The 57,410-nt window shown below is 49.1% G+C and carries 56 protein-coding genes and 1 pseudogene (1 of these 57 running past the window's edge); 25 read left to right on the top strand and 32 right to left on the bottom strand.

Annotated features, from left to right (window positions below):
* Together GN241_14140 and GN241_14135 are read right to left on the bottom strand one after the other, a co-directional pair.
* Window positions 1–639 carry the 5' portion of a hypothetical protein gene (locus GN241_14140; protein XAT58400.1) on the bottom strand. The gene continues 24 nt to the left of window position 1, outside the view, so only the first 639 of its 663 coding nucleotides appear in the window; its start codon is at window positions 637–639; its stop codon lies beyond the left edge, outside the window.
* 700 nt (window positions 640–1,339) lie between these two features.
* On the bottom strand, window positions 1,340–1,603 hold the full coding sequence (locus GN241_14135) for a hypothetical protein (protein ID XAT58399.1): 264 nt from the start codon (window positions 1,601–1,603) through the stop codon (window positions 1,340–1,342).
* A 419-nt stretch (window positions 1,604–2,022) separates the two neighbouring features.
* On the opposite strand from GN241_14135, the gene GN241_14130 reads away from it, so the two are divergent.
* Both GN241_14130 and GN241_14125 read left to right on the top strand, forming a co-directional pair.
* Window positions 2,023–2,337 carry a hypothetical protein gene (locus GN241_14130; protein XAT58398.1) on the top strand — a complete coding sequence of 105 codons (315 nt, stop codon included), beginning with the start codon at window positions 2,023–2,025 and terminating at the stop codon, window positions 2,335–2,337.
* A 240-nt stretch (window positions 2,338–2,577) separates the two neighbouring features.
* Window positions 2,578–2,892 (top strand): hypothetical protein, encoded by a 315-nt coding sequence (locus GN241_14125; protein XAT58397.1) that lies wholly within the window; start codon window positions 2,578–2,580, stop codon window positions 2,890–2,892.
* Between the two features lie 5 nt (window positions 2,893–2,897).
* Here the strand turns inward: GN241_14125 and GN241_14120 are convergent, their stop codons facing one another.
* A complete protein-coding gene (locus GN241_14120; GenBank protein XAT58396.1) occupies window positions 2,898–3,584 on the bottom strand; it encodes an FAA hydrolase family protein in 687 nt (228 codons plus the stop codon).
* A gap of 139 nt (window positions 3,585–3,723) precedes the next feature.
* Between GN241_14120 and GN241_14115 the strand changes: the two genes are divergently transcribed.
* From GN241_14115 to GN241_14095, 5 genes are all read left to right on the top strand, one after another.
* Window positions 3,724–4,437: an FCD domain-containing protein gene (locus tag GN241_14115; GenBank protein XAT58395.1), complete on the top strand. Its 714-nt coding sequence runs from the start codon at window positions 3,724–3,726 to the stop codon at window positions 4,435–4,437.
* Between the two features lie 72 nt (window positions 4,438–4,509).
* Complete coding sequence (locus GN241_14110) at window positions 4,510–5,487, top strand: ABC transporter substrate-binding protein (GenBank protein ID XAT58394.1); 978 nt, start codon at window positions 4,510–4,512, stop codon at window positions 5,485–5,487.
* A gap of 64 nt (window positions 5,488–5,551) precedes the next feature.
* Window positions 5,552–6,313 carry an ABC transporter permease subunit gene (locus tag GN241_14105; GenBank protein XAT58393.1) on the top strand — a complete coding sequence of 254 codons (762 nt, stop codon included), beginning with the start codon at window positions 5,552–5,554 and terminating at the stop codon, window positions 6,311–6,313.
* Window positions 6,300–7,100 carry an ATP-binding cassette domain-containing protein gene (locus GN241_14100; protein XAT58392.1) on the top strand — a complete coding sequence of 267 codons (801 nt, stop codon included), beginning with the start codon at window positions 6,300–6,302 and terminating at the stop codon, window positions 7,098–7,100. Before GN241_14105 ends, GN241_14100 begins: the two co-directional genes overlap by 14 nt.
* 11 nt (window positions 7,101–7,111) lie before the next feature.
* On the top strand, window positions 7,112–7,864 hold the full coding sequence (locus GN241_14095) for an ABC transporter permease subunit (protein XAT58391.1): 753 nt from the start codon (window positions 7,112–7,114) through the stop codon (window positions 7,862–7,864).
* A gap of 433 nt (window positions 7,865–8,297) precedes the next feature.
* On the opposite strand, the gene GN241_14090 is transcribed toward GN241_14095, so the two are convergent.
* From GN241_14090 to GN241_14050, 9 genes are all read right to left on the bottom strand, one after another.
* Entirely contained in the window at window positions 8,298–9,140 is an 843-nt protein-coding gene (locus tag GN241_14090) for an ABC transporter permease subunit (GenBank protein ID XAT58390.1), read from the bottom strand.
* Between the two features lie 4 nt (window positions 9,141–9,144).
* Window positions 9,145–10,029, bottom strand: a complete 885-nt coding sequence (locus tag GN241_14085) for an ABC transporter permease subunit (GenBank protein ID XAT58389.1) — start codon at window positions 10,027–10,029, stop codon at window positions 9,145–9,147.
* Between the two features lie 4 nt (window positions 10,030–10,033).
* Window positions 10,034–11,110 carry a polyamine ABC transporter ATP-binding protein gene (gene potA / locus GN241_14080; GenBank protein XAT58388.1) on the bottom strand — a complete coding sequence of 359 codons (1,077 nt, stop codon included), beginning with the start codon at window positions 11,108–11,110 and terminating at the stop codon, window positions 10,034–10,036.
* A gap of 78 nt (window positions 11,111–11,188) precedes the next feature.
* Entirely contained in the window at window positions 11,189–12,226 is a 1,038-nt protein-coding gene (locus tag GN241_14075) for an extracellular solute-binding protein (protein XAT59295.1), read from the bottom strand.
* A 128-nt stretch (window positions 12,227–12,354) separates the two neighbouring features.
* A complete protein-coding gene (locus GN241_14070) occupies window positions 12,355–13,650 on the bottom strand; it encodes an FAD-dependent oxidoreductase (GenBank protein ID XAT58387.1) in 1,296 nt (431 codons plus the stop codon).
* Entirely contained in the window at window positions 13,611–13,943 is a 333-nt protein-coding gene (locus tag GN241_14065) for a hypothetical protein (protein XAT58386.1), read from the bottom strand. The genes GN241_14070 and GN241_14065 overlap by 40 nt, the downstream gene beginning before the upstream one ends.
* Before the next feature lie 290 nt (window positions 13,944–14,233).
* Window positions 14,234–15,529 (bottom strand): hydroxymethylglutaryl-CoA reductase, degradative, encoded by a 1,296-nt coding sequence (locus GN241_14060; GenBank protein ID XAT58385.1) that lies wholly within the window; start codon window positions 15,527–15,529, stop codon window positions 14,234–14,236.
* A gap of 695 nt (window positions 15,530–16,224) precedes the next feature.
* Complete coding sequence (locus GN241_14055) at window positions 16,225–16,518, bottom strand: hypothetical protein (GenBank protein XAT58384.1); 294 nt, start codon at window positions 16,516–16,518, stop codon at window positions 16,225–16,227.
* A gap of 34 nt (window positions 16,519–16,552) precedes the next feature.
* Window positions 16,553–17,026, bottom strand: coding sequence for a hypothetical protein (locus tag GN241_14050; GenBank protein XAT58383.1), 474 nt, complete (start codon window positions 17,024–17,026; stop codon window positions 16,553–16,555).
* Between the two features lie 268 nt (window positions 17,027–17,294).
* Between GN241_14050 and GN241_14045 the strand changes: the two are divergent.
* Window positions 17,295–18,055: pseudogene (locus GN241_14045) on the top strand (rhomboid family intramembrane serine protease).
* A 55-nt stretch (window positions 18,056–18,110) separates the two neighbouring features.
* Here GN241_14045 and GN241_14040 read toward each other — a convergent pair.
* The 5 genes from GN241_14040 to meaB form a co-directional block, all read right to left on the bottom strand.
* Window positions 18,111–18,899, bottom strand: coding sequence for an inositol monophosphatase (locus GN241_14040; protein XAT58382.1), 789 nt, complete (start codon window positions 18,897–18,899; stop codon window positions 18,111–18,113).
* Between the two features lie 84 nt (window positions 18,900–18,983).
* Window positions 18,984–19,382, bottom strand: a complete 399-nt coding sequence (locus GN241_14035) for a DUF2177 family protein (protein ID XAT58381.1) — start codon at window positions 19,380–19,382, stop codon at window positions 18,984–18,986.
* A 167-nt stretch (window positions 19,383–19,549) separates the two neighbouring features.
* On the bottom strand, window positions 19,550–20,008 hold the full coding sequence (locus tag GN241_14030) for a copper chaperone PCu(A)C (protein XAT58380.1): 459 nt from the start codon (window positions 20,006–20,008) through the stop codon (window positions 19,550–19,552).
* A 490-nt stretch (window positions 20,009–20,498) separates the two neighbouring features.
* On the bottom strand, window positions 20,499–20,789 hold the full coding sequence (gene rpmB / locus GN241_14025) for a 50S ribosomal protein L28 (GenBank protein XAT58379.1): 291 nt from the start codon (window positions 20,787–20,789) through the stop codon (window positions 20,499–20,501).
* Window positions 20,790–21,021: 232 nt separating this feature from the next.
* On the bottom strand, window positions 21,022–22,005 hold the full coding sequence (meaB, locus tag GN241_14020) for a methylmalonyl Co-A mutase-associated GTPase MeaB (GenBank protein ID XAT58378.1): 984 nt from the start codon (window positions 22,003–22,005) through the stop codon (window positions 21,022–21,024).
* A 103-nt stretch (window positions 22,006–22,108) separates the two neighbouring features.
* On the opposite strand from meaB, the gene GN241_14015 reads away from it, so the two are divergent.
* From GN241_14015 to GN241_14005, 3 genes are all read left to right on the top strand, one after another.
* Complete coding sequence (locus GN241_14015; protein XAT58377.1) at window positions 22,109–22,840, top strand: DUF3108 domain-containing protein; 732 nt, start codon at window positions 22,109–22,111, stop codon at window positions 22,838–22,840.
* Window positions 22,827–25,289, top strand: a complete 2,463-nt coding sequence (gene hrpB, locus GN241_14010) for an ATP-dependent helicase HrpB (protein XAT58376.1) — start codon at window positions 22,827–22,829, stop codon at window positions 25,287–25,289. The genes GN241_14015 and hrpB overlap by 14 nt, the downstream gene beginning before the upstream one ends.
* Window positions 25,290–25,433: 144 nt before the next feature.
* Window positions 25,434–25,889: an NUDIX domain-containing protein gene (locus GN241_14005; GenBank protein XAT58375.1), complete on the top strand. Its 456-nt coding sequence runs from the start codon at window positions 25,434–25,436 to the stop codon at window positions 25,887–25,889.
* On the opposite strand, the gene truA is transcribed toward GN241_14005, so the two are convergent.
* Both truA and GN241_13995 read right to left on the bottom strand, forming a co-directional pair.
* On the bottom strand, window positions 25,886–26,650 hold the full coding sequence (gene truA, locus GN241_14000) for a tRNA pseudouridine(38-40) synthase TruA (protein ID XAT58374.1): 765 nt from the start codon (window positions 26,648–26,650) through the stop codon (window positions 25,886–25,888). The genes GN241_14005 and truA overlap by 4 nt on opposite strands.
* Window positions 26,651–26,758: 108 nt before the next feature.
* Window positions 26,759–27,253 (bottom strand): GNAT family N-acetyltransferase, encoded by a 495-nt coding sequence (locus GN241_13995; protein ID XAT58373.1) that lies wholly within the window; start codon window positions 27,251–27,253, stop codon window positions 26,759–26,761.
* 74 nt (window positions 27,254–27,327) lie between these two features.
* On the opposite strand from GN241_13995, the gene GN241_13990 reads away from it, so the two are divergent.
* From GN241_13990 to argF, 3 genes are all read left to right on the top strand, one after another.
* Complete coding sequence (locus GN241_13990; protein ID XAT59294.1) at window positions 27,328–27,963, top strand: flavin reductase family protein; 636 nt, start codon at window positions 27,328–27,330, stop codon at window positions 27,961–27,963.
* Window positions 27,964–28,142: 179 nt separating this feature from the next.
* The gene (locus GN241_13985) at window positions 28,143–29,318 is read left to right on the top strand and encodes an acetylornithine/succinylornithine family transaminase (protein ID XAT58372.1); all 1,176 of its coding nucleotides are present in this window, start codon (window positions 28,143–28,145) and stop codon (window positions 29,316–29,318) included.
* 90 nt (window positions 29,319–29,408) lie between these two features.
* Window positions 29,409–30,335 (top strand): ornithine carbamoyltransferase, encoded by a 927-nt coding sequence (gene argF, locus GN241_13980; protein XAT58371.1) that lies wholly within the window; start codon window positions 29,409–29,411, stop codon window positions 30,333–30,335.
* Here argF and GN241_13975 read toward each other — a convergent pair.
* Together GN241_13975 and GN241_13970 are read right to left on the bottom strand one after the other, a co-directional pair.
* Window positions 30,332–30,736, bottom strand: coding sequence for a DUF393 domain-containing protein (locus GN241_13975; protein XAT58370.1), 405 nt, complete (start codon window positions 30,734–30,736; stop codon window positions 30,332–30,334). The two genes, argF and GN241_13975, sit on opposite strands and share 4 nt — an antisense overlap.
* A gap of 54 nt (window positions 30,737–30,790) precedes the next feature.
* Window positions 30,791–31,321, bottom strand: a complete 531-nt coding sequence (locus tag GN241_13970; GenBank protein ID XAT58369.1) for an adenine phosphoribosyltransferase — start codon at window positions 31,319–31,321, stop codon at window positions 30,791–30,793.
* A gap of 208 nt (window positions 31,322–31,529) precedes the next feature.
* Between GN241_13970 and GN241_13965 the strand changes: the two genes are divergently transcribed.
* Entirely contained in the window at window positions 31,530–33,158 is a 1,629-nt protein-coding gene (locus tag GN241_13965; GenBank protein ID XAT58368.1) for an STAS domain-containing protein, read from the top strand.
* A gap of 123 nt (window positions 33,159–33,281) precedes the next feature.
* Window positions 33,282–33,860: a thymidine kinase gene (locus GN241_13960; protein ID XAT58367.1), complete on the top strand. Its 579-nt coding sequence runs from the start codon at window positions 33,282–33,284 to the stop codon at window positions 33,858–33,860.
* Window positions 33,861–34,651: 791 nt separating this feature from the next.
* On the opposite strand, the gene hisD is transcribed toward GN241_13960, so the two are convergent.
* The 5 genes from hisD to GN241_13935 all read right to left on the bottom strand — a co-directional run bounded on the left by hisD (window position 34,652) and on the right by GN241_13935 (window position 42,465).
* On the bottom strand, window positions 34,652–35,965 hold the full coding sequence (gene hisD, locus GN241_13955; GenBank protein ID XAT58366.1) for a histidinol dehydrogenase: 1,314 nt from the start codon (window positions 35,963–35,965) through the stop codon (window positions 34,652–34,654).
* Complete coding sequence (locus GN241_13950; protein XAT58365.1) at window positions 35,965–37,035, bottom strand: DUF475 domain-containing protein; 1,071 nt, start codon at window positions 37,033–37,035, stop codon at window positions 35,965–35,967. The genes hisD and GN241_13950 overlap by 1 nt, the downstream gene beginning before the upstream one ends.
* Before the next feature lie 8 nt (window positions 37,036–37,043).
* Window positions 37,044–39,413 carry a TRAP transporter large permease subunit gene (locus GN241_13945; protein XAT59293.1) on the bottom strand — a complete coding sequence of 790 codons (2,370 nt, stop codon included), beginning with the start codon at window positions 39,411–39,413 and terminating at the stop codon, window positions 37,044–37,046.
* Between the two features lie 216 nt (window positions 39,414–39,629).
* On the bottom strand, window positions 39,630–40,724 hold the full coding sequence (locus GN241_13940) for a C4-dicarboxylate ABC transporter substrate-binding protein (protein XAT58364.1): 1,095 nt from the start codon (window positions 40,722–40,724) through the stop codon (window positions 39,630–39,632).
* A gap of 142 nt (window positions 40,725–40,866) precedes the next feature.
* On the bottom strand, window positions 40,867–42,465 hold the full coding sequence (locus tag GN241_13935; GenBank protein ID XAT58363.1) for a choline dehydrogenase: 1,599 nt from the start codon (window positions 42,463–42,465) through the stop codon (window positions 40,867–40,869).
* Window positions 42,466–42,582: 117 nt separating this feature from the next.
* Between GN241_13935 and GN241_13930 the strand changes: the two genes are divergently transcribed.
* Entirely contained in the window at window positions 42,583–43,344 is a 762-nt protein-coding gene (locus GN241_13930; GenBank protein ID XAT58362.1) for a helix-turn-helix domain-containing protein, read from the top strand.
* A gap of 169 nt (window positions 43,345–43,513) precedes the next feature.
* Here GN241_13930 and GN241_13925 read toward each other — a convergent pair whose 3' ends face one another.
* The gene (locus GN241_13925; protein XAT58361.1) at window positions 43,514–43,909 is read right to left on the bottom strand and encodes a hypothetical protein; all 396 of its coding nucleotides are present in this window, start codon (window positions 43,907–43,909) and stop codon (window positions 43,514–43,516) included.
* A gap of 537 nt (window positions 43,910–44,446) precedes the next feature.
* Between GN241_13925 and GN241_13920 the strand changes: the two genes are divergently transcribed.
* The 6 genes from GN241_13920 (at window position 44,447) to GN241_13895 (ending at window position 50,093) form a co-directional block, all read left to right on the top strand.
* The gene (locus GN241_13920) at window positions 44,447–45,280 is read left to right on the top strand and encodes a TIGR01459 family HAD-type hydrolase (protein ID XAT58360.1); all 834 of its coding nucleotides are present in this window, start codon (window positions 44,447–44,449) and stop codon (window positions 45,278–45,280) included.
* A gap of 150 nt (window positions 45,281–45,430) precedes the next feature.
* Window positions 45,431–46,306 carry an acyltransferase gene (locus tag GN241_13915; protein ID XAT58359.1) on the top strand — a complete coding sequence of 292 codons (876 nt, stop codon included), beginning with the start codon at window positions 45,431–45,433 and terminating at the stop codon, window positions 46,304–46,306.
* A 172-nt stretch (window positions 46,307–46,478) separates the two neighbouring features.
* The gene (locus GN241_13910) at window positions 46,479–47,378 is read left to right on the top strand and encodes a zinc ABC transporter solute-binding protein (protein ID XAT58358.1); all 900 of its coding nucleotides are present in this window, start codon (window positions 46,479–46,481) and stop codon (window positions 47,376–47,378) included.
* 92 nt (window positions 47,379–47,470) lie between these two features.
* Window positions 47,471–48,364: a manganese/iron ABC transporter ATP-binding protein gene (locus GN241_13905; protein ID XAT58357.1), complete on the top strand. Its 894-nt coding sequence runs from the start codon at window positions 47,471–47,473 to the stop codon at window positions 48,362–48,364.
* On the top strand, window positions 48,364–49,245 hold the full coding sequence (locus tag GN241_13900) for an iron chelate uptake ABC transporter family permease subunit (GenBank protein XAT58356.1): 882 nt from the start codon (window positions 48,364–48,366) through the stop codon (window positions 49,243–49,245). The genes GN241_13905 and GN241_13900 overlap by 1 nt, the downstream gene beginning before the upstream one ends.
* Window positions 49,245–50,093, top strand: coding sequence for an iron chelate uptake ABC transporter family permease subunit (locus GN241_13895; GenBank protein ID XAT58355.1), 849 nt, complete (start codon window positions 49,245–49,247; stop codon window positions 50,091–50,093). The genes GN241_13900 and GN241_13895 overlap by 1 nt, the downstream gene beginning before the upstream one ends.
* Before the next feature lie 159 nt (window positions 50,094–50,252).
* Here GN241_13895 and GN241_13890 read toward each other — a convergent pair whose 3' ends face one another.
* From GN241_13890 to GN241_13870, 5 genes are all read right to left on the bottom strand, one after another.
* On the bottom strand, window positions 50,253–50,930 hold the full coding sequence (locus GN241_13890) for a HyuE hydantoin racemase (protein XAT58354.1): 678 nt from the start codon (window positions 50,928–50,930) through the stop codon (window positions 50,253–50,255).
* Window positions 50,908–51,747: an ABC transporter permease subunit gene (locus GN241_13885; GenBank protein ID XAT58353.1), complete on the bottom strand. Its 840-nt coding sequence runs from the start codon at window positions 51,745–51,747 to the stop codon at window positions 50,908–50,910. The genes GN241_13890 and GN241_13885 overlap by 23 nt, the downstream gene beginning before the upstream one ends.
* Before the next feature lies 1 nt (window position 51,748).
* Window positions 51,749–52,603, bottom strand: coding sequence for an ABC transporter permease (locus GN241_13880; GenBank protein ID XAT58352.1), 855 nt, complete (start codon window positions 52,601–52,603; stop codon window positions 51,749–51,751).
* 139 nt (window positions 52,604–52,742) lie between these two features.
* Window positions 52,743–54,017, bottom strand: a complete 1,275-nt coding sequence (locus GN241_13875; protein XAT59292.1) for an extracellular solute-binding protein — start codon at window positions 54,015–54,017, stop codon at window positions 52,743–52,745.
* 41 nt (window positions 54,018–54,058) lie between these two features.
* Window positions 54,059–55,036, bottom strand: a complete 978-nt coding sequence (locus GN241_13870) for an ATP-binding cassette domain-containing protein (protein XAT58351.1) — start codon at window positions 55,034–55,036, stop codon at window positions 54,059–54,061.
* A gap of 256 nt (window positions 55,037–55,292) precedes the next feature.
* Here GN241_13870 and GN241_13865 point away from each other — a divergent pair, with 256 nt between their 5' ends.
* Together GN241_13865 and GN241_13860 are read left to right on the top strand one after the other, a co-directional pair.
* Entirely contained in the window at window positions 55,293–55,985 is a 693-nt protein-coding gene (locus GN241_13865; GenBank protein XAT58350.1) for an FCD domain-containing protein, read from the top strand.
* Between the two features lie 244 nt (window positions 55,986–56,229).
* Complete coding sequence (locus GN241_13860; protein XAT58349.1) at window positions 56,230–57,366, top strand: hypothetical protein; 1,137 nt, start codon at window positions 56,230–56,232, stop codon at window positions 57,364–57,366.
* The last annotated feature ends 44 nt before the right edge of the window (window positions 57,367–57,410 follow it).

Raw genomic sequence — 57,410 nt, 5'->3', positions numbered from 1 at the left:
GATACAATCCATTATCCGGTCTCCGTCATTATTCCAGACCTGCATTTCCTGTGATGAATATCCATGCCCGATATATTTTGTGGCGGTGCGCAACAGGAACCAACCATTTGTCGTTGTTGGGTTGTCACGCAGCATGGTGATATTCCAATTCATTGAACTGAGTGCGTTTAGCTGGGTTAGGGCAGTAAGTGCAGCCGGTGGTGCATCGGTCAGGGCAATTAGCGTAGTGACACCTTCATGTGAGTATGGATCAACATGGCGTGACCAGACGGTTATGTCTGGATTGTCAGCACCACTAAGAAGTTCTGGGCCGGTGGCATGAATTCGATCAAAATTGGTCAGAAAATTCGGCGCCGCATTATGCGGAATTAGTTTTTTGCCCATTTGCGGTTTTACTGATAGCGGATGCTTTGGATAATCTATTTCCTGGGTCATTTGCCGGCTGATCCCAAATGTAAAATAACCGTAAGTTCCGGGGCCAGCGTCGCTGTCGAGATGCGCTTCAAATGTCACATTGTTTTTGCCGCGTCTTAGCATTTTGTGGCTGATCTGTAATTTGCCGTCTGTCAGGCCAACAAAAATTGATTTGTACGGTGCGAAGTGGCGGCAAATTAGTGTAACTGTTGACGATAGTTTCATGCAGTAGTGATGCGGTCAATCCACCGTAGGCAGTGCGGCCCTGTTTCCAATTTTCGTCAATTTCGATTTCATAATTGGGTGCTGATGCGCGAAAAGCCGTCAGCAGCGATGAGAAAGCTGTCATGTGGTAATCATAAACAGCCCTGTTTCAACTCGCAAGCTGGCGATTTAATTAACGGGAATGACCATGTTAGACCGAGCAAAAATTGATGAAAACTGTGAAAATAAATTATAAATAATTGTATACAAATTTCGCAACATTGTGCTCTCTTTCTAAGCCTTATCCAATTGGTGAGTTTTAATCAATCTGGACCGCCTGCCTAAAAATGCGTTCTCTGAGCGAAATTAGAAGTCTCGATCCTGCAATTAAGCCTACTCCAATCAAGGTTGAGCGCCTTAAAAGTAATGCCCAAATCACAAAGTCAATTATCACCGCAAATGTGAGGTAACAGTATTCTATTGGTGCAAGAAAAGCGGCGTCTGCCATTAGTCTTAGCCCTCCAGAACTGAGCAAGTATTTAACTGCCACAGGAGATGTCAGGATGGCGCTGAAGCGTTTTTCTGATGGAGATGTATTGTGAAGTTGTTGCGCGCGATTGATGTTCACTTGCTCGATGGTTAGGACGTTGTGAGTACGTGCCGCAAAACTGGGATTTCAGAGATCCTATCCAAATTAAAGATGCGTTGGGATGTTATACGACTATTGGAGCTGATGCGTGTCTTGTTGATCCATAAAGCTCGGCTTCTTTTTAACCTCAATTTCAAAAAGTGCTTGGTAACCGTCGAAGTCTTGCAACATCATCTCTGCAACATGTTGTCCCATTGATGTTATTTCGTTGCGCCAGTCTAAGAAACCATTACGTCGAGCTGTAATTACAGCCTCCTTTATGGTGTCTAAACCGTACGTTATTTGACAGTGCCAAATGACATGCTCAAGCAGACGTTCTTCGTAGATAGTACGCATAAAAACCTCGTTCTAAGTTAAACGTAGGCTCCCAACAGTTTGGCTACACGTTAAACAAAACTGCTCAATTACTAGATTTCAACAACATTTTTTTTGACGTTACGTCGGGTCGAGGCCGCACCGCAAAAAAACATTCATCAAAAACCGGCGTCAACGTCAAAAAGTCAATGCGCCAAACAAAAATTTGCTTAAAAAACGATCAGGCAAACATAGAAACTTATTTACTCTGACAAATTATAGACATGTTGGACATCAGGACACCCCTTAGGGGTGTGTCCATGTCTGTCCGCCTACAAATATCCTGCGGACAAGTCGGACATGTCCGCTATTTGTCCTGTCTGTCCTAGTCATGTACCAACCACACGTTATCATCATAGCTGCGTATGAAATCCTGCTCTTCAAGTTTTGTGATCGGCTTAATGAGCGCGGTTGCGCCCACATTGGCCGCGCAGCCGATGGTCTTGGCTGGGTGGTTACTTTTGGCTGTGGTGACAAATCTTGGATTGCAGCTTTGTGCTTATTTGCTTCTGCGCAATGGTCATAGCCCAGCATATGCGGCGCCCCTAGCCATTGTTGCCGGCAATCGCAACGTCGCGATTTTTTTGATTGCAGCCAGCGCATCACAATCTGAAGAGTTTTTAATTTTTTTAGGCTGCTATCAGTTTCCCATGTATCTTACACCGATATTGATGCAGCCCGTTTTAGGTGAAAACCCTCTGAGAAAAATCGATTAAATCTTTTGATTTTCTGATCGCTTGCGCTGCGGCGCAGCTCAAATATAGGCGCTAATCTTGTTGGCAAAGCAACAGGATAAAAAAATAAAAACCAGTGCAATCATAGCCACTTTTTTAAAAATACCAGCTTCTATCCTTTGGAAGAAGTAGGCGTTTTATTGGCTTGTCACTCTGCTTTGCGGATCACGATAAAAATCCAAAGAGCGTTTTATTGATGTTTTATCCGGGCTGTAGAGCATTTTGGACGTAAAAAATTTAAAAAAGAAGCCAGAAAAGCTAACCTTCAGACACAGCTCCTTTCAAAAAGGCGGTGCCTCAAACCGGTCAAAAAACCTTTTCTGCATCAAAAATCTCAGGAAAAATTTAAAGCGTTTTATGATGCTCTTTTTCAAGAACCGTCCACCAGAACTGCTTTTAACCATGAGATATGGGCCATTTGAGGTTGTAATTAATCAAAAAGGGCCGGCTGTTTCAAAGGCCGGCCTTTTCATTTTATATAGCGGCTCTGCGCTAATTGAGCCCAAAGCTCAAAAACACCATAAGCATGGTGGCTGAAAGCCCTAGGTTACGGTTACTTCTAAGTGGCCAAATGGCTCGAGCGAAAGCCGCATAACGTCGCCCTTTTGAACAGGCCCGACACCTGACGGAGTGCCAGAGAGAATAACATCGCCTGGCGCTAATTCATAATACGCACTTAGATAGGCAATCATGTCAGGAACCTTCCAAATCATTTGGTTCAAATTGCCTTCCTGACGAAGCTCACCATTGACCGTTAACACAATGTCACCTTCCGTTGGGTGCCCAACATCCGAAGCTAAGTGCAACGGTCCACAAGGTGCCGAGTGTTCAAAGGCCTTGCCGATTTCCCATGGGCGACCCGCTTTTTTCATTTCACCTTGCCGATCACGGCGCGTCATATCAAGACACAGAGCATATCCATATACATGAGACATCGCATCCGCGTATTCGATATTTGTACCGCCTGATTTCAAGGCAACCAGCACTTCTGCTTCATGATGCACATCCGAACTTTTAGGAGGATATGGAAAGCGCCCGGTTAAGTTTAAATTATCGGGGTTCTTTTGGAAAAAGAAGGGATCTTCTTTATCAGGATCATGCCCCATTTCAACAGCATGCGCTGCATAGTTTCGTCCAATACAATAAACACGGCGCACTGGAAAAACTTCATCTTTTCCAACTATAGGCAGTGTTTTAATCTTGGGTTCTGGTATTGCGTAACGCGCCATATGCGACTCCATGCTGTAGTTAATAAGTATATTTTGAATTCAACCAATCGCAACCAATTTAATAATAATTGACATTTTGTTTGCATTTTGCAACCAATTTTGTTGATATAGGGCAAATATTGATAAATTGGTCGACCAAATGAATGATTCATATGATACGCAGAGCAATAGATCTGGCGAATTAAAACCAGGATATAGCACCGTTGAGAAGCTGAAATCATTGATCGCCAGTGAAAATTTTGCGCCGGGCACCCGTCTGCCATCTGAACGCGATTTGACTGATCGCTTTAAGATCACCAGAGCTAATTTACGCAAAGCCTTTGATATATTGGAACGCGAGGGGGTTATTTGGAGGCATGTTGGCAAAGGGACATTTATCGCAGAGCCTCATTCTGAAAAATCGATTTTGAATATATCGGAACTGGTTAATGATCTGACACCGGTTCAATTGCTGCGGGCGCGTTTATCGATTGAACCTGCGATCGCACGTGAAGCTGCAATTCACGCCTCAGAAGCAGATGTATCTCGTATTGATGCGGCGTGTAATGCCGCGTCTAGTGCGACCTCGTGGTCCGAATATGAACGTGCGGATGACCTATTGCACCATGAAATTGCTGCGGCAGCACAAAATCCACTTTTAATGTCAATGTTTGAATATTTAAACGCGGTTCGGCGTGCCGTGTCTTGGAATAAGGTGGTGCGCAGAAGCGATCGCCCGGCTTCTGACCATGACAGCTTTGCCGAGCATAAGAGAATTTTCGCAGCGATTGAGGGACGAAACGCCAATGAAGCACAAGCCGCGATGCGCACGCATCTAATCTCAGTTTCAAAACGTCTTTTTGGGGATGATTGAGCACTCAACTCAGCAAGAGAAAAAGCAAAAGCAACCTTGCCATCACACGTAACGCTTCCTGGGAGGAGTAACATGATAAATTTTTTTAAAAAGACCGTAAAGTTTGCGGCTGCTATCCCAATTGCCCTGTCGTTTGCAATTGGCGCTGCTCAAGCTGAAAAAATTAAAATTGCGCTGGCAGAAGCACCATCAGATGAACTTGCTGCATTCTTTGTTGCTCTTGATCGCGCGCGGGCGAATGGCTTAGATTATGAATGGACAGCATTTTCTGATGAGGAACTGGCGATCCAAGCTGTGCTTAGTGGGCAAATGGATATTGGATTTGGAACGCCATATGCAGCCATGCAAAGATCAAAGGCACCTCTGCGCATAATATTCCAACTTTCAAAGTTGAAATTTTTTCCTGTCACCACGACCAAATACGCGTCGCTTAAAGATCTAGATGGTGAACCGATTTTATTACATTCAAGAGGCGGCGGCACTGACTCAATCGCAAATGTGATTGAAGACCGGCTTGGGATGCAGTTTGGCAAGCGCTCATATGTGCCAGGATCGTCTAATCGCGTTGCTGCGCTGCTGGGTGGGCGCGCAGATGCAACCATTATTGACCTGTCAAACAAGAATAAACTCATGCGCAGCGAAGCTGGTGAAAACTTCAATGTGTTAGAAATGTTTGAGGTAGAGGCCAGTGATGAGGCCTTATTTGGAAATCTTGATTGGATTAAAAATAACGAAAAAGACGTTGATATTTTTGTGACCGCGCTTTTGTCTGTTTGGCAAGATCTTCATAAAGATCCAACGATAATCCGTCGTGAGACCAATCCTGATGGACCCATCGGTCAATTGCCCCCTGAAATCTTGGCAGAGCTTGATGGGTTTTACACCGATGCCGTAGCAGGCGGTCTATACGATCCTAATGGGGGCGGCCGAAAAGCTGCAAATGCCGATATGGAATGGTATTCTGCTGCTGGCCAACTTGAGGGCAGCGCCAGTGATTTGAATATCGAGGATTTCTGGTATTTGGCACCGCTTGATAAAGCATCACAGTAATTTTGCGAAAACTTTGGTTGCGCTTAAAATTGGCGCAACCAATTCCGATAGACGGATTAAATAAATGCAAAATCGAGCCTTCATATTAAAATTGTTTTCTGCTTTTGCCCTTTGCGTTGCATGGGAAATTGCAGGAAGAGTTCCTGTAAGCTACGCGTTTCCTACGTTTTTGGAATCAATGTCGGCGCTGATGGAAATGACCGCAGATGGAAGGCTGTTCGAGGCATATGCAGAAACATTGCGTCCTTTAATAATTGGTATCGCCATTTCTGCCGTTATTGGGATTATCGTAGGATTATGGGTCGGTTTGAGCCAATTTTTTGACTGGCTGTTTTCGCCAATCTTTATCGTCATGCAAGCCGCGCCATTAGCTGCTTTAATCCCGCTTCTCGTTTTGGCATATGGCATTGGTCTCACGTCAAAAGTGATTGTTGTCTGCATCATGTCAATGCCCGTGATAGTTCTGAATACCAGCGGCGCCGTGAAAAATACCCCAGAGTCCTTAAAAGAAATGGGCACATCCTTTCTTGCATCGCGGTTGTCCGTCATATCTCGCATCATCATTCCGGCGGCATCTCCGGTCATTTTCGCCGGCCTCCGTCTTGGTATATCGGCAGGGTTCATTGGGGCTATTTTAGCCGAACTGAAAATCACCCCCACTGGTGTTGGTGACATTATAACTTACAGCCGCTCGATCGCAGATTACCCATCCATGTATGCTGCTATTTTTTCAATTATTGTGCTGTCAGTTCTGTTTTTAAACCTCTTGGATAAAGTAGAAATCCTTCTCTTCAAAGGAAACGAGCGTGGTTATGTCTCAGATTAGAAATATTGATAAAGATCCTCAAAGCCCTGAAAAACCAATAGCCGTTTCCGTCGATAATATTTCAAAAAATTATGGGAATGTTGAGGCTTTGAAGGATATGTCCTTAAAATTTCCAAAGGGTGAATTGACTTCACTATTGGGTCCTTCGGGATGCGGTAAAACAACCTTGTTAAAAATTATTGCGGGATTGCTTGAGCCCAGTTCTGGAACGGTAACGGTGAATGACAAGCGCGTCACGGGCCCAGGCACAGACCGCGCATTTGTATTTCAAGATTTTGCGCTGATGCCTTGGGCGTCTGTTTTGAAAAATGTATCATTTGGGCTTGAAATGCGAGGAGTCGATAAAACTGAGCGCGAAGGGATTGCTGCGAATTATATAAAAGAAGTCGGTTTACAGGGTTTTGAAAATAGTTTCCCGCATGAATTATCTGGCGGTATGCGTCAAAGGGTTGGTTTGGCCCGTGCGTTGGCTGTAGACGCAGATGTGCTGTTGATGGATGAACCCTTTTCGGCCGTCGATGAGCAAACGCGCCGTAAGTTTCAAGAAGACTTGTTGCAGCTTGTTGAAAGCAAAAACAAAACATTTATTTTCGTAACGCATTCCATCGAAGAAGCAGTCTATGTATCGGACCAAATTGCTATTTTGTTACCTCGCCCAAGTCGTGTTTCGGAAATTATCAGACCGTCAAATTTTCGGGCAAAAGGGGTAGATGCAATACGACGAGACTCTGAATATCTTGATATCGTTGATGATATTTGGACGTCTTTACGCAGTTACGTTGAATAGGAAAGCCGCGCATGCATTTATTTGGATATCGCTTACCCGGCATGTCATCCCTGCTTTTATGGGGCGCTCTCTGGGAATTTATTGGGCAGGCTAAGGTTACGTTTTTTATTCCTCCATTAAGCAAGGTTTTGTCTACCCTTTACGAAGTTTTGGGGACCGTAGCCTTTCAAAATGCACTTAAAGAAACGGCCTATGCATTTTGTTCTGGGGTGCTTTACGCCGTAGTGATCGGAATAATTGTTGGAATATTAATGGGTAAGAACCGCCTGATTGACGAGTTATTGCTCCCTTGGGTAAACGTATTTCTTAGTGCCCCCCTTACGGCTTTAGTGCCCGTGTTAATGGTGCTTTTTGGGTTTGGCATGAAGTCTATCATTATCACCACGTCTCTTTTTGCTGTTTGGATTATCATCTTAAATACCCGTGCTGGTGTAAGACAGATTAACCGCTCTCTGGTAGAGATGGCGACCAGTTTTGGCGCCACGCCCCTAAAGGCCTTTACAAAGATATATTTTTGGGCCGCGTTGCCGGAAATTTTAGGAGGCGTCCGGATCGGTATTATAAGGGCAGTAAAGGGCGTGATTATCGGCCAATTACTTATTTCTATTGTGGGTTTTGGTGCTCTGTTTGAACTTTATTCGGCAAATTTTCTGATGAGTCACTTTTGGGCGGTTCTGATTGTTTTGTTTGCACTCGCTTTTTCAATTTCAGAGTTTTTGGCTTATTTAGAGCGGCGTGTAAGCTATTACGCCGCAAAGCGGTAAACCGGCAACCTGCTTAACACCTTTTATGCCGTTTCAAAATTTATGGGTTATTTTTTTGCTGGCCTGCGCAAACTTTATCCGTTCTTCCTGCCTGTGCGCGTTGTTAAGGGTGGGTAGAGCAAGCCCACAGGTTTTGGCTTATTGGCAAAGCAGGCAGAGTCCCGGCGTCATTGCGGCTATTAAATGGTTATATTTTCTTATACGTTCGCATGCGGTAACCCGCCGCTTTTTGAGGAATGAAAAATATTTATCGAGTATCCGGGCGGCAGCAACCAGCCTCATACCGCCAAGCAGGGTTTTGAAATTCTGGTCTCAATAAACCTATGCGTGTTTATTTAGGCATAGCCAGGCCTCATATTTTGAAGCTGCCTCAGGCCTATCTAAAGGGGCAGGCGCCCGCTCAGATTGTTTTACGCGATTATTCTCAGGCCTGTTAATGTTGATCTTTTTTATTTCCCAAGAGCTGAACAATGATCAGCAAACCGGATGATATGATAATCAAGATGGTGGAGATCGCGGCAATGGTCGGATCGATTTGATCGCGCAAGGCTAAGAACATGCTTCTGGTGATGGTTGAATTATCTCCACCGGCGACGAATAGGGAAATAATGATTTCGTCAAAAGAAGTTAAAAACGCGATTAAAGACGCAGAGATAATGGAGAATTTAATCTGTGGTAGTGTAATTTCGCGAAACGCGCGGAACCGGCCAGCCCCCAAAGATCTTGCCACTTTTTCTTGGTTCATATCGTAGTTTTTCAAAGCTGAAAAAACGATAATTAAGACAAGCGGCAACGCCACTAAGGAATGGCCGATAACCAATCCAAGAATGCTTCCAACCAATTTAAATTGTACAAAAAAGTAAAACAGCCCAATCGCAACCAATATAATTGGAACCATCATTGGTGAAATAAAAATTGGGAACAGTATTTTGCTAATGCGCGCACTGCTATTGACCAGACCATAAGCGGCCATTGTGCCGATAGGGACCGCCACAAAAATTGTAAGAACAGCGACTTTGATGGAGGTCCATGTTGCCGCCATCCAATCATTAAAGCCGTTTTCAACCTTCCAAGAGAAAAAGTAATTTTCATACCATCTGAGTGACCATTCCCGAGGCGGAAACTCTAGATATTGACTGGCAGAGAAGGACATTGGGATCACAACCAGCGATGGCACAATCAACAGAAATAAGGTGATAAAAGACAAAATATAAAGCCAGAGCCGGTTTTTAAGCCGGATTTGGGTTTCGGACACATTCTTGTTCAAAAAACTCATAGCGTTATTTATTCCCGAATTGGTCAAGCGATACGAGTTTCGAGGCGATGTAAAGAATGATTGCGGTTACAATCAGCAAAACCACGCCCAACGCGCTTGCTGCCCCCCAACTGAAATAAAGCTCAATGTTGCTTGAAATTTTCATCGCAGCCATGATCACTCTGCCACCGCCCAAAATGGCAGGGGTCACGTAAAAGCCAAGGCACAATACGAAAACAATCAATAAGCCTGCAAATAAGCCAGGCAGGGAGAGTGGAAAAAAGACAGTCCAAAAAGCACGGGTGGGTGTGGCGCCGAGACTAGACGCAGCTTTCAAACAATCTTTATCAATCGCGCGCATATTTGCATAAAGCGGTAAGATCAAAAATGGCAGCATTATATGAACCATGCCGATCAATGTACCCGTCGTATTATGCACGATTTTAATCGGCTCGCTGATTAAACCCAAATCCAGTGCGATATTGTTTAGCAACCCCTTTTTCTGCAATAGCACCAACCATGCATAGGTGCGCACCAAAAGGCTGGTCCAAAACGGAATTAGCACGCCCACCATGCAGATATTTGCCCATTTTCGCGAGAGTTGCGACATGAAATAAGCCAATGGATAGCCGATCAGCGTACAGATGATTGTCGTTAGGATGCTAATTTTGAAGGTTGTTATGAAAATCCGCATATAAGAGCGGCTGGTGACCATCCGCTCATAATTTTCAAAAGAAAACGTGCCATCCCTGCCGATAAATGAGAGATAAAACAACCAACCAACCGGAATAACGATTAGAAAAGCAACCATCAGCAAATAGGGCAGAGTGAGGCCCAAGAAGGTTAGGCTTTCCCGCGCGGCCAGTTTTTTAAGCCCGTCTTGATTGAGGTGATCAGAGGTTGCAGACATCGCGTTAACTCACCAAGTAGCTGTCAGCTACTTTGAGGCCAATGGTTACAGTCTCTCCGACGGGGGGCAATGCCTCTTGTGTGATGCTTCCGTTGGGAACTCTGACGCGTAAAGTTTGTGCTTCGCCATCCAAAGGCGCCAATTTGACGACCAGTAATTGGCTTTCCCCCTGAAAAATTGAATCTAACAAGACACCTGAAAAGTAATTTACGCCTTCTTCTTTGTCGGTGGCAACAAACGCTTTTTCTGGGCGTACCACCAACAGGAATTTGCCATCCTGTGCAGGGGGGCTGGCCGTTTTTATTGTTGCGGGGCCAAAGCTGATTTGCGATTTGTTGACGCTGACCGGCAAAAGGCTCGATTCTCCGATGAAATCGGCAATGAAAGCATTGTTTGGGTTTTTATAAATCTCATTGGGTGTGCCCAGTTGCATCAGTTTTCCGTCGTTAATCACCGTAATCCTATCCGACATTGTCAGAGCTTCTTTTTGATCATGGGTGACATAAACAGTGGTCATATTCAGCGCATCATGCAGCTGGCGCAATTCGATTTGCATCTCTTCACGCAGTTTTTTATCCAAGGCAGATAAGGGCTCATCCATCAAAAGAATTTTCGGCTTAAACACAATCGCACGCGCCAGTGCAACGCGCTGTCTTTGCCCGCCTGACAACTCGTGCACTCCGCGATGGCCCAAGCCATCCAGTTTCACGGTGCTCAGAGCTTCTTCGACGCTTTCTTGAGTTTCTGCTTTGCTCACGCCTCTTAATTTTTGTGGATAGCCAACATTTTGTTCAACGCTCATATGTGGAAATAAAGCATAGTTTTGGAAAACCATACCGATGCCCCTCAAATGCGGAGGTTTCAAAATAACCTCTTCATTTCCGAATTTTACGCTGCCGCAATCTGGGTTTGTAAAGCCCGCAAGAACCATCAGCAAAGTGGTTTTACCAGATCCTGACGGCCCAAGAAGGGTCATGAACTCACCCGATGTTATCTCGAGGCTAATATCATTCAGAGCATGAAATTGATCGTATGATTTTGAAACATTTTTAATCGATATATTGAGCGATGTATTTTTCATATCAGGGTAAATTTCTCAGTCTTGGGCTTGGAAAGCATGGCTCTCCAAGCCCTTAAATTTATGTTATAAAGATATAGATTATTCGGTCATCATATCCGTATACATTTCAGCCGCAATTGTGCGCCATTTTGAATACCATTCGGTTTTCAAAGTTAACTGATGTTTTGCATTATCTGGATGGCTTGGCATTTGTTTTGCGCGCGCCTCATCCATCAGCCCCAGTTCATAGACTTTGCCATTTGTTGGGCCATATGTGATGTATTTTGCAAATTCAGCCATATATTCTGGTTTCATCGCCTCTGCGATAAACTGCATCGCTAGGTCTTTGTTCTTTGCACCTTTAGGAATGCCATAACCTTCCCAATCCATGATGCCTGAACGCCAGTCATATGCCACTTTTGCGCCATCAAGTTTTGCAACATCAAAGCGTCCGTTCCAGCCTGTTGTCATATCAACTTCGCCATCTTTCATCAGCTGGGCATGTTGCGCGCCTGAAGACCACCATACTGCAATATGTGGTTTGATGCTTCTGATCTTATCCAGCGCACGCTCGATGCCGGCTTCGCTGTCAAGCACTTCGTAGACTTGATCCATCGGAACGCCATCCGCCAATAGGGCGGTTTCCAGTTGCGCATCGACTTTATTGCGCATGGCACGGGTGCCAGGAAATTTTTCTACATCGTAAAAATCAGCCCAAGTTTTTGGTCCGTTATCGCCATAGGTTTCTGTGTTCCAAGCCGCTACAACAGAGAAGATATCTGCGCCGGCGCAATAGTCACTATACATTCCGGGCAGATGGTTGCTGACATCGATGACAGAATAATCAAGTTTTTCTAACACGCCTTCCGCCGCACCCGAAGCGCAGCTACCAGCACCGCTTGAGAAAATATCAAACTTATCCGCGCCTGACTTCACCATCAGCTTAACATCGGAAATGCCGCCATAGGTGTCTTCTTTAACCGTGATGTCCAAAGCCTTTGCAACCGGCTGGAAAATGCCAACAGACTGGCCTTTTTGGTAGGCCCCACCCCAAGATACAATCCGCAATTCATCTGCGTAAGCCATTGAACTGGCAATCAATATCCCGGCTGCCGCCAAAGAGCTTGTTGCTTTCATCGCTGGTTTTATATTCATTTCTTTATCTCCCGTAATGTTATTTATAACACAACAGTAACCAGAAAGTTTGTTAACGCAACAGGAGTCTTATTCTGTGTCCTTTAATTTATATGTTCTTGATTTTTTCTTTACCGCGTCGACATTTGCATTTGGTCACGCCAGCGATACCAAGATACGATGGCAGGCAAAAACCAAGGCCGACCAGTATAGGCGGGCCGCGTAGGAAATGGCAGATCGTCAAAAGCTGTTTTGCCCTGCGGCAATCCCAGCAATTTCTGCCCCAAGCGCATGCCCAGATAACTGGCCATCGAAACACCCGAACCGCAATAGCCCATCGCGTAATAAATGCCTTGATGGCATCCGGTATGAGCCAGTTCGTCAAATGTATAGGCCACTGTGCCCATCCAGGAATGTGAAATTTTTGTTTGTTTTAATTCAGGGAATATGCGGCACATATCATTATGCAGTTTTGGGCCGCTGGCCGCGGGATCTGTTTCCCGTGCTGAAACGCGGCCCCCAAATAAAATGCGTTTCTTATCTGGAGAGGGGCGATAATAATAGACAACTTTGCATGTGTCGCTGATAATCCGATTGGTTGGAAAAAGTTTTTCCATCAACTCTGGCTGCAGGGGTTCGGTGGCAATTATGTAGCTGCCAATTGGGATAACCCGTCGTTTCAGCCAGGGCGTTAAGTTACCCGTATAACCATTGGTTGCAACAATTAGGTCCTTGCATGTCACTTGGCCCTGCGTTGTCTTTACTTCAAAGCCCGCATTTGTTTTGTTGATTTTTTCGGCGCGACACTGCCCAACCACATGCGCTCCTGACTCCAACGCCAATCGTAGCAAGCCATGGTGATATTTGGCCGGATGAACAGAGGCATGGCGGGGATAGACCACGCCACCATGGTAGAGATCGCTGCCCAATTCTTTTTTTTGCTCAGCTTTGGGGATAATCGTGGCCGCGATGTTTTCCAATTTGGAAAGCGCCTCGGCATCTTTGGCGAGCGTTTGAAAATGGGCTTCTGAATGCGCTGCGTGAAACCTGCCGCAGCGTTCAAACCCGCAATCGATTTTCTCGCGCGTGATAAAGTCTTCAATCCAATCAAGAGCAGTTTCGCCTTCTTGGCGAATGGCGGTTGCCCGGCGCGTACCAAATTTGCGGGCCAGCTTGGCTTGGGACGGTTTTATACTGGTGCTGATTTGTCCACCATTGCGGGTGCTGCACCCAAAGCCAGGGCCCCCGGCATCAATGATCATGACTTTTCTGCCACCCCGCAATATTTGAATTGCCGCGTGCAGCCCCGTATAGCCAGAGCCCACAATCAAGACATCAACATCTGGAATAATTGTTTGACTGATTCCAGCCAGCGATGGCTGCCCGTCTAACCAGTAGGAAGTGTTTTTCCAGTCTTTTGCCCACATTGATTTTTTCCTCTGACAAGACGCTTAAACCGATCCGGGCTATCTTGATGGAGATTTCTTATTTCGCAATCAAAGATTAACGGCATCGGATGAAAAAATAGCAATTCGTTCTTTAAAATGGCCCGTCCCGTTAGCGATGCTCCGGGCGTTTTGAGGTGGGGCGCAAACTGCGCGAATTTGCTAAGCTTGGCATGATCTTTAACACCCATAGGGAAGATTAGGTTAAATTTTGCTTGATAAAACCAAAGCAAGGTTGAGCCGATGGCACAGGTGCTTGGCTCATCAAGGGGCATTTAAAGAATGTAACCGGCGCTGTTTTGTAACGCGCGCCGCTCTTTGAAGACGTAAATCTGCTAAGGCTCGTACAACCTATTGGATATTTTTTTAGCACTGGGTGGCGCTTTCAGATCAGGGATTTGCTTCAGCCAGAATATCCTGCGTCTCTTTAAAAGGCTAAGATGGTTTGGCCAGAATGGGGCAACAAACCGCGTTGGGTTCTGATCCGCAGGCTCAGGCATGGGTTATTTGCAGGAATGAATAAAGCGATCAAAACCGAATGTTTTATAACGCAGCGATACTTCGATTAAGGCTTTTGGGCTTTAAGGAAATGTTGGGCGGTTTCGGCGTTTATCGCCCCGTGCTCAATCATTTTCTGTGCAATGTGGCTAACTTGCTCAGGGCTTGCCCCTGCCGTTATCGCAACCGTTCGCGCATGAAGACGCATATGACCTTTTTGAATGCCCTCATCGGCAAGGGCGCGCAAAGCTGCTAAGTTTTGCGCCAAACCCACAGAGGCGATGACCTCTGCCAATTCCCCGGCGGACCCGACATTGATCAATTCTAATGCAGCTTGCGCAGCGGGGTGGGCCTTTGTTGCACCGCCAATAATACCGACGGCCATCGGAAGTTCAATTTCGCCTTTTAAATAACCCGTTGAGGTAATCGCCCATGTGCTTAATGCCGTGTATCGCCCGTTTCTTGCGGCATAGGCATGCGCTCCGGCCTCTATGGCGCGCCAATCATTTCCGGTTGCCAGAACAATAGGGTCAATACCGTTCATAATGCCTTTATTATGCGTTGCCGCGCGATAAGGATCTATTTGGGCCAATGTCGCAGCTTCAACAAGGCCAGTGCACAGCTCATGGCCGGTGATTTGTTCCCCGTCAAATAGGCTTACGTTTAGCGACACATGCGCGCGCACCAAACGCAAATCAGCAAGGTTTGACAAAATGCGTAGGCGAACTCTGCCTTGCGTAATCTCTTCGATTTTAGGCGCTAATTTTTCCGCCATTGTATTTACGGTATTGGCTCCCATCGCATCACGCACATCCACTAAGAGATGTAAAACCAGCATATTGCCCATAGGGGTATCTCTGAAAAGATGACCTTCTATTTCAAAACAGCCCCCACCCAAGGAAACCAAGACAGGATCGCAATCATTCGCGTCGGCAATCAATTGGTCGGCATGGTTTTGGATTTTTTCGAGCGCTTCTGCTGGGTCTGAAAGATCTAAGATTTGAATTTGCGCGCGCATAACCGGTCGTTCGGCATTGGCATGAAACCCCCCACAATTGCGGGCTAATTTGGCCATATGCGAGGCAGCCGCAACGACCGAGGGTTCTTCAACCGCCATAGGGATCAAATAATCGCGATTATTAATTTTAAAATTTGTTGCAACACCAAGTGGAAGCTCGAACTTTCCAATCACATTTTCGATCATGCCATCAGCGATATGTTCTTGAAGGCTATTTTCCCCGGCAAGATTAACCCGTGCGGCTTGCGACAATCCGGCAGCGTCAGAAACCAAAGCTCGTCTGGTTTCAATTGTTAGATCGCGAAGGTTGGGGAGCCTTGAATATTCGGATGATGCATCTGACATAAGTGACCTTTCATATGCACAGAAAATCATGGCATAGCCAGTTTTGCAAATATGATGTTTGAAATTTAAGGCCGTTGAAAACGACAAATCAGCAAAGCTGAGCCTACCACATGAATTGCTGTTTAAGCCGTAGGGGTAAAACCGTCAGGAGCACATATATAAAAGACATTCATAAGGATCCGCCAAGCGAAAGCGCTCTCTATCAAGGTCGGAACATATGATTTCACGCGGCCCGGCCAAGGCCCCAGCAGCTTGTGGAGGCTGATAAAGCCCAATTTTTTTGGGCCTTTTTGCATAAAAATAGAACTATGTCGGAAATGCTCAAAGTCTTTAAGCAGTATATTTTGTCTGTCGGAAATTCAATTTTTGGAATTATCCCTTACAAACACTGTTTAAATTCAACTTTTGATGCCTGTCCCAAAGTGTTTTTTTGTGGACGGTTTGAAAACAGAGAAGAAAGATGGCCCTCAAAGTGCGGTGCGTTTACGCTTTCTTTGACGGCTTGAAGTTTCAGCAAAACGACAGGTGTCAGATATCTATCTTAAGTGGTGACAAATAGCGCGCGCTCACTTGAAAAAATGAGCTTAGTGCGATGCGATAAAGCCTTTGCATTGCGAAACAGCCCAAAAGTACGTCCAATCCACAATCGGATAATTAAGAGCTTAATTCTGAAGCTATGTTAAAAAACCTTGGCTTCAAGTGGTTTGCTTATGTTCGAAACTAAACCCATCGTCGAATGCTTGTTGCGCGATAATATTTGGGTTGAAGTGAATTTTCGATATGATTTTGGTTGAATGCTCGATCAGACCTTGAGGCGTTTGCACCCTATTTTCATTTTTGCGCGGTGGCAAAGAACATTGCCCCGGCTGTCCAATGGCTTGCCAAAATTCCTGAGCACCCGACGGGGTGGCAATATGCTCTAGTTGCGCGTCAATGAACTTAACTTTTGAACTGAAATAAAGCTTATAATAAGCTTGGCGAGCTGCCATTTCGTAGCAATACCAAAGAGCGAGTCCAATCCCTTCAAATTGTGAAAATAATTTTGGATTGATAAGTTTTTTTTTGGTAGCTGGGGTGAAGGTACCATTGCCAAGCCGTGGTTATATCCACAAAATCATGTCTCACCACATAACTTGCGCATTGCCGAACAATATCTCGTTTTAAAATAATAATCCTACTTTTTTCTGCCAGTTGGGAGCGAGAAATATTTTCAATTAACCCGCATTTTCCTAGTGTATGATTGATCTCGATATGAATGTTTGAAGTCAGCATTGAAAACTTTCGTTTCCAAAAATCCTTTACGATCGCGTTATTCCCATTCTCGTTGAAACTGCGCATTATTTTGATGTCAGGCATTCGATTGCCAAAATCCTCGACACCTAAGGATTCATGGAGAGCCTCGCAATTTAGGTTTACGGCTAAAAACTCTGATAACCAGGCTGTACCTGTTCTACCCGCAGAAAGTGTAAAGATTGTTTCAGGGCAGGCTTTTTTCATGCTAAAGGCTCAAAAATGAATGAAATTTGCAGGTCTTTTTGAACATCTTTCACCATAAACCTGCTGTGCCCTAAATGCCTAAACCTTGTCGGCTAAAATAAAGCCGTTGAAAGGAAACACGTACCACTTTGAAACGCCACATAGGGTTTCTAATTGTGTTTGACAACCGTTTAAAAAGAAAAAATACGTTTCATTTTCAAATCAATATCAGACTGTCAAAATTTTTTAACTTATTGCCTTTTTGACTCGTATCAGACAGTTTTAGCGCATGTTTTTGCCATTTCGAGATCACAATCCACCCGCACGGAAACCCATCATCACCTATGGTTTGATCCTTATAAATGCAGCAATATTTTTGAGTTATTGGGGCAGTGCCGATAGCGAAAGCGCAACACAAATCATTTTTGAACGGTGGGCGATGTTCCCTGAGGATATTAGCTATGGGGTTAATCTTCATAGCTTGATCAGTTCAGTTTTCTTGCATGGTGGGCTGCTTCATTTAGCCGGGAACATGTTGTTTCTGTATATTTATGGCGATAATTTAGAGGATGAATTGGGCCATCTGCTTTTTTTGGGGTTTTACTTGGCCTGCGGCGCATTGGCGAATTTGGCGCAGGTTTTGGCCGATCCGGCTTCGCCTATTCCTGTGGTTGGGGCCTCTGGCGCGATCGCTGGGGTGATGGGGGGTATTTGCTGTTATTCCCAAAAGCCAAGATTGATATTTTGGTGATTTTCGTCGTGTTTTTCCGCGTTTTTTCAATTTCCGCTTGGATCGTTCTTGGCCTTTGGTTCGCGTTACAGCTCCTGAATGGCGCTAACTCCACGGCGGCCAGCAGCGGTATCGCATATTGGGCTCATATTGGTGGCTTTGCAGCCGGTCTTGTTCTGATTTTGCCCTTGTTTATACGTCTCGGGGCAGCTGCATTTTGGCTTGAAACCTTGGGGCATCCGCCCCATCCGGAAAAAATCTATGCTGGCTCGCTTGCGCGCGTGCCATTGGTCCCGAGAAAGTCGAATACCAGAAAATAGCTATGTGAAGCGTGTTGGGTGCAGATTTGAAACCCGGCTCGGTGTGACCTGTTTGTTATGCGCCCCGGATTAAAGCCGCAAATTGGTTAAACTGCAGATCGTTTGCGCATAAAATATCAGCGGTTTCGACAGGATCAGAATTCGCAGCCATGCCTTCTACGATTGCACCTGCTTCGCGCGCTATAATTACGCCGGCTGCAATGTCCCAAAGGTTTAAGCGGCGCTCCCAATACCCGTCATAGCGCCCTGCAGCCACATAAGCCAGATCAAGGGCTGCGGCGCCCCAGCGCCGCACGCCTGCGCAGGCGGGTAGCAATTGCGCAAGATCTTTCAGGGTTTCGGGCAAATCGGAGCGACCTGCAAAGGGCAATCCGGTTGCGTAAATGCTTTCAATCATCCGTTTGCGGCCTGAAACGCGCAACCGGCTTTCATTCAACCAGGCCCCCTGGCCTTTTTCGGCTATGAATATTTCATCTTTTGTTGGATCATAGACCACGCCGGCAACAATTTGCCCTTTATGTTCTAATGCGATGGACACAGCCCAATGTGGCAGGCCATGCAAAAAGTTGGTGGTGCCATCTAAAGGGTCAACAAGCCAGCGCCGCGTGGGGTCTTGCCCCTCGATGGCATCGCTTTCCTCTCCCACCCAGCCATAAGTGGGGCGGGCCGCCGTTAATTCAGCTTTGATAATCGCTTCTGCTGCGATATCTGCGCGCGATACAAAATCCCCCGCGCTCTTGCTTGAAACTTGTAAATTTTCAACCTCGGTAAAATCTTTCAGAAGCGATCTGCCAGCTTTACGGGCTGCTTTGATCATTACGTTGAGGTTTGCACTTCCTTGCATTCGCCAGGCTCCTAAATAGCTGTGCCGGCTATAAGTTTATTTGCAAGGAATGCCAAGCATCCATCTGCAGCATGGGAGGCTTGTCTATGTGAAATGTTTCGTTACGGCCACGCCTACCGCCGCTGATGTTCCTGTTAAAACGGCGCCCCAAATGACGTCAACCATTACCATTTGCGCCGTCCAGCCTTTCAGTGTCGCGAAATTTGTAAACTCATAGGTTCCGTATGCCAGCGCGCCAAGAACTGCGCCGGCAAAAAACGCCTGAGCGATCGAACCAACATTCAAGGCTGGAATTGAGACAAACCAGACCACGCCCACAACATAAAATAAGTAAAACACCGCTGCAGGTCCCATGCGAAGGTCTTCCAGCATCATCGGCCCGATATTCGACGAAAAGAGCGGATACATCACCTTTTTGAGCATGACGACGTCAAGCGCTAGAAAGACGATTGCGGTGACGATATACAACAAAACATGTATCATTTTTTCTCCTGCTTGATATCAATACGCTTGCTGACCTAAATTGGATCACCAAGCGCAGAAAAATAACTGCCCAATAAAGCCTCTCTATAAAGAGCTGCGATATTGAAAAGCGGCAGCGATGCGTTTTTGCTTTGGTTCCCGCTTTGTCAAACCAATGATTGGTACCTTTAGTGGGAATGCGCTGCGTCAGCCCGGTTTAAGTCAACCGGGACGTCAAGCGTCATTTCACCGGCCTTCTCAAAAGTTAAAACGATAGAAATCAGATCACCCTGATGCCAACTGCTGCGCAACCCCATCAGCATGATGTGATCCGCACCACGTTTGAGCATGGCCATTTTACCTGCTTCAATCGCAAACCCGTCGAGGACGGGTCGCATTTTCATCACCCCATCGGCAGATCCTATATGGGTGTGTAATTCGGCTTTCCGTGCTGCAGTTGACGCAACACTGACGAGCCGATCATCGGCTGTGCCGTGATTATGGATCATCATGAAAATACCGCCCGCTTTTGACGAGGGGGTCGCGCGATACGCGTAAGCATCTTTGATGATAATCGTATCGGCGGATAGAAGCGCTGGTAGGCCACAGAGGATTATAGCTACAAAAAAGGATCTTAAATGGGTCATTTTGGCTCTCTCTTGGTTCGGTCAAAATTTATGAATATGTGGATTTGACCTGAGAGGGTGGGCCGCGCAGCTGGATGGAATAAATGGATTTTTGATAAGCATCTTGCCGTCTTAAGGCCTCTGCGGCCCGCGAGGCGGTAGACGTTTTCAAGACAACGCCGCGGTTGATGTCTGCATCTATGGGATTAAGGCAAGAACACTCTGGGCAGGAAGTTTCATCTGAAATCGGTGCGCCATGGGAATCTACTGCAATAACAACGGACGCGTCTCCGCTGCAAATTACCAGGTGACCGGCGGTATCTTGCATCAAAACGCTACGCGCAGATACCTGCCCGAGCGGTAATAGCCCCGCGACCAGTAGACTAAAAAGAAAAAATGCCCCGCAATGTTTTTTCAAACGATGAGGCAGGTTTTTCATCAGGCCAGCCTTATCGTTCAGGGGCATATTCGCTGGTTTTGTCTAAAATCCAGCCGCTACGCTGCGTTGGGGCTACGCCGAGGCCGTCTGGGCTTTGGCGATCTCTTTTTTCAATTTCAACGCGTTTGTTGACAATTCGTCATCTTTGGCTTTTGCCAAGAATTGGTCCAAGCCACCACGATGATCAACTGAGCGCAATGCGGCCGCTGAAATGCGGAACTTAAAACCACGATTTAAAACTTCAGATTGCAAGGTCACGTCGTTCAGATTTGGCAAAAAACGACGCTTGGTTTTGTTATTGGCATGGCTGACATTGTTACCAGACATCGGGCCTTTTCCTGTGAACTCGCAACGACGTGCCATCTCTCAATCCTCTTGCTTTTGCTTAATGCGCAGTTTGCGCCAATTCTACCACTGAAGGGCAGCATGCCAAAGGCAGGCCCAAAACTTGAAATGCGGTCTTAGGGGCATTGAACGGGCGCGTCAAGCGCCTGACGCCTTGAAAACGCCGGGTGGGTTTGAAAACCGCCCTAAAATTCGACCTGCAAGGGCCAAGGCAGGATCGCCGCGGTTTATAAGCGCCCAATCATTCGAATCACTTTAGTTGGCTCAGGCGTTTCAAAACCCGTTCCGCCGCGCGCGCGGGGGAAAGCCCCCCGGCTTCAACTTGCAGGCCCAGACGCTCGAGTTCATTTCTAATTTCCTGTCGGTTCAAAACGTCTAAGGCGCCTTGCTTGACGTCTTCTTCAAACCAAAATCGGGCCTGTTGGGCACGCCGGCCTTCAAAATGACCATTGGCTTTGCGCCAATCCGTCAGCTCAAGCACCGCCTGCCAAGCCGCTTCTAGCCCGACAAGCGTTAAGGCGGATACGGTCATCGCTATCGGAAAGTTTGATGGATCTTGCGCGCGCTTGCGCAGCAACCGCAAGGCGCTGGAATAATCCGCGCAGGTGCGATTTGCCGCTGTGCTCAGCTCGCCATCGGCTTTATTCACCAAAATAATATCGGCCATTTCCATGATGCCACGTTTTACGCCCTGTAATTCATCACCACCTGCCGGGGCCAAAAGCAGCAAAAAAATATCTGACATTTCCGACACAATCGTTTCCGATTGTCCCACGCCAACGGTTTCAATGAACACAACGTCAAACCCCGCAGCCTCGCAGAGCGCCACAGCATCACGGCTGCGCCGCGTGACTCCCCCTAAATGAGATTGGCTTGGAGAGGGGCGGATAAAGGCCATTGGATCGCGCGACAATCGATCCATTCTGGTTTTATCTCCCAAAATCGAGCCACCTGAACGTAGCGAGCTTGGATCAACTGCCAGCACCGCCACTTTTGAACCGCGTGCAGTGAGCAAGCTGCCCAACGCTTCTATGAAGGTCGATTTACCCACGCCTGGTGTGCCTGATAGCCCAATACGCAGGGCGCGTTTGGGATGTTCTTGCAGTATTTGCATCAAAGCAATCGATTGCTCGCGGTGATCGCTGCGCTGGCTTTCAACCAGTGTAATCCCGCGGGCCAGAGCGCGGCGATCCTGCTGAAGGATTTGATGCGCTAGCTGATCGATATCGGTCATTGAGGGCTTTAACTTTCTACGAGCAGGGGTTGGTGTTTCACGGCTTAGGCAGTATGGTTTTGACGCGAACTCGAAAGAAAAGTCCAGCGGAGCCTTTCTAAAAATGCATTTTTTTAAAACGCTGGTGGCCTTTTTTCTTTACGTTTTTTTCGCGATGCCAAGTTTTTCTGCAACGTTAAAGCCGGGTGAGCGCGAAGAAGCACATCACTTTGACGTGTTTATTTTAGGCATCAAGGCCGGTGAACTTCGCTATCACAAAAGCGTGAAAGGCACAGCTTATTCGGCAGAGGCGGTGTTGGAAACAATTGGTTTGGTGGCGTTGCTTGCCCCTTACTTATTTCAGGCAAAAGTAACGGGACAGCGCTTGAAAAGCCGGTATTTTCCAAAAAATTACGTGGAAACATCCAATACAGGAAGGCGTATAACAAACAAAGAAATGCGCTATAAAAATCAACGCCCGACGCTTTTGACAGCTGGAGAGCGGAAAAAATACTGGCTGAAACCCGCCGATCAAAAAGGCACGCTTGATCCGCTTTCGGCGCTGCTTGCCTTGCTTGATGACGCAGTGAGCTCTCAGCTGTGTAAAACCGATTTGCCGGTATTTGATGGGGAAAGACGGGTTTCGCTCTCCTTATCGGGGCCCACAAAGCTTGATAAGGGGGGGGTGGCCTGCCAAGGGATTTATACGCGTCTCGGCGGATTTTCCAAACAGGAACTGTCGGATGGAATCACATTCCCTTTTTACATAAATTACCACCCTGTTGACGCTGGCTATAGGGTTGCAAAATTCAGCTTCAGCACATTGCGTGGAACGGCGACCTTTGAGCGTCGTTAAATTCAGCCCGGATCCCGCTTTGCCGATCACAAAAGTGATCCCAGAGCTTCTTGGAGCAATCGAACGCAGCTCTAAACTGATCTTAACCGCGCCGCCCGGGGCTGGTAAAACCACCATAGTGCCGCTGGCCTTGTTGGCAGCGGGCAAAATTAAAGGCCGGATTATTGTGTTGGAACCCCGCCGTCTGGCAGCCCGCGCCGCTGCGGAACGCATGGCCCAAAGCCTGAATGAGGCGGTTGGCGATACGGTGGGGTATCGTATGCGCGGCCAGCAAAAAACCTCGACCCGGACGCGTATCGAGGTGGTGACCGAGGGTATTCTGACCCGAATGTTGCAAAGTGATCCTGAATTAACGGGCATCGGGGCCGTTATTTTTGATGAGTTTCACGAACGGTCTTTGAATGCGGATCTTGGTTTGGCCCTGTGTTTGGAAGCGGCTAATGCGTTTCGCGAAGATCTGCGTATTCTTGTGATGTCGGCTACATTGGATGTCGCGCCGCTGGTCACGTTGATGCAGCATCCCCCCGTGATCGCAGCCGAGGGGCGTAGTTTTCCAGTGGCGCCCATTTGGCTGGACCGACCGCTTCCAAAATCAATTAAATTTGAAACCGCAATCTGCGATTTGGTCTTGCAAGCGCTGCCGCAGACCAGCGGTGCGGTTTTGGTGTTCTTGCCAGGTGAGCGTGAAATTCAAAAAACCGCTGCTTTGTTAAAGTCCAATTTGCCCAGCAGTTGCACAGTGGAAACTTTATTTGGCGCGATGCGGTTTGAAGATCAGAAAGCAGCGCTGACGCCGGCCATGGACACGCGAAAAATCATATTGGCAACGGCGATTGCGGAAACCTCTCTCACGATCGAGGGCATTCGCGTCGTCATTGATGGAGGCTTGGCCCGGCGCGCTCAATATGATCCGGGTTCGGGCATGTCCCGCTTGATTACGCAGCGGGCCAGCAAGGCCGAAGCCACGCAGCGCCAGGGCCGCGCTGGGCGCCTTGACAGCGGATGGTGTTACAAATTGTGGTCAAAAGCGGAAGAGGGCGCTATGGCCGGCTTTTCCCCGCCTGAGATAAGTTCAGCAGATCTGGCGCCTCTTGCGATTGAGCTGGCCATATGGGGCGCCAACCCGGGTGACTTGCCTTTACTGACACAGCCCAACCCGAAGGCGTTTGCTGAAGCGCAGGAGCTGTTAATGATGCTTGGTGCCTTAACGCCTTCCAAGCGTCTGACCGCCCATGGTAAGGAGATGGCGCGTTTGCCAATGCATCCGCGTGCCGCCCATATGATGTGCAAAGCAGGCAATGCGGCTGCACCAATCGCCAGTTTGCTTGCCGAAAAGGATCCCCTAAGCCGCGACGCGCCAAGCGATATTAGCCTTCGCCTCGAAGCCTTGCGTGATCTTGCTAAATTTAAGCAAAACAGGCCCTATGATGTAAAGATGCAAACCTTAAGCAGTATCAAAGCTGAAACCAAGCGCCTACAAAAGCAAATTGGGCGTAAGGCAGAGCCGCTAAGCGATGCTCAGATGATCGCGCTTGCCTATCCAGACCGGATCGGGTTGCGGCGCAAAGGCGGCGCGCCTCGATTTTTGCTATCAGGTGGCAAAGGGGCAATTTTAAATGCAGAAGACCCTTTAAGTTCACAGCGTCTATTGGTTGCTGCAGATTTAGATGGCAATCCAAAAGAAGCTAAAATTCGCGCAGCCATTGCGCTCTCAGAAGCCGAGTTGCGCAGCCTCTTTGCCGATCAAATCGGGTGGAAAGAAAGCTGTTTGTGGTCTAAGCGCGAGGCGCGTGTTGTGGCACGCAAAATTGAATATTTTGGTGCGCTTGCGCTTACCGAACAGATTTGGAACGATGCGCCCGAACTGGATATTGCGCGGGCTATGTTAGAGGGAGTGCGCGAGATTGGGCTTGAATATACGCCCGCGGCGCGGCGCTTTATCAGCCGCGTGAGCTTGGTGGGGCGCAACATGCCAGATTTTTCAGACGCGGCGCTGATGGAAAGCTTGGAGAGTTGGTTGCTGCCATATCTTGGCAAGATTAAAAATGCCGAAAGCTGGAAAAACTTTGACATCCTTCCAGCTTTGCAAACCCAGCTTTCATGGGAGCAAACGGCAGAGCTTGATCGCTTGGTGCCCGCGCATTTCGTGACTCCGCTTGAGCGTAAACTGGCGATTGATTACAGCTCAGGAGTGCCTGAAATTGCGGTGCGGTTGCAGGAAATGTTTGGGCAAACCAGCCATCCTAATATCGCGGGAAACCCGCTTAAAATCACGTTGCTTTCTCCCGCTGGGCGGCCTTTACAAACCACAATGGATCTGCCCGGGTTTTGGCGCAGCAGTTATCTAGACGTGCGCAAAGATATGCGTGGGCGCTATCCCAAGCATCCTTGGCCTGAAAACCCGGCGCAAGCCCTGCCGAGCCTGCATAAAAAGCGGCCGGCGAAATAGCGCTAAACCGAGGCAGAGCCCAGATTATGGCGGCTTGCGCACGCGGCTTGAACTAGCCTCTGTAAAATAGGGGATATAAGAAAGACTGATTCAGCGATCTAAGCCGTCTTTAAACATCACGCGGAAAAGCCTATCGTCGCCGTTATGAACAATTCTGAAAACAAGGCGTATCGGCCGCAGCAAGTGGCGGCTTTATGTTTGAAGCACCGCAAAGGCAAATTATCCGTCTTGATGATTACCAGTCGAAAAACCAAACGTTGGATTCTGCCAAAGGGCTGGCTGGAAGAGAATAAAACCGAGGCCGAAGTTGCTTTGATGGAAGCCTGGGAAGAGGCTGGGGTTATAGCAGATCCAACATCCCCTGCGTTGATCGGCTCTTATCACTACGTCAAACGCTTGCGCGGCGCGCAGGAAGTGCCCCTTGAGGTCAATGTTTATCGAATTGCTTCTTGTACATTAGCAAAGCGCTATCCCGAGAAAAAACAACGGCAACGCAAATGGGTATCGTTGAAAAAAGCTGCCAAAATGGTGGATGAGCAAAGTTTAAAGCGATTACTTTTGGCGCAGATCGAAAGCGATGAAGGCAATGTCGGGAATTAAAAAGGATTTTGTGGGTATTTTACCGAGTGTAAATACAACCCCTGAGGCGGGCTGACAGGACCGCAGGCGGCGCGCGATCGCGCTTCAAGCGCTTGCTTGACCTGATCGGGTGACCAAGCGCCTGCGCCAACGCGCTCTAACGTGCCAATGAAGCTGCGCACCTGATTGTGTAGAAAACTGCGAGCCTCGACGGTGAAATGGAATTCGCATCCAAAGGGTAAATCGATCTGTTCAATCTGCAGCCGGTCTAAGGTTTTTAGCGGGCTTTGGGCCTGACACATGCTGGATCTGAAGGTTGTGAAATCATGCAAGCCGATCAAATGCTGCGCGGCGTCTTGCATGGGCTTTAAGTGCAAGTCATGGCGCACTTGCCACACCAATCCCGCATTATGCACGGCGGGCGCGCGCCGCGAGAGAAGTTTGAACACATATTTGCGCCCGATGGCCGAAAATCGTGCGTGCCAATCAGCCGCCACTTCGGTGCAAGCGGTGATCGAAACCGGCTGTGGTTTGAGGTGAAAGTTTAGCGCTTCGCTCAACCGAAAAGTATCCCAGCGGGTGGCTAAATCGCAATGGGCAACCTGACCGATTGCGTGAACGCCCGTATCCGTGCGCCCAGCACCGGCCACCTCCTGCAGCCCGGGGGCAAGTTTTCGTAGGGCTGTTTCTAGCGCCTCTTGAACCGAGGGCTGATCAGCTTGGCGCTGCCATCCACAAAAAGGCGCGCCATGATATTCAATTTTGAAAGCGTAACGAGGCATGTGCGCGCTCTAAAGCAAAATATAAGATTAGAAAAGCACTTCAAACCAACGCATGACTGTTTGCAAATATACCGCCCGCCTTACCCGTATGCTGTTTGGCTGCGCATCTTAGTGCGCAAACCCGGGTTTTTCGACCGACCCAGAGATCTTGTTCCATGCATTTTTGGACAGCGAGACGCCCAAGATCCGGTTTGGATTGGTGGGCGGCGGCATATGAACATTTTGCAGCTTTACAAATCCAAATCTTTCGTAATAGGGCGCGTCACCGATCAGCATTACCCGCTGGTGACCCATGTCCTGCGCGATCTTTAGGCTTTCACGGATCAAAAAGCCCCCCAATCCTTCGCCTTGGCGGGTGGGATGCACCGCCACCGGGCCCAATAACAGCGCCGGTTGCTGGGCGATACTGACGGGCCAATATCGAATGGCCCCGCCAAGCGCGCCAGTTTCGTCACGGATCAAAAAGCATAAGGCCGCCACTGGGTTTGCATCATCGCGCAGGCGATAAGATGACAAGGCTTCGCGGCCGGGCGCAAAGCATAGGTCAAACAGAGCTTCGACCTCCCACCAATCTGCGGGCGTTTCTGGCGTTAAATCAAGCACGGCTTCATATTCCACTTTGCGCTGGAATTGGGCTTAACATGACGATAAGTCAGGATCAAACAGGAGAGAAAGCTATATTTTACGAACCCGAACAAGGCCATGGCCTGCCTTATAACCCTTTTAATGCCATTGTGACGCCTCGGCCAATCGGTTGGATTTCAACCCGCGATGCCCAAGGGCGCAATAACCTTGCCCCTTATTCGTTTTTCAATGCCGTGGCCTATGTGCCACCGCAGGTGATGTTTGCCTCAACGGGAGAAAAGCCGGATCAAAATGGCACCAAAGACAGCGTTGCTAATATCCGGGAAACAGGCGTTTTTTGCGTGAATATTGTCGAACATGCGATGATCGAGCAAATGAATGCAAGCGCTGCCACTTTGCCCTATGACACCAATGAATATGAACAAGCCGGTCTGCAGCAGATCGCGTGCAACATTATAAATTGCGCGCGGGTTTCTGGGGCGCCTGCGGCGTTAGAATGTAAGCTGACGCAAATTGTTAACCTTCCCGGCGCGGCTAATTTTGCCGTGTTTGGAGAAGTGATTGGTGTGCATATGCGGGAAGATTGTATCGAAAATGGCCGGTTTGATGTCACGAAATTTAAGCCCTTAACGCGTTTGGGGTATCGGGATTATGCAATCATTGAAAAGACGTTTGAATTGGCCCGTCCAGATGAAGGCAAAAACCCCAATATCAAACCAAGGACATAATGTACCTTGCACCACTGCTCGAATTCTGTTTTCTAGTTTTTATGATATATCGTGCGCTTAAAAGCCGGCTCCGACGCGGCTAATTCTTTGTTTTTTATTCGCGGCCCCTGCGCGCGCGACGCGGTTTGCCCGGCCTAAGGCCATTCCAGATACTTTGTTTTTCAAGGATAGATCCCGTTATGATCCCCTCAATTTTACCAACTTACGCGCGCGCCCCTTTAAGTTTCACCAAAGGCGAAGGCACCTGGCTGATCGAAGAAGATGGCCGCCGATTTTTGGATTTGGGCGCGGGCATTGCCGTGAATGCGCTGGGCCATGCGCATCCGAGCCTTGTTGCGGCCCTAACCGCGCAAGCGCAAAACCTTTGGCATGTGTCGAACCTATATAAGATCCCCCAGCAAACGGCGCTGGCGGATCAACTTGTGGCGCAGAGTTTCGCCGATACGGTGTTTTTCACGAACTCGGGCACCGAAAGCTGCGAGCTTGCGGTTAAAATGGCGCGCAAATATTGGTTCGAAAAAGGCCAGTCGGAACGCGTTGAGATTATCACCTTCTCGGGATCCTTTCATGGCCGCTCTTCGGCGGGTATCGCCGCGGCGGGATCAGAAAAAATGACCAAAGGCTTTGGCCCGCTTCTGCCGGGATTTGTGCATCTTGATTGGGCCGATCACGCTCCGCTTGACGCCGCTATTACGGCGAAAACCGCGGCTATTTTGATTGAACCAATTCAAGGTGAGGGCGGTATTCGCCCTGTTCCGGATGCCTGTTTGAAAGGCCTGAGAGAGCTTTGCGACCGCCACAATCTGTTGTTAATTTTTGACGAAGTGCAATGTGGTATTGGCCGCAGTGGTAAGTTGTTTGCCCATGAATGGGCGGGCGTTACCCCAGATATTATGATGGTGGCAAAAGGCATTGGTGGCGGGTTTCCTTTGGGGGCTGTTTTGGCCAGCGAAGCGGCGGCTTTGGGCATGGGCGCGGGCACGCATGGTTCAACTTATGGCGGCAATCCTTTGGCCTGTGCCGTTGGATGCGCGGTTTTGGCAAACGTTGCTGATGAGGCTTTTTTGGCTGAGGTGCGCCGGAAGTCAGCGTTGTTCAAACAAAAATTAGGGGGGCTGATCGCGGCGCATCCGGATGTATTTGACAGCCTGCGCGGGGAAGGCTTGATGCTGGGATTAAAGTGTAAATGTACAAATACAGATATGGTCGCGGCAGGCTATGAGGCGTTGGTTATCACCGTTCCTGCTGCGGATAATGTGATCCGTTTGTTACCTCCGCTAAACATAACGGATGATGAGATAGAGCTGGCAATCGGGCGGCTTGATCAGGCGGCGCAGCGCTTAAAGTCAAAATAATCTTAATGGCGCGCTTGAAGCTTTGCCACCCATAGGTCAGTTTGCGCGGTTTAAACCCGCGGCGCGCGTCGAAAAATAAGGAAAACCCGGATGCAACATTTTCTCGATATTCATAAATCCGCACCCGAAACTCTGCGTCAGATTATCGACCAGGCGATGGAGATGAAAAGCGACCGCGCTGGGCAACCGCGCGCTGCGTTAGACCGCGGACGGCCTTTGGCGGGCCAGATGGTGGCATTGATTTTTGAAAAACCTTCAACCCGTACGCGGATTAGTTTTGATGTTGGTGTGCGCCAGATGGGGGGCGAAACCATGGTGCTTTCGGGTGCAGATATGCAGCTTGGACATGGGGAAACCATCGCTGACACGGCGCGGGTTCTGAGCCGCTATGTGGATTTGATCATGATCAGAACCTTTGAGGAGGCCACGCTGCTGGAAATGGCGGAACATGCCAGCGTACCAGTGATAAACGGGCTGACCAATCGCACGCATCCCTGCCAAATTATGGCCGATATCATGACGTTTGAGGAACATCGCGGCCCGATCAAAGGCAAGAAAGTTGTGTGGTCAGGCGATGGCAATAATGTATTTGCCAGTTTTGCCCATGCCGCAGGGCAATTCGGGTTTGATCTCACCTTTACCGGGCCTGAGCCCCTAGATCCCGAAGAGGTGTTTTTGAGCGCGGCGCGCGCGAAAGGCGTAAAAATTGAGATTGAGCGCAATCCTCATAAGGCTGTCGAGGGTGCTGATCTTGTGGTTACGGATACATGGGTCAGCATGCATGATCCGCAATCAGCGCGCGAACGTCGGCATAATCAATTGCGTGGCTATCAGGTGAACAGCGCCTTGATGGCCAATGCCAAACCTGAGGCTTTGTTCATGCATTGCCTGCCGGCGCATCGCGAGGATGAGGCCACATCAGACGTGATGGATGGCCCGCAATCTGTGATATTTGATGAGGCTGAAAACCGCTTGCACGTACAAAAAGCGATCATGCGGCATTGTTTGGGCCTTTAAAAACCTTGGCTATTCCCATTGCTCTGGGGCGCGGTCCTACGCGCTTGCCGGCGCAAATGCCAGCGATATATAACGGGCGCAAGTGCATAATCATAAATGGCAGAAGTGGCTTGTTTTAAGATCGGCAACCCGATCAGCCGCGCCAGAAAACGATAGCGGGGCATATCTTGCCAAAGCACCAAAAAGGCGGGTATGCCGCTATAGAGCTGCCCTGATTTACGCACGTAAAGGCGCTTCGCGGCTTGATCCGCGCTTAAGCCCCAGCTGTTTAAATCGCAACTGTTGAGATCATCAAAGCGCAACGCAAGCCCGCGATCAGAGCTATAGGCGGCGTAATGGTCTATTTCAAAGCGGCATATAGGGCAATCTGCATTGTATAAAATTTCGGTTTCTTTTGGCATCTTGCAGCTCCTTGCAGCCCATGAACTAGGCGGCAAATGCAAAATGACAAGCGCTTAATGGCCTTCAAAAGAGCAAAGGCTGTGCAAGGGCAAGCCCATCGCCTGCAATTTCTGTGATCCGCCAAGCTCGGGCAAATCAATCACAAAGGCACAGGCCGTTACATCGCCGCCAAGCCGCTCAATCAGTTTCACGCCAGCCTCGGCCGTGCCTCCGGTGGCCAAAAGATCATCGACCACCAAGACGGTTTCACCCGCTTCGATTGCGTCTTCGTGCAATTCAAGCACGGCTTGGCCATATTCTAGCGTATACTCTTGGCTGATCACCGATCCCGGCAATTTACCCTGTTTGCGGATCGGAACGAAGCCGCAGCCCAGATGGTAGGCAACGGCGCCACCTAAAATAAATCCGCGCGCCTCTAAACCCGCAACTTTGTCAATTTTTTGCTCAAGAAAGGGTGCAACCAATTGTTTGATCGCCAATTGAAACCCGTCAGGGTCATCGAACAAGGTGGTGACATCGCGAAACATAATGCCAGCATGAGGAAAATCAGGGATTGTGCGAATATAGTCTTTTACGGTTTTCATACGATCTCCAGAAGCAACTTAAAGCGCTGGTAACACGAAATAATTTTTCTTTTCAAGTTGGATGTCTCAATCTTGATTGTCGAATAGATGCGCCGCGCTGCAGGGCGGGCCCGTTGTAACGCTGCCGCAGGCACAACTAGGCTGTTCTCTTTGGAAAAAATGCGTTAATGGACTTTTTGAACACACTCCCAGCGATTTGGATAAGCTTATGAAACGTGCCATCCTCGGCTCTTTTGCCAATTTGACCATGCCCGATTTGAACGTGATGAATGATGAAGGATTGAGCGCGGCGCGGTTGCGTATCGAATTGCTCTCTGGTCTCACCGTGGCCCTGGCTCTCATTCCCGAAGCGGTGGCTTTTGCCTTCGTGGCTGGGGTTCACCCGTTGGTTGGGCTTTATGCGGCGTTTTTGGTAGGATTGATCACGGCGGTGATGGGGGGGCGCCCTGGGATGATTTCTGGCGCAACGGGGGCGCTGGCGGTTGTGATGGTCGCCCTGGTTGCACAGCATGGTGTTGAATATCTGTTCGCCGCCGTGGTGCTGATGGGGGTTTTACAAATCTTTGCCGGTGTCATGCAATGGGGGAAATTTATCCGGTTGGTGCCGCATCCGGTGATGTTGGGCTTTGTAAACGGATTGGCGATTGTTATTTTTCTTGCGCAGCTCACCCAGTTCAAAGTGCCAGGTACGATGGAAATTGGCGGGCATGGGGCTTTTGGTGGAGAATGGTTAAGCGGAACTCCCTTGATCACCATGTTGGGTCTTGTGGCGCTTACGATGGGTATTATTTACATCATGCCGCGCGTGACAAAAATTATTCCAGCGCCTTTGGCGGGCATTGGTATTGTCGCCGCTGTGGTGATTGGCTTCGGGTTGGATGTGCCCAGAGTGGGCGATATGGCGTCCATCAAAGGTGGGCTGCCCAGCTTCCATTTTCCCAGAGTTGAGCTGAGTTGGGAAACCTTTCAAATCATCTTGCCGTATTCAATCATTTTGGCCGCGATTGGTTTGATCGAAAGCCTTTTAACCCTAAACCTTGTGGGCGAGATGACCAATAAACGCGGCGGCGCCAGCCAAGAATGCGTTGCGCAAGGTGTAGCAAATACCGTGACCGGGTTTTTTGGCGGGATGGGAGGCTGCGCGATGATCGGGCAGTCGATGATCAATGTGCGCTCGGGTGGACGCACGCGGATCGCCGGGATCGCAGCGGCTTTATTCTTGCTGCTGTTTATTTTGGTGGGCTCAAGCATCATCGAAATGATCCCTTTGGCCGCGCTTGTCGGGGTGATGTTCATGGTGGTGATTGGAACCTTCGCGTGGAACTCGCTTACGATTTTGCGCCGCGTGCCTTTTACAGATGCCTTCGTTACGGTTTTGGTCACCATCGTGACGGTTCTGTCTGATCTCGCAGTTGCGGTGGTCGTTGGAGTGATTGTTTCGGCCTTGGCTTATGCGTGGAACAACGCGCGCCGGATCCATGCTCATGAAGAAATCAATCAAGATGGCAGCAAATCCTATCGCATTCAGGGACCTTTGTTTTTTGGCTCATCTGATGGGTTCGTTGAATTATTCACACCAGATGAAGATCCAGATACGGTGGTCGTCGATTTTGCGGATAGTCGGGTGGTGGATCAATCGGCGCTTCAGGCGATCGAAGCCGTGGCAGCAAAATATGAGGGGGCTGGAAAGCGCATTCAATTGCGTCATCTCAGCCGCGATTGCCACCGTTTGCTCAGCAAGGCTGGCCATCTGATGGTTGATAGCGAGGATGACCCGGATTATGCGCTGGCGGTGAATTATTCTGTGCGTACCGGAATTTTGGAAAGCGGGCATTAAAACCTTTGCTGGTTGCCCTGTCCATTCTGCGCCAGCGCGGTTTGTTCGTCGTTGATGCAAAACGGTCAGGGCCAGGCAAACGCGATCGAACCGTGAAAGCTGATCTGTGGAGCTGAGAAAATTATGGCGAAACTTTATTTTCATTATTCTACGATGAATGCAGGTAAATCGACCTTATTGTTACAAGCAGCGCATAACTATCTCGAACGAGGGATGAAAACCTATTTGTTAACCGCGCAGTTTGACCACCGCGCAGGTGAAGGAAAAATCGCATCGCGGATCGGAGTAGAAAAAGCCGCTGACACATTCGCAACCGGTGAGAATTTATATCAAAAAATTGAGCGCCGCCTGTCAGCTCGCCCCTGCGATTGTATCTTCATCGATGAAGCGCAGTTCCTCGAGCACAGTCAGGTTTGGCAATTGGCACGGGCTGTAGATGATTTGAAGGTTCCGGTGATGTGCTATGGCTTGCGGGTTGATTTTCAGGGTCAACTGTTTCCCGGCTCGGCAGCTCTTTTGGCGCTTGCGGATGAAATGCGAGAAATCAGAACCATCTGTCATTGCGGTAAAAAAGCCACGATGGTGATCCGGCAAGATGAGACGGGTCAGGTGATAACGCAAGGCGCACAAGTGCAAATTGGCGGTAATGAAACCTACCTGTCTCTCTGCCGCCGCCATTGGCGCGAAGCAACCGGGTCGTGAAGTCACTTTTGAAACTGCACCCTTCCAAAAGTGGCCGCGTTGATTTTAAAGTTTAGCAAAGGCTCGAACTTCAAGCATTGAGCTTCTACCGCGATGAGTTGTCCATTTTTCGAGCTCATCTTCGGTCACCACAGCGCGCATTTTCTGAACGGTTTGCACAATCATCCGCTTTACGGTTTTTTTCCCATCAGAAGATAATTTCTAAACGGTATTGTCATTACCGCCGAAACCCAGCGCACGCGCAAATCGAGATTGGCTGAGCCACAAACGGTCTCTGGCGTTTTTGATTTCTTCAAGTGTCGCATCAACTGGTTTTTTTATATTATTCACAGCGATTTTGGCAACTAAACGATCATTATACCAGCCGCTGGGATGTGGCATAAGTACAGTCCAGTACGGCGCGGCTTAAATGGTTTTTAACTTAGGTGCCCCTCCAAGCGTTCTGAACTGTTTCAGAAAATCTATATCTTTGTCGTGATAAATGACGGAGGGTATATTTCCAATTTCTGACATTACGATTGCTCATGGAAGTGTAACTCTTTTCAAAAATAAAGTAGTCTGAAACATCATGTCCCATAAGAATATCAGGGCTTTTGCTCTGCTATCCAAGGGATCATTGCTGCGGGTCATGCCTTGTCTATTTTTGCGCGGGTTTTGATTGCCTTAAGACGCATTCACAGGATGAATGGACCTTGCAGGCCCAATTGGGTTTGAAAAGCTAGGCTTAAGCTTACCATCTTTACGGGCCTATTGCACCGATTTGCGCAATAAGAACCCGCGTCGCAAAGGGGTTAAATATCGTCTGCGGCGGTTAAATCGAAATTCTCATTTGGAAAATACTTTCTGAGACGAATATCAGCTGTGCGGGCATGCCCTTCCATACCCTCAAGCCGAGAAATTCGCGCTGTGGCCTCTGCAACGGGCTTTGATCCTTCGCGCGTTGCGCGCTGCCAAGTGACGATTTTCATATATTTATGAACGCTTAATCCACCCGTATAGCTTGCGGCGCCGGATGTGGGTAAAACGTGATTTGTGCCCGATGCCTTATCCCCAAAGGCGACCGTGGTTTCTTCGCCCAAGAACAGCGAGCCATAACAGCTAAGGCGATTGAGCCACCAATCGAGATCTTGCGCTTGGACGGTCAGATGCTCGGGTGCATAGGCATCCGATGTGGCGGCCATTTCCTCTCGTGTGTCGCAGAGTATAATTTCCGCATAATCGCGCCAAGCGGCGTAGGCATTATCGCGGTTAAGCTCTGGCAGATCCTCGATCAACGCGGGCACCAACAGCATTACCTTTTCAGCCAGCGCGCGATCATCGGTCACCAGCCAAACCGGGGAGTTATAGCCATGCTCAGCCTGGCCGACAAGATCGGCTGCAACGATATCTGCATCTGCATGCGCGTCGGCCAGAATCAGGCTATCTGTTGGTCCTGCGATCATATCAATGCCAACGCGGCCAAAAAGCATGCGTTTGGCTTCGGCAACGAATTGGTTTCCCGGCCCAACAAGAATATTAGCTTTGGGCAGCCCAAATAACCCAAACGTCATCGCGGCAACGCCTTGCACGCCGCCCATAGCCAAAATTTTATCCGCACCCGAAATATGCGCAGCATATATGATCGCGGGGGCAACGCCTATATCCGGCCGCGGTGGAGAGCAGGCGATAATGTTTTTACAGCCTGCGACCTTGGCTGTGGTCACCGTCATGATGGCGCTGGCAATATGGCTGTAGCGGCCCCCGGGGATATAGCAGCCGGCGGCGTTCACCGCGATCGCTTTTTGCCCTGCGATTAATCCGGGCACAACCTCTGTTTCAAAATCAGCGACGGTTGATTTTTGGGCTTCCGCAAATTTTTTAACATTGGCATGCGCAAATTCGATATCGCGCTTCATCTTATCAGCCACCAGCGCCGAAGCCGTCTTAATTGACTCTGCAGACAGCAGTATGGAGCCCTGATAATTGTCAAATTTTGCTGCGTATTCTAGAGCTATTTCATCACCGCCTGCCTCAATCTCATCTAGAATTTTGCGCACTATATCGCGCGTTTCGGTGGCATCGCTTCGAGAATGAAGAGGAGCTTTCTTAAGATATTTGACGGTCATTATTCGGCTCCTATCGCTGCATCCTCATGTACAGCACCTGATTTGTTATGTTGAATGGATTTATAAAAGGCGAGGCCGATAAGAAACACGCCGATCCCGCCGGTTAATACTTCCGGGACGTGAAACAGGGATTGCAGAAACATGATAATCGATAGAGCAAAAATAGAATAAAACGCCCCATGTTCCAAATATCTGAATTCTGCCAGAGTTTTACGCTCTACAAGCATGATCGTCATCGAGCGCACATACATCGCTCCAATGCCCAGACCTATCGCGATTAAAAGGATATTTGTGGTCAGCGCAAAGGCTCCGATCACGCCGTCAAATGAGAAGCTGGCATCCAAAACCTCAAGATATAAGAACGCGCCCAATCCGCCGCGCGCACCAATGGCGGCGGTGTTGCTGGCAACATTGTCGAGATAAGCACCCAACCCATCGACAAGCATGAAGACCAATAATCCCATTATTGCCGACATTAAGAAGGCCGCCTGTTTATATTCTGGCAAGAATTGGCAAATCGCAATGATGATGATCAGGACAAAGGTGATTTCTAAACCGCGAATTGATCCCATGCGCCGAAGCCGCGTTTCAAGCCCCACGATCCAATCGACCGATTTTTCTTCATCCACAAAGAATTTCAGCGCAACCATCATTAAAAAAGTACCGCCAAAAGCAGATATTGGGCCATGCGCTTGTTCAATGATATGCGAATATTTTTCTGGGTCGGCCAAGGCCAAATGGATTGCGGCGAAAGGGTTGATCCAGGCAAAAATGGCCACAATCGCCAAGGGAAAGATTATGCGCATGCCAAAAACAGCGATCAAAATCCCCCAGGTAAGAAACCGCCGTTGCCAAACCGGCGTCATCTCTTCAAGTTTGTTGGCATTTACAATGGCGTTGTCAAAAGACAAGGCGATTTCTAATGCGGCCAAAATAGCGCCAACAAATAGGAACCCGAGCACCCCTGAAACCGTTCCGGTTGTTGCCCAGCCCAACCAGCCAGACAGGCCAAGGCCAACAACAGTCACGATCAACGGCCATTTTTGATAGGAGAGAGTGGATCTACTCATTGCAGCACCTATTGACCAAACACTTGATTGGGCAGCCAGAGAACGATTTGTGGGAAAATGAGAATAAGGATCAATCCGATAAGTTGGATTACCATGAATTGCATCATACCCAGATAGATATCTTTCAAATCCCAATTCGGAACCACGCCCTTAAGGAAATAGGCGGATAAGGCCACTGGCGGGGATAGCCATGCTGTTTGCAAATTCACTGCAACCAGAATTCCGAACCACACCATCAGGTCGTAGCGATCAAGGCCGTGAAGTTCAAGCTTCTCCACGGTTGGCAGCAAAACCGGAACTACGATCAACACAATCGGCACCCATTCCAATGGCCATCCTAAAAGGAAAATCAGCGCCATCACCAGGATCAATATCAGATAGGGTGACATGTCTAACCCAAGCAACATCTCGGTCATCATTTTCGGCGTGCCAAGCGATGAAAACTCTGCGCCAAAAAAGTTTGAGGCAGCCACCAAAAACATGATCAATACGGTGATTTCAAGCGATTTGATAAGATTGTCAAAAAAGCCCGAGACTGTGAATTTGCGGTAGATCAGCGATAAGAGAATGGCGCCAAATGCGCCCATGGCAGCAGCTTCTGCCGGTGTTGCAAACCCCAGTAGAATAGAGCCCAATGCGAAAGAGATCAAAATTGTTGGAGGCATCAGGCCTGCGAAAAATTCGTCCCAAAGCTCTGAGAATTCAAACCTGGTTTCGGCATCGCTGCGATAGATTGGCATGGCCAGCGCCGCGAGCAGAACGATGAAGGCCAGTAATAGCAGCGAAACCCATGGAAGGCCGTCCTCCCAATTCGCAGCAACCATGTAAGCATGAAATACAACCGTTATTGGCAGCGCGATGCGCAGCACACTTAGATTGCGATAGGCGCGATAGGTCAAAACCATTACGCCGCCTAAAACAATCAAGCCACCAAATGGCAGAAGGCCGCCAAATGCACCTCCAAGGCCCAACCCAAAAACCCGGCAGATGGTTAGAACGCCCATCGAAATTAGCGCTATTTCTGCCCCATAAAAATCAGAGGTTTTGGGTTGCGCGTCTTCGGATAACACAGGGCCTAACTCGGGGTTGAGCCAGCACCGACCCAATGTATAGAGCAGGTATAGCATTGCCAATACGGCACCGGGAATGAACGCGCCGCGGAATAAATCGAGCGTTGACACTTCAAGAACTGGCCCCATCACAATCAGCATAATTGAGGGCGGTATTAAAATGCCCAATGTGCCGCCTGCCGTTATGGTCCCTGCTGCCAGCTGTACATTGTAACCGGAGCGGTTCATTGTGGCACCTGCCATGATCCCAAGAAGCGTCACAGAGGCGCCAACGATCCCTGTGGCTGCAGCAAAGATCGTAGAAACGATCAGCACCGCGATGTAAAGCGACCCGCGCACCCGTGACATGATCATCTGGATGGATGTGAACAATCGTTCCATCAAACCGGCGGCTTCCATTACGATTCCCATCAGGATGAAAAGTGGCACTGCCATCAACTGATCGTTTAACATTGTTGAATTTGTATTCAGCGTCATCAGCAGCGTGGTGAGCTTAAAGTTTGATCCCCAAATACCAAATACAAAAGCTAGGAAAATAAGCGTGAATGAAATTGGGAAACCGATGAAGATCACGAAAATCATCGCTGTGAGCATGATCAAACCGATGGTTGGTTTGGAAAGGCCGGGGCGGGCTGACATTATATCTGTAAACCAGTCTCCGCCCGGCGTTGCCTCTGGAGCAAACACGGCCATTGTCAGCCAAATCAAGGCGAGTAGATAAAACGGTAGGGCTTGGACAAATCGCCTCTCGCGTTCTTTTCCCATTTTGTGGAGGGCTCTGAACAATTCGGGAATACCTTGCAAGGTGAGCAGCAAACCACCCACAGGCATGGCCAGGCGCGCTGGCCAAAGAAGGGGCTCCCACGGGCTATCAAAAGCGGTTTCACCCGTACGGTAGGCCAATTCCCAATATTGCGCCGCGATGATGGTGAAAAAAATCATAGATGGGATAAAAAACGCCATATAAAGAAAGGCATCAACGGTTGCTTGGGTTTTGTCGGTCCAATTGCGATACAGGAAATCAGCACGGATATGCACGCCCCGCATCAGGCCGTAGCCGGCGGCGCCCATAAACAGCACACCCGCGATCATACGGCTGATGTCATAGGCAAATAGCGTGGGCCCAAGCCCGAGCGCGCGCGCCGTGTCATCCCAGCCATAGCTGGCCATAATGCCAAAAGCATTGCGCGAAATCACTTCGAAAACAACCACCCCGATTAACGGAACCATTAACAAGCAAAGAAGCTTGCCGGCCCAATCATTTAACAGATCGATAAATCCGGTGATCGGGCGTTGCCAGGGCGTCATATCTTCGGGAGTTTCGCCAGGACGCTCGGTGCGGCGCTCTGCGATCAACTCATCTGCAATCTCTAGCTCTTCGGGTGCAATCTCATCAGCCACGCCCGTTCTCCCTTCCTATGTGGTCCTTTTTGTCAAAGGAGCCTTCATTTTTGGAAAAGCCTTCGGGTTTTACCAAAAATGAAGGTTGGGGCCCCGAAGGGCCCCGTTTTGTGTGTTTAGGAATTACTTCAGCGTATCGGCATGCGCTTTGCCTAAGCTGGCATTTGACGCCTGTGCACCTGCCCAGAACGGCACGGCCACATCGGCGAAATCTTTTTGAGATTGCCAAACTTCTGCAAAGAATTCGTTTTCAGCTGAGGCTTCTTCAAGAAGCTTCTTGGCCGCGGCCATATATTCGGTGAAATAATCGGCCGGTGTATCTTCTAAAATAACACCATGGTTTTCGGTTAAGTCTTTAAGCGCCTGTCCGTTCGAGTAAATACGATAAGACTGAGCTTTTGACAAAGAGGCATTCGCGGCAACTTCAATCGCTTTTTTCTCAGTTGCTGAAAGCCCGTCATAGACGTCGCCATTGAGGTAAAGGTCAGCATTTACAACAACCTGATGAAGGCCTTGCAGATAGTAATGCTTTAACACTTTTTGGAACCCAAAAACAGAGTCCGGCTTTGGGCAGCACCATTCTGCCGCGTCAATAGCGCCTTTTTCAAGGGCCGGAAGAATGTCTCCTCCCCCCATCGCAACGGCGGCAACACCGATTTCGTTATAGGCGGCGCCTACCATTCCGGGAGGAGCCCGGAAGCGCAGTTTACGGAAATCATCCATCGTTGCGATTTTTTCGGGGAACCAACCCAGAGCTTCTGGGCCAACGGGTTGCAGCATAAAGCCTTTTACATTGACGCCCATTTCATCCCACAGGCGATCGTATAGTTCACGGCCACCACCATATTGGAACCATGATAGGAATGACATCGCGTCAAGGCCAACACCGGCACCGGCAATAGGCGCGCCAAATAGGTTGGCGGCCGGATGCTTTCCGCCCCAATAATGGGTCCAAGCAAAGCCACCTTCCACCAAGCCGGCATCTACGGCATCCATAATGTCGCGTGGGCCAACAACCGCGCCCGCAGGCAAGATTTCAATCTTGACCGATCCGGCTGTCAGGGCTTCAACATCATCTGCAAAGCTTTGAAGCATGTAGACTTCGTCAGTTGAGTTTCCAAGCACGGATTGGATCCGGATGGTGGTTTCAGCAAATGCAGCTGATGCCATCAGCGTAAGGGCTGCTGTGCCCACGCTTAGGGTTTTAAGATTAAACATCAATTTTCCTCCCTTGATGATGTTTCCCTCATATCGTTATTGATCGCTGCCATGGCCGAGGGGATTGTCCTGACAGAAAATGAAAGTGGGTTTTATTCATGATTGACCATGATATCCACTTTATGAAGCGGGGTTACAAAAGTCATGATGCATCCTCCAACACCAGCTGACTGGCTTTTTCGCCGATCATGATCGCAGGTGCATTCGTGTTGCCGCTGACTATGCGCGGCATGATTGAGGCATCAGCAACGCGCAAGCCGCGAATGCCCTTTACTTTTAGCGACGGATCCACAACCGCCATCGGGTCGATGCCCATTTTGCAGGTGCCGGTTGGATGGTAAATCGTCACGGATGTTTGACGCGCCCAATCCAGCGTGGCCACCTCATCCTCTAGGGCGACCCCGACCCCGGGGGCATATTCTTCCGTGATATGAGATTTTAGCGGTTCTGACTGCGCGATGCGGCGTGCGATTTGAATGCCTTTCACGATAGTGCGGCAATCTGTGTCCGTGGACAGATAATTTGGATGAATTTCTGGGTGATCGTCGATATTGGCCGAGCTCAGCGTTAAATGCCCAGCGCTTTCGGGGCGCAGTTGCAAAACGGAAGCGGTGAAGGCCGAGAATTTATGCGGCCCATCCGAGGGTTTTAATGCACTCCAGGGCTGAATATGAAATTGGATATCTGGCGTTTCTAAATGCGCTTCGGTTTTTAGGAAGCCGGTTCCAAGACTGGCGGCCATCGTCATTGGGCCGCGCTGCGTGAACGCGTATTTGGCCGCAATCAAGCCTTTTTTTAAGTAGCTGTTGATTTCGGTATTCACGGTGCTGAGCGTGGTTTTGAAAACCGGACGGGCCTGCAGATGATCCTGTAGGTTTTTACCTACGCCAGGAAGATCTGATATAACCTCTATGCCATGCGCGCTAAGTTCGCCCCCGGCGCCAATGCCCGAGAGCATGAGAAGCTGCGGCGAGCCGATGGCCCCGGCACTAAGGATCACCTCGGCGCTTGCCGAAATCGTTTCAACCCGCTGATGTCGGCGAAGTTGTACACCAATGGCACGCCCTTCAGCGATCACCACTTTTTCGACCTGCGCATCGGTGATAATGCTCAAGTTTTTGCGCGTACGCGCGGGGGTCAAATAAGCTGCAGCGGAAGAACAACGCCGACCCCCTTTCATGGTCAGCTGAAAATATCCAACGCCTTCCTGATCGGCGCCGTTATAATCGGGATTACGCTTATATCCGGCATCCACCGCGGCATCGACCCATTTATCAACCACATCTCGCGTTAATCTTGAGTTTTGAACCGAAAGCGGCCCTGATTTTCCGCGCAGCCCGGTTTGATCCGTGCCTTCCCAGGTTTCGGACCGTATGAAATAGGGAAGAACATCGCTCCAGCTCCAGCCCGTGCAACCCATCTGCGCCCAGCCATCATAATCTTGTGCTTGGCCGCGCACGTAGAGAAGGCCGTTAATCGAACTGGAGCCGCCAAGGACCCGTCCACGCGGCCAGGGGATCGAGCGATTGGCGATCCCAACATCTTTCTGGGTTTCGTAACACCAATCCATTTTGGGATTGCCCATGGTTCGAAAATAGCCAACCGGAATATGGATCCAAGGGCTGGTATCGCGCGGCCCAGCTTCGATCAACGCAACCGTATACCGCCCATCTTCTGATAGGCGATTTGCAAGGGCGCATCCTGCGGAACCCGCACCAACAATGACGTAATCGAACCTCATATTACCCTAAATATCAAATAATGAGACTTTTATTCTCGAATTTATGCAAAATTTATGCTAACTATGATTCGAGACATATGTAAATCACTTTCTTGAAGAAAACCGGTTTGAGCCCTCATGCAGAGCCCGACAGAAACTCCAAGCAATTTGCGTACTTTATTGATCCTTGAAGTGCTGGGCAAAAGTGATCGCCCTATGACGGCGACTGAGATCAATACTGTGTTGAACCTTCCCAAACAGACCGTACATCGCTTATGCGCCACGCTGGAAGAGTTTGGGTTTATCACCCGTCCTAGCAACAGTAAAAAATATCAAGTTGCGCGCCGTTTGCGCGAAATTGGCGCGGGGTTGCTTTATAATTCGCGCGATCACATCATGCGGCGGCAAATATTATTGGATGTTGCGCAAGAGGTTGGGGAAACTGTGAATTTCGCGGTGCCGCGTGAAACCGGTATGGATTATTTGGATCGCGTCGAAACCCGCTGGGCGTTTCGGATCCAATTGCCAATCGGCTCGCGCGTGCCCTTTCATTGTACTGCCAGTGGCAAGACATTTTTGGCGAGCCTTCCGATGGCGAAACTGAAAAGCTTTTTAGCGACGCTGCATTTGCAAGCGATGACCCAAAATACCCATGTTTCGACAGCAACTCTTTTAACTGAGATTGCTCAGGTCCGAAAGAATGGCTACGCGCTCGATCAAGAAGAATTTATGGATGATATGGTTGCGATTGCGGTGCCTGTCACGGATCCGAAAAATCGCTATATTGCGGCGCTTGCCTTTCATGGTCCAACGCAGCGCGTGAATATTCCCGATGCTATCAAGAGCAAAGACCTGCTCCAATCCGCTGCGCGGCGCATTAGCGAAAGCCTTTTCGCGTAGGTTGCGTTTTGGCGAAGCAGGGCGGATTGTTTTTTAGCTCAGCCAGCTATACGGCGCTGGGTCAGGCGGTTTTTTGATAATCTGAAAAGATATATGATGCCTGTCTATACTGGCAGCCCAGCATAGTTTCGGGCCGCAACATAACGTGACAGGCGCAATTTAGACAGGCTCAGTCCTTATCAATTAATACGCCGTACGATCGCAATTCATCCAGCGCAGCTATGGGGAAATATTCGCTGGAAAATTGTGCTAATATGGTGGTGGCCTTAAAACGCTCACCATCAAATTCGCCCTGAACAACAACCGGGCTGCCCATTTCGAACGCCTCTGGTAATGGTCCCGGAAAGACAATGTTGATTGAGTCACTTTTGTCGGAAAGCGAAAATTGAATACCATACGCATCACTGGTTTGAACGGAATGGGCAATTCCAAAAACATTTACCATACGGGCGTATTGTGCGGTGAAGGCGGGTACCTCGCTTGGGAATAAAAAGTAGCGGGTTTGAGCGAGTGCGCCGGACGCTAAGAGGCAACTTGCAATCACCCCACAAATCAGTCGTTTCATAAAATTTCCATTATTAACTGCAGCGGGATTGACAGAGCATTTGCAACACTGATCCCAAATGGTTTGCGAACGAGACGAGTATGCAGCTTATTTTTGATGTTGCAAGCGGCCTTAAGGGATTGGGTGATCGCCAGATCTATGCGGTTTGCATTCAGCGCCGCGTTGCAGGGATTTTGAAATAAAAGCGATAAAGCATGCGCGGTCTCATCACCCCAAAACAAAATAGTCTCTTGCGTGGCGGAGGTTTTATGAGGCCGCCTTTATTCGCGTCCACGTAGATAAATGGGTGACAAACATATCCAATCCACTCGCCAGAGCTGACATAATTTCCGCCTGAGCCCTAGCGCCTAGATGGTTCGGCCTAATCTGTCTTTTCTTTGATCTAGAGAAGGTATCGTCAAACCCCCGATGGGGCTTAGGGGGTCTCTGCCAAATCCAATTATTCAGCTTTTCCGTTATTCCCATTAATTTGCGATGCCGTGATAGAGCCTATATTGAGTGTTAAAATATGGCCCAAACCGACGGATTATCTATGTTATGACCCAATGCATCAACAGTTTAGCGCAAATCGCGCAAAAATATGACGCCATTATTTTTGATCAATGGGGGGTTCTCCATGATGGCAGTTGTGCATATGCGGGCGCGATTGACTGTCTGGTTGGTCTCGCCGAGGCTGGGCATTCTTTATCCGTTCTTTCAAATTCAGGCAAACGCGCCGCGCCAAATGCCATGAGGATCGCCGATATGGGGTTTTCAAATGGGCTGTTCAATCAAATTATGACCAGCGGCGAAGCTTTATGGCATGATATTGATCAGGGCAAAATCGCGCAGAGTAAATTTTTTGCGATTGAAAGAGCGCAGGGTGATGCATTGGCCTGGGCGGAAGGGTTGAGTATTGAAATGACAGAGTTGCACAATGCGCAGGCGGTGCTGTTGATGGGCTTGCCAGACGCGGCCAAACTGGCAGATTGGCAGCCGGTTTTGGATCAAGCTTTCGCCGCAGATTTGCCGATTTATTGTTCGAACCCAGATCAACATTCTCCGCGCGCAGATGGTTTGGTAATCTCGGCCGGCGCGCTGGCGCGGGCCTATTCGCAAAGATCTGGGCGGGTGATTTATTATGGAAAACTGCATCGGCCAGTTTTTCAGGCTTTATCGGCCTCTCTTAAGGCGCAGCGGTTTTTGATGGTTGGAGACAGTTTAGATCATGATATTGCCGGTGCGCAGGCAGTTGGATGGGACAGCGTTTTGATTCAGAAGGGGCTTTATGCCAGTGCGTTTTCCAACGCCGATCACGATATCGTTCTAAAAACCCTGTTAAAGGACCGAACCTGCCAGCCGCCAACCTATTCTATTGAACAGCTGCAATAACCCGCTCTGGCGATTAATTGTTCATTTAATTTTAAGCGTCCAAGCATTTCATATTTGAGATCAGGCCCCAAAAACATATTAAAGTGGAATTTTTCGATAGGATGGTATTTTTAGTCTGGAAATTTCTTCAGCAAAACTTCAAAAGAAGTGATGATATTTCGTTCGATAAGAGCCACCTGGCATCACTTCAAATATCTGCCCTTATTGTCGGCCATAACGTTTTCGCGTGGAAGAAGTTTCGCGCGGCGTTCGCAGGCCTTGGGGGTATCGATTGGTTGGGTGCTGCGTTGGTACCCGCCGGCGCGGCGCTGGTTTGAACGCGAGTTTTTGAAAATTTTTCCCGATATGCCTCGTGCTCAACGGTTAGATATTTGTCAGCGTATGGGCGTTCATATGGGGCGCACCTTGTTTGAAATTTATCACTCGACAGAATTTCAAGCCGCTTCGCATAAATTTCACGTGTCAGGCGAGGGTTTGCAAACATTGGAGAAGGCCTTTGCAGCGGGCAAGGGGGCTATTGTTGTCTCGGGTCATTTTGGTCAGTGGGAGGCGGTCCGCGCGGTTTTGAAAAAACGCGGTATAGAAACTGGTGCTGTTTATCGTCGGCAGGCCAATCGCCATTATCAACGGCGATTATTGGCGGGCATTCAAGCAACTGGAAACCCAATCGTGTCGACCGGGCGCGCCGGCACACGGGCTTTGGTGCGGCATTTGAAAGCAGGGCGCGTTATCGCCATTATGTTAGATGAGAAACATCCTAACGGTGCCCGTCTTCCCTTTTTGGGCAGGGATGCGTTGACCTCGCTTTCGGCAGCAAATTTGGCGATTAAATATGGTATTCCAATGATCCCGGCCTTTGGAACGCGGATTGCCGATGGCAATGAATTTGATGTTGAATTTGAAGCGGAAATTCCGCATTCGGACAGCATAACCATGACCCAAGCTTTCAATGACAGCCTGTCAAAACGGATATTGGAAAATCCGGACCAATGGTATTGGTTGTTGCGGCGCTGGGATGGCGCTTAGGCAACTGTCGGCGTTCAACGTTTTAAACAAAAAAATGAATCATGTGCATTTATTTTCAATTTGGCGCGGCATGTGATTCGATGATGGCGCTGTTGCGATTAACTCGCAATAAGGCTTGACAGTTGCAAGTGATTCGCATTTACAGAAGCGAGCGACATGCAAAGGATCTTTCATGCTTACACGCGTCTTGTATCTGGCGGCTTCTCTCTTTGCCTGTTTGAGCGCAACAAGCGCAATGGCAGAGGCGCGACTGAAAGTGGTGACCACCTTTACAGTGCTTGCCGATATGGCGGCACATGTTGCTGGCGAGGCTGCTGATGTGGTCTCGATTACCAAGCCAGGTGCTGAAATTCATGGCTATCAACCGACACCGCAAGATATCGTAAAGGCCTCAGATGCGGATCTGATCTTGTGGAACGGGATGAATTTGGAGCTTTGGTTTGAACAGTTCTTTAAAAACTTGAAACAGGTGCCCTCAGTTACCTTGACCGACGGAATCACACCCATTTCAATTAAATCCGGAAGCTATGCAGGTTTACCCAATCCGCATGCCTGGATGGGATTAGACAATGCGGTGATTTATATTAACAATATTCGAGCCGCCTTTATCGAGCATGATCCTGATAACGCGGCGATATACAACGCCAATGCGCAGGCTTATATAGGTGAGTTGCGCAGAACCATTGAACCGTTGCGTGCGGCGCTTGCAAACATTCCCGAACAGCGCCGATGGTTGGTAACCTGCGAAGGGGCTTTTAGCTATCTTGCCCGCGATTTTGGGTTGAAAGAATTATATTTATGGCCAATGAACGCGGATCAAGTTGGCACACCGCAACAAGTGCGCAAGGTGATTGATGGCGTCAGGAAACACGGCATCCCAGCCGTGTTTTGCGAAAGCACAGTCAACGCGGCGCCCGCCCAGCAAGTGGCCCGCGAAACAGGCGCAGCGTATGGGGGGGTGCTTTACGTAGATAGTCTGAGCGCAGCCTCTGGCGCAGTCCCAACCTATCTTGATCTTCTAAGGGTTACGTCAAGCACTGTTGTGAAAGGGCTGTCGGGAGGCTCAAATTAGACTATGTAACCATCGGGGTCGGATCTATAGATCAAAGCGCGGCGGTTGGTTTGCCAGAAAATACGCCAGCGCATGTGGCAAGGGACAATACCATGAGTGACTTACCAAGTTCACGAAATGATCTGAACAATCCAGCGGATATTGGGATATCGGCGCGCGATGTTACGGTGACCTATCGCAGCGGGCACACCGCGCTTTGGGATGCCAGCTTTGACGTTCCGCGCGGCACGGTTACCGCATTGGTAGGCGTGAATGGGGCGGGTAAATCAACCTTGTTTAAAGCCATTATGGGTTTTGTTCCCGCCGCCAGGGGCACTATTAAAATTCTTGGTCAGAGCGTGAAACAGGCTTTGGCAAAAAATCTTGTTGCTTATGTACCGCAATCCGAAGAGGTGGATTGGGCGTTTCCGGTTTTGGTCGAAGATGTTGTGATGATGGGGCGTTATGGTCATATGGGGTTTTTGCGGCGCCCGAAGCAAATCGATTATGACGCGGTTGATAGGGCCTTGCGCCGTGTGAATATGCAGGCGTTCAAAACCCGCCAGATCGGTGAGTTGTCGGGCGGGCAGCGCAAACGGGTTTTTCTCGCACGCTCTTTAGCGCAGGATGGACAAGTGATTTTGCTGGATGAACCTTTCACTGGCGTTGACGTCAAAACAGAAGAACAAATCATTGCGTTATTGCAAGAATTGCGAGACGAGGGGCGCGTGATGTTGGTTTCGACGCATAACCTTGGATCGGTGCCCGAATTTTGCGACCGAACGATTTTGGTCAAGGGCACTGTGCTGAGCCATGGACCAACCGAAACAACCTTCACCCGCGAAAATCTTGAAGCCGCTTTTGGTGGGGTGTTGCGCCATTTCACATTAGGGGGTGAGGCGCTGCATGAGGATGCAGATGCCCGCGCGATCACCATCTTTACCGATGATGAACGCCCATTTGTTCAATATGGCGACAAGACGCAGCGGACCGATGGGAATAGCTGATGGACCTTTTGCTGCAGCCATTCACCTATAGCTATATGGCGACTGCGATGTGGGTGTCTGCTCTGGTGGGAGGTGTCTGTGCTTTTTTATCAGCCTATCTGATGCTGAAAGGCTGGTCGTTGATTGGGGATGCGCTGTCCCACTCGGTCGTGCCAGGGGTGGCGGGAGCCTATATTCTTGGCTTGCCATTCGCGCTTGGCGCCTTTCTTGCTGGCGCTTTGGCCGCCGGGGCCATGCTGTTTTTATCCGAGCGATCGGGTTTAAAGGCAGATGTGATCATCGGATTGATTTTCACCGCTTTTTTTGGGTTGGGTTTGTTTATCGTCTCAATCAACCCGATATCCGTGTCGGTTCAAGTGATTACGATGGGCAATATCTTGGCAATAACACCCCAAGATACGCTGCAATTGGCGCTTATCAGCTTGGTTTCCCTGGCTGTTTTGCTGGCCAAGTGGAAAGATTTGATGGTGACGTTTTTTGATGAAAACCACGCCCGCACAATCGGGCTTCGGCCTGGCCTTTTGAAAGCTATTTTCTTCGTTTTACTGTCTGCATCGGTGGTGGCAGCCATGCAAACCGTCGGTGCTTTTTTAGTGATCGCTTTGGTCGTGACGCCGGGTGCAACCGCCTATTTGCTTTGTGATAGATTTTCACGCTTGATCGTGACCTCGGTTGCCATCGGCGTGCTGACCAGTTTTTTTGGAGCCTATATTAGTTTCTTTTTGGATGGGGCCACTGGCGCTATCATCGTGGTTTTGCAGACGTTGATTTTTCTGATTGCTTTTGTATTTGCTCCGGCGCATGGGCTTTTGGCCGCAAAACGCAAAGCCAAACATGCGCTGCAGGGGCATTTTGCCTCGCATGCTGCAGGAAAAAAGTGATGGATGTAAACACGCTTATTTTGCCGTTTCAGTTCGCATTCATGCAAAACGCTTTTCTGATCTCGATCATTGTTTCGGTGCCCACCGCATTGCTGTCTTGTTTCTTGGTGATGAAAGGCTGGGCGTTGATGGGCGATGCTGTCAGCCATGCCATTTTGCCCGGCATTGTTGTGGCCTCTATTCTTGGAATTCCTTTGCTGATTGGTGCCTTTGCCGCTGGCATGACCTGCGCTTTGGCCACTGGCTATCTGGCAAGCAATAGCCGCGTGAAACAGGATACGGTGATTGGGGTGGTATTTTCGGGCATGTTTGGGCTGGGCATCCTGCTGTATGTGGGGGTGGAGACGGGGGCACATCTGGATCATATCCTGTTTGGAAATATGCTGGGGGTAGAGCCGCATGAACTTTGGACATCGGGGCTGATTTCAGCGGGTGTTGGGCTTGTACTGCTGTTGAAGTGGAAAGATTGGCTGTTGCACAGTTTTGACCCTGCGCAGGCCTATGCCTCGGGGCTTTGGGTGAACGGTTTACATTATGGCTTGTTGGCAGCTTTGTCTTTAACCATTATTGCCACGCTGTCTGCGGCAGGCCTTATTTTGGCAATCGGACTTCTGATAGCGCCCGGGGCAATTGCATTCTTACTGGTCCGCAGGTTTTCCTCAATGCTTTTCGTATCTGTGATCGTGTGCATGATGTCGATGCTGCTGGGAACCTATGCCAGTTTTTTTATAGATAGCGCTCCGGCCCCTACGATCATTTTAATCATGACAGCTATCTTTATTGTCGCCTTCTTTAGGCGGCAAATGATGACCCGCCATGCCTCTTTGCAACCTGCCAAAAATGCGTAAGCTCTGTAGGCCAATGGCGCCTATATTGCGCGAAAGCAGTTTAAATTTCAGCTAAGATTAGAATTGTTCGGGCGTTTCAGCCTGTAAGGCAAAGCCAATCTGGTGCCATTTTGCTCTGCCTTTACTGCGGATAAGAAATTCTGAGGCCCGATGCGGTGCTTAGAGACGCGCTGATATCGCGCGGCATAACCGCGCCGCAGCGCTCACGGGTTCTATTGCGGTAAATCCGCCCGTTAAGGCAAAATCTGATGAAATTTGAACAGCGCCCGCGCATCCCAAGATGAACGTGTTTATTTGTGCTGTCAGTTGAATATTCTGCGCTGTTGCATTGAATTTTTGAAGAGCTTTTCCTGTGTCCGTGTCTAATTCAGCAACGCCAATATTCGCGGCCTCTACAACCGGAATATGATCGGCGAACCCCAAGGCGGAAATGTTGTTTTGAAGAATCGGAACCGCTGCCTCAACGGTTGTTATAACTGCGCTTTTTTCGGCCAAAAGTGAGGCCATGTGATAGCTCGCCTGTCCAATTCCTATGACGGGGCATCGGGCAATTTCCTTTGCCTTCTTCAGGCCTGTATCATCAAAACAGGCGATTATTATTGCATCTGCCCCCGCATCCGAGGCTTTTTGAACCAATATGAGCAGCGGGGGAATGCTTGCTGCACCATCTTCAAGCCCTTCGATGACTGACGGGCCGTTATGGGAAGTCCAACCAATAAACTCCAGATCAGGTGCGGCGGCTTGGGCGGCATGCAGCGCGTTTTCCGTCATGATTTTTGTACTATTTGGGTTGATCAGATACACGGCCATCGCGTTACAACATCCCATCGCCAGCATCAGAGCCGGCTCGTTTCTTGCGCGAAGACATGATCCAAAACGTTAAAAAGAAAACACCAATCATGATGAATGAAAACCCCGTGGTCAGGCTGCCCAATGCATAGAGAACCGGCGTGGTGACGTTGGTCGTCATGCCGAAAATTTCAAGCGGCAGAGTGTTATAGCTGCCGGAGGTTAAGAGGGTCCGCGCAAATTCATCATAGCTGAGCGTAAATCCAAACAGCGCCACACCCAGCAAAGAGGGCGCAATGATGGGCAACACCACATGCGCGAAGGTTTGCCAAGCTGTTGCGCCTTGATCTCTGGCCGCTTCTTCATAGCTTTTGTCAAACCGGTTGAAGACTGCAAACATAATCAGCAGACCAAAGGGCAGCGTCCATGTTAACTGTGCGCCAAATCCCGAGCTGCTCCAATGCACGGTAAACCCCAATTGATCAAACATCAGCCCCACGCCCAGTGATACCAAAATCGACGGGATTACCAGCGACGTGACGGTGAGATAAAATAGAATGGTGGATCCTTTAAAGCGTTTGCGAAACGCCAGACCGCCCAGCACAGAGACCACAACCGTTGTGATCATCACGGCGAGGCCCAGGATCAGCGATCTGCGAAAGCTACCCCAGATATCGCCAACAGCTTGTTGTTCGAACAAATCGCGAAACCAATAGAAGGACAGGCCGTTCATGGGAAAGGTCAGCCCACCTTGCGGCCCTTGAAAGCTTAAAATGCCGATGGTGAGGATAGGGCCATAAAGAAAGATGACGAATAGAATGAAAAACCCGGCCAATATGTAAAAACTCAAGGAACGTGGGGCCATGTTAAAGCTCTTTTCGGATGTCGACGAGGCGAAGAAAAATCGCGATGATAATAAGCACCGTGCACAACAATACCACGGCCGTTGCGCAGGCTGACGGGTAAAGCAACAGGCCGATATCGTTTGAAATCAAACGCCCAACATTGGCGCTTTGGCTGCCGCTCATGAAGCGCACTGTAATGAAATCCCCCATTACCAACGTCACCACAAAGATCGTTCCGATCATGATGCCGGGTTTGCAAAGAGGGATCACCACGTTCCACAATGTCTGAAGCCCATTGGCTCCCGCATCTGTGGCCGCCTCTAATAAGGAGCGGTCAATCCGCATCATTGAGTTGAAAATTGGGACCACCATGAAAAGCGTGTAGAGGTGAACGAAGGCCAAAATCACCGAGAAATCTGAAAACAGCAGCCATTCAAGTGGTTCGTCGACAATACCCCAACTGAGAAGCGTTTGATTGGCGATGCCATTACGGCCCAAAAACGGGATCCAAGAAATCATGCGGATGATGTTTGATGTCCAAAACGGCACCGTGCACAATAAAAACAGGGCAATTTGCCAAGGCAAATTGCGCACATGGAATGCCAGAAAATACGCAACCGTAAACCCAATAAGGAGCGTTAATGCCCATGTTACAAGGGCGTATTTAAAGGTTTTGAGGAAGACGGAATATGTGACCCAAGATGAAAAAAGAAATTCGTAATTGTCAAATTGAAAAGCGGGATAAATGGACCATTCGGTCGCACCCCAAAAACTGACCACAACGATCATTATAATCGGGATCACTAGGAAGCCGCCCAGTATAATGGCCAAAGGCGCCGCCTGAAGCCAGCCAATCATCGTGTTATTAGCGCGCATAGAAAACCGCTTTTATACACAGAGGGTTGGAGAATAGATGTCGTCTCATAGATTTTTGAACCAGGCAATTTTTAGGGTTTTGAATTTGTAAAGAAGGGTCCCAGCATGGCGCTGGGACCCTCTGCTTGTCAGTGGGGGTTTAGGCCGCGATAAACTCGTTCCACTTGCGCACCATATACTGGTTTTCTGTCATCACAGAGTTCCAGCACTTCACCGCGCCCATGCGATCATAGAAAGATCCACCATCACGCTTTTCGCCGGCTACGGCCAGTTTATCGCCAAATGGAGAGGTAATATCACCCGTTGCGGCTTTGCCTTCGAACCAATAGCCCCATTCATTTTCTGTCATGAAGTTTTTGCTGGTTTCAGGGACGGCTGAATAATAGCCTTGGCGCATCAAGAACCCGCCGGCCCAACCCGAGAGATACCAGTTGATATATTCATAAGCCGCTTCTTTTTCGATACCTGACAATGAGGCTGCAAGCCCTATGCCCCCGCCCCAGCTGCGATAGCCCTCTTTCAAGGGTTGATACACGCACGGGATTCCGCGCGATTTTACAGCTGTGATGGCTGGTGCCCACATAGATTGGATCACAACCTCGCCGCTTGCCATTAAATTGACGCTTTCATCGAAGGTTTTCCAGAAGGCGCGGAATTGGCCGTTTTTCTTGGCTTCCGTGAAAATCGCAATCGTTTTATCGATTTCCTCTTTGGTCATATTGCCTTTGTCGCCATAGGTGATCTCACCCATTGCTTCACAAACCATTGCCATATCCATGATGCCAATCGAAGAGATATCCAAAATAGAGGCTTTGCCCTTGAATTCTGGGTTCAAAAGCTCGGACCAGCTTTCGATCGGCCGGCCGATGAGATCGGGGCGAATGCCCAGAGTATCTGCATTGTAAATTGTCGGCACCATGGTCATCCAACCGGATTCATGATCTGCAAAGCTTTTGCCGTTGGGACCTTCGACAAAGCCAACCGTATGCGGCGCCGTGCCCTGTGCAATCGTGCTGGTGGGGGTGAGCTTTCCAGATCTAAAGGTCTGTGCGATCTTGTCATAATTGTCCAATTTACTGGCATCCATAGCCTGCAGATTCCCAGCAGGCCAAACTTTTTTGCAAGAGATATATTCAATATCTGCAATGTCAAAGCTGCCCGGTTGGGTGGCAACGCGCTGCGCTGCGCTGTCGGTATCCAGGGCCGTCATGGTGAGGTTAAAGCCAAGATCTTCTTTCACTTTTTCGGCAATTTCATTCAGGTTGGAAACGCCTGTTCCGATCTGACGCAGGGTTACATCCTTGATGTTCTGCGCCCAAATCATTGGGGTACCCAAAGTGGATCCTCCTGCAAAAGCAGCCGTGGCAGCCGCGCCCTTAAGCAGATTTCTGCGGCTTAGTTTGGTTTCTTTAATCATTTCTGTACTCCAGTAATGTTGGTGATGGTGTTGGAAGGTTATGCTGCCAAAGTGTGGACAGCGTTTTGATCCCAGCTTAGGCCAACGGCCTCGCCGGGTTGGCTTGGCGCAGCAAAGAAAGCGCTATCCGCCATCAGGATAGTCACTTCTTGCCCGCCAAAAACTTTGGCCGTGAGAGATACGTGAATACCTTGATATTCAACGGCGGTAATCTGGGCCGAGATTAGCGCGTCTGTTTCGGGCAGAATGCGCATCGCATCGCGGCGAATGGCAACGCGGCCATGCGGCAAATCAAGCACGTTATGCCCGCCAAGAAACCGCGCCACAAATTCGGTTTTGGGTTCGTTGAACACGCTATGAGCGGCGCCTGCTTGTTCAATTTTGGCATTGTTCATAACGATAATTTCATCGGCCAAGCCCAGCGCCTCTTCTTGGCTATGGGTGACGTGAATGAAGCTAATCCCTAATTCGGCTTGAAGTTTTTTCATTTCGGCGCGCATTTTAACGCGTAAGAACGGATCTAGCGCCGAAAGCGGCTCATCCAGCAGCAACACTTGCGGCCTTGTCACCAGCGCGCGCGCCAAAGCCACTCTTTGCTGTTGGCCACCGGAAAGTTGGTCAGGAAACCGATTTTGGAACGTTTCCATATCTACCAGCTCAAGCATTTCTGCGGCTTTCTTATGCCGATCGCTGCGGGTCACCCCCTTCATTTTTAAGCTGAACGCAACATTGTCGATAATGTTTAAATGGGGAAAAAGTGCGTAATTTTGAAACATCATCGCGGTGCCGCGGCGGGCTGGCGGCATCAGCGAAATATCTTTGTTTTGCAAGATGACAGCGCCATCGGTAACGGTTTCATGCCCAGCGATCATCCTGAGCGTTGAGGTTTTGCCACAGCCAGATGGCCCTAAAAGACAGGCGTAGCCGCCAGTTTTAAAGCGGTGAGAGATTGCATCAACTGCCATAGCACCGTCATAGCGCTTTGTGAGTGCGACCAATTCCAGATCAGATGTCATTGCGAACCATGTTTTGTTGTTTGGATCACGGTGGTCTGTTTTTGGTTGGGAAAACAAAAAAAATTCTACGCATTTGAGGGTGGCGTGGCCGAATGCGTAAATTGTGTGCAGAAAAAATATCTTTGCCTACAATTTAATCATAAAATTGTATACAATCTTTGCGGTGGTGCAAAGTTTGAGCGCCTTTGTTGTTCCCGAGTCGGTAATTTGCAATAGAGGGGTACTACGCTTCGATCTCGGTTTGGAAAGACAATAGATGCCTGCACTGAAAACGACTATGACGGCTCATGAAATCGGCAAAGCGATTGCCAAAGCGATCCATGAACATAAAGTGCTACCGGGAACCAAATTGGGCGAAGACGAATTGTCGGAGATTTACGGGGTTTCCAGAACGCTGGTGCGCAGCGCATTGCAGGGATTATCGCATGAACTGCTTGTGGATATACAGCCCAATCGAGGAGCATTTGTTGCAAAGCCCAGCTTGAGAGAGGCGCGCGAGATTTTTGAGGCGCGCGCTCTTTTGGAGCCGAGAACGGCGGGGTCTGCAGCGCTCAGGATGACGCAGGATGCCGCGCGCCGATTGCAAATCCATATTGATGATGAGCATAAAGCGTTGGCGCAAAATGATATTGGGAAAGCGTTGTGGTTGTCTGGAGTTTTTCATATTGAGATTTCGAAGCTCGCCAATCAAGCCACGATTGGGCGGTTTATCGAAAGCTTGATCGCCCGGTCTTCGCTGATTATTGCGCTTTATCGCAAAAGAGACAGCGCTTTGTGCGAAAAACATGCCCATCATGCTTTGTTAGAGGCTTTATCGCAAAAAGACGGAGCCAGAGCCGAAGAGTTGATGAAAAGTCATTTGGTGGATTTGGTGTCGGCGCTGGATTTGCGCGAGAAGGTTTCGAACCCAACCAAGCTGAAAGATGTTTTGGGGGGCTGGGACGCTTAAGCCCCTGGCGATCAATCTTCAAGGTGCTTTTACAAACGGTGGGCAAGCCGCCAGAAAGTAAGCGGATTTCTTTTAACACCAGCATATACATGCATACCAGCTTGGCGAGAGCAAAGCAGATCCTGCGCCTGATAACGCGCGCTTTGGTTTTTGGGATTTTTCAACAAATATTAAGCAGGCCATGCTAAGCAAGTTTTTTAGCCGGAATATATCTGCTGCCTAGCGGCTTTTTTTATCGCTTAATATGTTTAGACCTAAACATTTTCTGCTCGGAAGCGATGCCCGTAAACTTTGGCTGCCCGCCACGTTTTTTATGTTTGTTGAGGTGTTTTTGCTGCGCATCTGCTTTCTGTCTTGGCTGGTTGGCTTATCGTTTTATTTGTTATCTGCCAGCGTCTTAAGCGCTTGCGCGATTGCGGGTAAAAATGAACGCTTGTTTACCCATTGCTTGTTAAATGCCTCGATCAATAAACCTCTCGGGCCAGCCGCCGCATTTTTATTAAACGATAAATTGCGGCGCAATGCGCAACCGGGCATCGCCAATCTGCCTGTTGCGGGGCGATCGTTGCAACGCTTTTTGGCGCCCGTGATCTCATATTCGCACAACATAAACGATGGCAATCCTAACGGGCCGTTGATTTTGGGAGATATGGTTTTTCAGGGCAAGGTGGATCGCGTGAAAAAAGCGGGCGTTCTTATCGGGGCAGGGGCCGGAATGCGTGATCGCTATTTTCCAAATGCGGGTGTTTATTTTGACTATGGGGTGAGCGCGCATTATGCGCATAGCCCGAAGCATAAGGTGGGCATTGCCTCCTTATCGGCCGAGGCCTGTTTTGTCAAAAGCCTCCGAAATTGGCGCTACGTTGATTTGTGCACCCGCGCGGATCGGATTCAAAAAGATCTTTCAGACACCTGTATCGAGCAACATGAAATACGCGTTTCTAAGCTTTGGAACGGACAATTTGCGCACTCCTATCAGTTGACAGCGGGCGTAGCGTTGCGGAACACAGATCAGTCTGCTCAGACCCAGATCTCAGTTGAGATGGACATGCTTTTTCCAACCAATAGGGTTTGGAGCCTTCGCGTCATTCGTGGTGAGCGCGTTCCCAATCAGCTGGTAATGGCGCAGACTGTGTCGATCGGCTTCGTTCAGTTGTTAAAGCAAAAACCTATTTCGGTTGATTTTGCATATAGCGATTATTCAGGCGGCCGTTTGCTTGGGCATAATCGCGATGACAGCACGCTGGCGGCCTTGCTTTCCTATCCGTTATCTCGGCAGGTCAGAGTGTCTTTTGGATATCAGTTCATCAATAGCACGATCGATTATTTTGATTCTAAAACGCCTTTATTTGATCTGAAATTTCAGGCGCTTCAATTTTAAATAATGGCCTTGGCTGGTTTTGTCCGCGCGCGCTTGCTGCGGCG

Source organism: Rhodobacteraceae bacterium IMCC1335 (assembly GCA_039640495.1).
In the GTDB taxonomy this organism is placed as follows: Bacteria; Pseudomonadota; Alphaproteobacteria; order Rhodobacterales; family Rhodobacteraceae; genus Thalassovivens.
The sequence above is the reverse complement of the archived record's forward strand: the minus strand, read 5'-3'. Positions and strand labels throughout refer to the sequence as shown.

What these genes read in the sequence shown, in the direction of transcription:
- GN241_14135 (XAT58399.1), bottom strand. Translation starts at nt 1,603, where the DNA reads ATGCGTACTATCTACGAAGAACGTCTGCTTGAGCATGTCATTTGGCAC.
- GN241_14130 (XAT58398.1), top strand. Translation starts at nt 2,023, where the DNA reads ATGAGCGCGGTTGCGCCCACATTGGCCGCGCAGCCGATGGTCTTGGCT.
- GN241_14120 (XAT58396.1), bottom strand. Translation starts at nt 3,584, where the DNA reads ATGGCGCGTTACGCAATACCAGAACCCAAGATTAAAACACTGCCTATA.
- GN241_14115 (XAT58395.1), top strand. Translation starts at nt 3,724, where the DNA reads ATGAATGATTCATATGATACGCAGAGCAATAGATCTGGCGAATTAAAA.
- GN241_14110 (XAT58394.1), top strand. Translation starts at nt 4,510, where the DNA reads ATGATAAATTTTTTTAAAAAGACCGTAAAGTTTGCGGCTGCTATCCCA.
- GN241_14105 (XAT58393.1), top strand. Translation starts at nt 5,552, where the DNA reads ATGCAAAATCGAGCCTTCATATTAAAATTGTTTTCTGCTTTTGCCCTT.
- GN241_14100 (XAT58392.1), top strand. Translation starts at nt 6,300, where the DNA reads ATGTCTCAGATTAGAAATATTGATAAAGATCCTCAAAGCCCTGAAAAA.
- GN241_14095 (XAT58391.1), top strand. Translation starts at nt 7,112, where the DNA reads ATGCATTTATTTGGATATCGCTTACCCGGCATGTCATCCCTGCTTTTA.
- GN241_14090 (XAT58390.1), bottom strand. Translation starts at nt 9,140, where the DNA reads ATGAGTTTTTTGAACAAGAATGTGTCCGAAACCCAAATCCGGCTTAAA.
- GN241_14085 (XAT58389.1), bottom strand. Translation starts at nt 10,029, where the DNA reads ATGTCTGCAACCTCTGATCACCTCAATCAAGACGGGCTTAAAAAACTG.
- potA (XAT58388.1), bottom strand. Translation starts at nt 11,110, where the DNA reads ATGAAAAATACATCGCTCAATATATCGATTAAAAATGTTTCAAAATCA.
- GN241_14075 (XAT59295.1), bottom strand. Translation starts at nt 12,226, where the DNA reads ATGAAAGCAACAAGCTCTTTGGCGGCAGCCGGGATATTGATTGCCAGT.
- GN241_14070 (XAT58387.1), bottom strand. Translation starts at nt 13,650, where the DNA reads ATGTGGGCAAAAGACTGGAAAAACACTTCCTACTGGTTAGACGGGCAG.
- GN241_14065 (XAT58386.1), bottom strand. Translation starts at nt 13,943, where the DNA reads ATGCCCCTTGATGAGCCAAGCACCTGTGCCATCGGCTCAACCTTGCTT.
- GN241_14060 (XAT58385.1), bottom strand. Translation starts at nt 15,529, where the DNA reads ATGTCAGATGCATCATCCGAATATTCAAGGCTCCCCAACCTTCGCGAT.
- GN241_14055 (XAT58384.1), bottom strand. Translation starts at nt 16,518, where the DNA reads ATGGCAGCTCGCCAAGCTTATTATAAGCTTTATTTCAGTTCAAAAGTT.
- GN241_14050 (XAT58383.1), bottom strand. Translation starts at nt 17,026, where the DNA reads ATGAAAAAAGCCTGCCCTGAAACAATCTTTACACTTTCTGCGGGTAGA.
- GN241_14040 (XAT58382.1), bottom strand. Translation starts at nt 18,899, where the DNA reads ATGCAAGGAAGTGCAAACCTCAACGTAATGATCAAAGCAGCCCGTAAA.
- GN241_14035 (XAT58381.1), bottom strand. Translation starts at nt 19,382, where the DNA reads ATGATACATGTTTTGTTGTATATCGTCACCGCAATCGTCTTTCTAGCG.
- GN241_14030 (XAT58380.1), bottom strand. Translation starts at nt 20,008, where the DNA reads ATGACCCATTTAAGATCCTTTTTTGTAGCTATAATCCTCTGTGGCCTA.
- rpmB (XAT58379.1), bottom strand. Translation starts at nt 20,789, where the DNA reads ATGGCACGTCGTTGCGAGTTCACAGGAAAAGGCCCGATGTCTGGTAAC.
- meaB (XAT58378.1), bottom strand. Translation starts at nt 22,005, where the DNA reads ATGACCGATATCGATCAGCTAGCGCATCAAATCCTTCAGCAGGATCGC.
- GN241_14015 (XAT58377.1), top strand. Translation starts at nt 22,109, where the DNA reads ATGCATTTTTTTAAAACGCTGGTGGCCTTTTTTCTTTACGTTTTTTTC.
- GN241_14005 (XAT58375.1), top strand. Translation starts at nt 25,434, where the DNA reads ATGAACAATTCTGAAAACAAGGCGTATCGGCCGCAGCAAGTGGCGGCT.
- truA (XAT58374.1), bottom strand. Translation starts at nt 26,650, where the DNA reads ATGCCTCGTTACGCTTTCAAAATTGAATATCATGGCGCGCCTTTTTGT.
- GN241_13985 (XAT58372.1), top strand. Translation starts at nt 28,143, where the DNA reads ATGATCCCCTCAATTTTACCAACTTACGCGCGCGCCCCTTTAAGTTTC.
- argF (XAT58371.1), top strand. Translation starts at nt 29,409, where the DNA reads ATGCAACATTTTCTCGATATTCATAAATCCGCACCCGAAACTCTGCGT.
- GN241_13975 (XAT58370.1), bottom strand. Translation starts at nt 30,736, where the DNA reads ATGCCAAAAGAAACCGAAATTTTATACAATGCAGATTGCCCTATATGC.
- GN241_13970 (XAT58369.1), bottom strand. Translation starts at nt 31,321, where the DNA reads ATGAAAACCGTAAAAGACTATATTCGCACAATCCCTGATTTTCCTCAT.
- GN241_13965 (XAT58368.1), top strand. Translation starts at nt 31,530, where the DNA reads ATGAAACGTGCCATCCTCGGCTCTTTTGCCAATTTGACCATGCCCGAT.
- GN241_13960 (XAT58367.1), top strand. Translation starts at nt 33,282, where the DNA reads ATGGCGAAACTTTATTTTCATTATTCTACGATGAATGCAGGTAAATCG.
- hisD (XAT58366.1), bottom strand. Translation starts at nt 35,965, where the DNA reads ATGACCGTCAAATATCTTAAGAAAGCTCCTCTTCATTCTCGAAGCGAT.
- GN241_13950 (XAT58365.1), bottom strand. Translation starts at nt 37,035, where the DNA reads ATGAGTAGATCCACTCTCTCCTATCAAAAATGGCCGTTGATCGTGACT.
- GN241_13945 (XAT59293.1), bottom strand. Translation starts at nt 39,413, where the DNA reads ATGACGCCCTGGCAACGCCCGATCACCGGATTTATCGATCTGTTAAAT.
- GN241_13940 (XAT58364.1), bottom strand. Translation starts at nt 40,724, where the DNA reads ATGTTTAATCTTAAAACCCTAAGCGTGGGCACAGCAGCCCTTACGCTG.
- GN241_13935 (XAT58363.1), bottom strand. Translation starts at nt 42,465, where the DNA reads ATGAGGTTCGATTACGTCATTGTTGGTGCGGGTTCCGCAGGATGCGCC.
- GN241_13930 (XAT58362.1), top strand. Translation starts at nt 42,583, where the DNA reads ATGCAGAGCCCGACAGAAACTCCAAGCAATTTGCGTACTTTATTGATC.
- GN241_13925 (XAT58361.1), bottom strand. Translation starts at nt 43,909, where the DNA reads ATGAAACGACTGATTTGTGGGGTGATTGCAAGTTGCCTCTTAGCGTCC.
- GN241_13920 (XAT58360.1), top strand. Translation starts at nt 44,447, where the DNA reads ATGACCCAATGCATCAACAGTTTAGCGCAAATCGCGCAAAAATATGAC.
- GN241_13915 (XAT58359.1), top strand. Translation starts at nt 45,431, where the DNA reads ATGATATTTCGTTCGATAAGAGCCACCTGGCATCACTTCAAATATCTG.
- GN241_13910 (XAT58358.1), top strand. Translation starts at nt 46,479, where the DNA reads ATGCTTACACGCGTCTTGTATCTGGCGGCTTCTCTCTTTGCCTGTTTG.
- GN241_13905 (XAT58357.1), top strand. Translation starts at nt 47,471, where the DNA reads ATGAGTGACTTACCAAGTTCACGAAATGATCTGAACAATCCAGCGGAT.
- GN241_13900 (XAT58356.1), top strand. Translation starts at nt 48,364, where the DNA reads ATGGACCTTTTGCTGCAGCCATTCACCTATAGCTATATGGCGACTGCG.
- GN241_13895 (XAT58355.1), top strand. Translation starts at nt 49,245, where the DNA reads ATGGATGTAAACACGCTTATTTTGCCGTTTCAGTTCGCATTCATGCAA.
- GN241_13890 (XAT58354.1), bottom strand. Translation starts at nt 50,930, where the DNA reads ATGCTGGCGATGGGATGTTGTAACGCGATGGCCGTGTATCTGATCAAC.
- GN241_13885 (XAT58353.1), bottom strand. Translation starts at nt 51,747, where the DNA reads ATGGCCCCACGTTCCTTGAGTTTTTACATATTGGCCGGGTTTTTCATT.
- GN241_13880 (XAT58352.1), bottom strand. Translation starts at nt 52,603, where the DNA reads ATGCGCGCTAATAACACGATGATTGGCTGGCTTCAGGCGGCGCCTTTG.
- GN241_13870 (XAT58351.1), bottom strand. Translation starts at nt 55,036, where the DNA reads ATGACATCTGATCTGGAATTGGTCGCACTCACAAAGCGCTATGACGGT.
- GN241_13865 (XAT58350.1), top strand. Translation starts at nt 55,293, where the DNA reads ATGCCTGCACTGAAAACGACTATGACGGCTCATGAAATCGGCAAAGCG.
- GN241_13860 (XAT58349.1), top strand. Translation starts at nt 56,230, where the DNA reads ATGTTTAGACCTAAACATTTTCTGCTCGGAAGCGATGCCCGTAAACTT.